Raw genomic sequence first — 57,671 nt, forward strand, 5'->3', positions numbered from 1 at the left:
CTCTGTCTCATCAACCGTAGGAGTGGCAATGAGCGATTCATTTCCTGTCAGACCAGATGTAATTTCTACTTCAGTACCATAATCTCGCCCAACAGCAACTTTTTGATAATGCACTGTTTTATCTTTAGTTACAGTTGCTACCTGCGTCCCTCTGGCATTAACGACTAAAACACTATCTGGCACAACAAAGGGAGGATTGGCGCGGTTAATGGCAAATGTGACATTGGCATACATCCCAGGTCGCAGCGTCGCATCTAAATTCTGCACCTCTAATTGTGTCAGCAAAGTGCGAGTATTTGGATCTATGGCGTTGCTAGTACGCACTACTTTACCCTTAAACACTCGTTGTGGTAACTCTCTAACTGTAATTTGTGCTGTTTGTCCAGTCTGAAGCGACTGCGATAAACTCTGTGGAACACTTACATTCACGTTGAGCTTGTCATAAGCAGCAATAGTATAAAGGCTGGTATTGCTAGTGTTGGTGTTGCTGTTACTGGTGTTGCCATTACCTGCTGAAATCAAAACACCTGTATTGACATTACGTGCGGTAATCACTCCCGCGAAGGGAGCAGTGACTTTCTTATAAGACTGCAATACTGTATTACGCTGGAAGTTTGCTTGACTTGCGTAGGCGTTAGCTTGTGCTGCATTGATATTGGCAGAGTCAGAATTAACGGTGTTTTGTGCTGCTTCAACGTTGGCAAGATTAGCTTGATATGTGGCATATTTTGTATCTGCATCTTGTTGAGCTACAGCACCTTGCTTGACAAGAACTTGCCAGCGCTCCCAACTCTGACGCGCTATCAAGAGATTAGCGCGGGCTTGCTTCAAATCAGAAATACCTTTAGCTAAATTAGCACGGGCTTGAGACACATTGGCTTGTGCTTGCACGAACTCTGCCTTCGCTTGTAGAACTTGCTGATCGGTGTCTGGTGAGTCAATCTCCGCCAACAACTGACCGGCTCGGACGCGATCGCCAATATCTGCATACCACCGCCGTAAATAGCCAGTACTGCGAGCGTAGATGGTCGTTTGATTCAGGGCTACAACATTGCCAGGTAGTTCCACTTTCGTAGCACCAGTAGCACGGCGGGGAGTCATTACGTTGACTGAGGGTACTGTGCTTGCTTCCTTGACTGCTGCTTGTAATTCTGACTTTTGACCCAACCGGGGTAGAATGCCTATGGCCAGTAGGCTACCAAAAAAAACAACACCAAGTACAGCCCAACCAATTCCACCGATGCCGCGTTTTTGTTTTTTAGAAGTCTTTTGTTCTTCAGAATCAGGAGATGGACGATGTTGAGAATCCATAGGTAAACTGTCCTGTATTTTCTAATTTGCAGCAATTTAGCATGGGGACTGGGGATTGGGGACGCAGAGACAAATGGCACTAAGAAAAGCTATAAGCTTTGCCCTAACGGGTTCCCAGTCTGGAGGCTGGGAACCCATTCTCGGAGGCTCCGCCTCCAGTGGGCTGACCAGAGGCAGCAGCCCTCTTGGAATACATTCCCAGTCTTCAGACTGGGAACGAGGTGACACAAGCCTTTCGCCTTTTCTTAACGTGAGTTCCATGAACCTCTCCCTCCCAACCTCCCTTTCCGTTTCGGAAAGGGAGGAGCAACAAAAAATTAAGCTTTTTGCTCCCCTCTCCGACACGAAGCTACGGTGTACACACAAGTCTTTGAGAGTTGCCTCACAGCGTTTAGATCCCCCCTAACCCCCTTAAAAAAAGGGGAACCAGAGTCAAAGTCCCCCTTAAAAAGGGGGATTTAGGGGGATCTTCAACGATTTTGGTTTTATACAAAGATGTGTGTACACCGTAGCCGACACGGAGAGGGGCTGGGGGAGAGGTCAAATAAGACTTGTCGAACTCACGTTTTCTTAGTGCCATTCGACGCAAAGACCAATGCCCAAGTCTCGTAGAGAAGTTAGAGAATTCTGAGCGCGACCTTTTGAATTGCTCATGACTTGCCTTGAGATGATGACAACGAATAGGCTGCCTTGGGATCTGAGAAATTTAAATCGTCATCCTCTTCATCAATAGGACGAGGTGGTTGACGCCTCATAATGCTGTATACAACAGGTACAAAGATCAGAGTAGCGACTGTTGCAGCTGACAAGCCGCCAATTACAGCGCGACCCAAGGGCGCATTCTGTTCACCACCTTCACCAAGACCGAGCGACATTGGTATCATGCCGATGAGCATGGCTAAGGCAGTCATTAACACCGGACGCAACCTTGTATAACCTGCTGCTAAGGATGCTTTATAGGCATTTTCTCCTTCTACACGTTGCTCGTTAGCAAAAGTGATCATCAGAATACTGTTTGATGTCGCTACACCGATACTCATAATTGCACCCATTAACGAAGGAACGCTTAGGGTGGTGCGGGTGACAAACAGCATCCAAATGATCCCTGCTAAGGCACTTGGCAGCGCCATCATAATAATCAGGGGATCGAGCCAAGATTGGAAGTTCACCACCATTAAGCAGTAAACCAACACAATTGCAAATACAAGTCCTAAACCAAGTCCCAGAAAGGAAGAGTTCATCGTTTGCACTTGCCCACGAATATTAATCTGACTTCCCTTAGGCAATTTTTTCTGATAATCAGCGATGATTCGATTTACATCGCTGGCAACTCCCCCCAGGTCGCGACCAGAAGAGTTAGCGTAAATATCGAAAACTGGCTGAATGTTGTAGTGATTCACAACTTGCATCACTGTGTCGCGTTTGACACTAGCCAAATTACCTAAAAGTTGCGGTGCAGTTTGACCGTTGCCAACTGGCGTATTTTTCAGGCTGTCAATAGAGTCAAGTTTATATTGAGGAACTTGTACAGCCAGAGTGTAACTCACGCCTTTTTTGGGATCGAGCCATTGGTTGATTGCAGCTTGACCGCTTGAACTTAAGGAAGTGAGGACGCTATTGGCAACATCACGCTGGGTCATCCCTAATTGTTGAGCCTCGGTGCGATCGACATCAAGACGTAATTTCGGCGCATCGACAACTTGCTGGAGATGTACATCTACAGCCCCAGGAATACGCGTCATCCGCGCAGCGATTTGTTGGGCAATTTCAAAGTTGGCTTTTGAATTTTTCAGAGGGCCAGATATTTGCACATCAACAGCAGCAGGTAAACCGAAATTGAGAATTTGAGTCACAATATCAGCTGGCTCAAAAAAGAAGGTGTAGCTGGGAAATGTCGCTTTCAATTTCTGGCGGAGTTCCTTGATGTAAGAATAAGTTGCACCAGATTCTTTTAGAGAGACAAGAATATCAGCATCAGCCGGCCCAATTGTCGCACCGTTGTAGCCATAAGTAAGGTTAATGCCACTGGTGGGTAAGCCGATATTATCCAGAATCAGAGCGAGATTCTCTTTCGGTACAGTCTGGCGGATAACGCCTTCAACTTGGCTGACAATTCTTTCTGTCTCTTCCAAACGAGTACCAGGTAAGGCTCGAATATGGAGGCTAAACTGACCGCCATCGACTTCCGGGAAAAAGTCTTGACCGACGAACGGCAACAAAACTCCGGCACTGACGATAAATGCACCAAATAGCACAAATACTATGCGGCGGTGATTTAATGCTGAGGTCAGGACACCATAGTACCAACTGCGAAATTTCTCAAATTGTCGGTTAAACTTTTCGTGTAGTTGCCAGATCCAATCTTTCTTCACAGGTTCGGCAGTTGTCGTTGCGGCCTCTTCTGTTTGGTGGTTGTCGCTACCGTTATTGTTTTGGACTGGCGAATCTAGATGATGGTCGCGATTATCATGGATTTCAACTAGTGAAGAATGGCTGTGGCGATCGCCATGACCATTATTATTTTGAACTGGCGAATTTTGATGATGGTTGTTGTTACCATTATGCTCCTCGTTTTCTCTATGCCAGTCTGCTTCATGCGGTAAAAGATAGCTTGCCATTGTCGGTACTACAGTCCGAGATAGCACATAAGAAGCAAGCATCCCAAATACTACCGCCATCGCTAGGGGGACAAATAAATACTTGGCCACTCCACTGAGAAACACGACCGGCACAAAGACAATACAAATACATAATGTTGCTACAAGTGCTGGAGTGGCGATTTGCTGCGCCCCATCTAAGATTGCTCGCTTGATGGGTTTACCTTGTCCGAGATTTCGGTGGATATTTTCAATTTCTACTGTGGCATCATCTACCAGAATCCCAACCGCTAAGGATAAACCACCTAAGGTCATGATGTTGAAAGTTTGTCCCAAACGACTCATGACAATAATCGAAACTAGCATCGAGAGGGGAATCGATACGGCTACAATTAAGGTGCTGCGCCAACTTCCCAAAAAAATCAAAATCATTAGCGCGGTGAGACAGGCTGCAATCAATCCTTCTTTGAGAACGCCTTCTATTGAAGCTTTCACAAATATAGATTGATCGAACAGAAACGCTAAATTCAGTTCTGGGGGTAAGGTGGATTGGATGCGAGGCAAAGTTTTTTTGACTCGCTCGATCACATCAATTGTCGAGGCATTACCACTCTTCAGAATACTAAGTAAGCTCGATCGCCTACCATTCTGACGTACAATGTTACTTTGGACACCAAAGCCATCTCTTACCTGGGCGACATCACGAATGGAAATGATAGTACCATTAACTTGCTTAATCGGTAAGTCGTTCAGAGCTGTCACCACATCTGGACTATTGTTGATTTGGACGGCGAAATCGCGATCGCCTATTTTCATACCCCCTGCTGGTAAAACCAGGTTTTGGGCACTGACAGCATTAGTCACATCTTGGGCAGAAATGCCATTAGCCAACATCGCTTGGGGATCGATATCAACCATAATTTGCCGAGGTTTACCACCATAAGGTAGAGGTACACTCGCTCCTTGGACTGTTGCTAATTGGGTGCGGACGAAGTTGGTAGCATAGTCGAAGAGTGCTTCTTCTGGCAAGGTTTTGCTACTGACACTCATCTGGATAATCGGCACCGAAGAAGCGTTGTATTGAATGATGAATGGCGGTGTAATCCCAGGTGGCAAAGGGCGGAGAATTGTTTGGCTGACAGAGGTAATTTGAGCCACTGCTGAGGCGATATTAGCGTTAGGTTGGAAAAAAACCTTGACGACGCTAACACCACTTAAAGATTGAGACTCAATATGTTCGATGTCACCAACGGTTGTGGTCATAGCGCGTTCGCTAATGGTGACGATTCGCTGTGCCATTTCCTCAGATGTGGTACCAGTGTAAGTCCAAACTACGCTGACAACCGGAATGTTAATTGCAGGGAAAATATCAACTGGTGTACTAAATATTGTTACTACACCAAGGATCACAATCATCAAAGCGGCGATCGCGAATGTATACGGAAGACGTAAAGCAATTTTGACGATCCACATAGTTAGTTAGGATACTTCAAAAGTTTTTTGTGTTAAAGCTGTTTCACTCAGCACTCATCACTCATAACTCACCACTCAGCACTCTTGATTGAGTTTGACGTTTGAGCTAATTGCAGTTGCTCTATTTGGAGTTGCTCAACTAGCCACTCAATTTCTGATTTGATCACTTCAATTGCACGCCTTTGCACTTTCCCTTGATATAAATCATCAGTAACTTCTAGTGCTTTTTTCTCTTCCAGGCGTAACTGACATGACATCAATCGATGTTCAATTAACCGCACTCGTTCTTCAGGTAATAGATAACCAAAGAAAAAAAATTTGATTAGGAATCGCGATCGCGCATTCACCCAGCTTTCATGAGGATATGCCAACATCTCTTTATACCAAGTGTTTTTGCCAATGGGTGTAATCTCGTATACCTTTCCACAATGTCCAGCTTCTTCTATTTGTTCTGCACATAAGCTCACTTCACCTTGTTTTTCCATGCGCTTCAGAAGAGGATAAATCGCACCATAGTTGACACAAATACTGCAACTCATAAACATATCGAGTTGCTGTTTAAGCCGATAACCGTTTAATGGCTCTCGTTGTAATAGACCTAATACTGACAACTTCAGCATTTTGATATATCAATCTGATATGTTGATTAACCATATCAAATTGAGCCTTTTTAGCCAAGTACTTAAGGTTCAGTTGTCAGAATTCCTTGTGATCTCACATAAGTTACCTGTGTACTGGCTACGGGTGAGTGAGACAAGTCAGTATTTTTTATTTGAAAATCCCTTCGTGCCAAAGGGACTTCCAACAAATAAATTACCAAATATTGTGGGGTGGGCGACACGATAGCCCAGTTTATATGGCGGGCAAGATGCCAGTGGTGTCACTTAACGCGAAACCGCTCGTCCGCCGGGAATTTCAATTCCCGTCTCATAGCTAAAGTCATCTGAAGATGACTAAATATTGCCAAAAATCTCCAGTCTACTTCAGTAGACTTAAGCTATTAGCCCGAAAATTTATTTCCGGGCGGGCATGGAAGTCCCAAAAGTCAGGATTAATTTGGAGACTTCAGCCGAGTTTGTAGTATTTTATGCTATTTAAATAATTTTCTTTATAGTTTACCTTGACCTAAGTAACTAAGTTACCTTATAGTGAGGGTAACAGCAAAACCACGGTAGCTTAGTAAGGTTACGGGTGAATTAAAGAAACTTAGTTAGCCAAAAATAGAGGCAAAGGCTGAAACTGCAAATTCTGAAAAAGGCAAGTATACAAATTGCCTGTAAGAATTTCGAGGGTTCAATGCGCGTAATACACTTCTGTGCGATTACGCGCATTGAACATCTAACCAGATTGCCCTGGTAATTCATCAAAGAGCTTAATTTTTCACGATCTGCAAATATTAAGACCACCTTCGTTAGCATTCCCACTCTACTCAGGAGTAGGACTGTTGTGTATTTTGACTTGGTGGGAGCAAAACTGTGGATATTCGCTGTTTCTTTAGTGTGTCAGGGGAGTGCTAACTGCTGCCTAGATTCAACTTTCAAAACAGGAAAAAACTATGAAACCCAGTCTCAAAGATAACGATAATCTGCTGTTCAAGTGGTTTTTTATAGGACTCAAATATTTTCTGCTGGGGCTGCTGGGGCTGGTAATAGCCTTGGTTGTATCTCACGTTTTAGGGGCAAATGCGATAGTTGGGATGCTTTTATCCGCAAGTCTACGGTTATGGGTTGCGAGGATAGCAATTTTCCTAATGTGTCTATTTGCGATCGCAATGATATTTGAGTCTTGGGGTTAAGCCCATCTTGGCAATAAATAGCCTTTGGCTAAGTGAAAGTTAGCCAAAGGCTTCGTAACTTTCCATTTGGAGATTATATCATGCCCAACAACAACGGCTCTGGGTTAGAACCAATTTCGCCACTTTTAGTGATCTTAGTGGCAGGATCTATTTCTTTAGCGATCGTTAACAAAGCTAATCACCCAGCATATTTTGACATCGTTAAAATAGCTATGGCCTACAGCTTTGGCTCAAGCAAGTCCCAAGGAAAAACTAAACATTCCAATCACCAGGATGAGGTAGATCAAGACGAGTTGAAATAGCAAATATACCAGGCGATTGGAAATCGCAGCTACACAAACATTCGCCCTTGGCGTTCCCGTTCACGTAGCGTCTCCGAAGGAGAAGGGTAGGCCGCCTACGCGGACTTAAAGAATTTGAAACCCACCTCCGTGGGTTTTCTCTGTATAGCTGCGAATTCCATGAGACTGTTGGCGAATTAATAGGGGGCCTAACCCATCATTCCTGATTACTCTGATTTACGTGAGTTCGACAAGTCTTATTTGACCTCTCTCCCAGCCCCTCTCCGTGTCGGCTACGGTGTACACACATCTTTGTATAAAACCAAAATCGTTGAAGATCCCCCTAAATCCCCCTTAAAAAGGGGGACTTTGACTCTGGCTCCCCCTTTTTTAAGGGGGGTTAGGGGGGATCTAAACGCTGTGAGGCAACTCTCAAAGACTTGTGTGTACACCGTAGCTCCGACACGGAGAGGGGAGCAAAAAGCTTAATTTTTCGTTGCTCCTCCCTTTCCGTTTCGGAGAGGGAGGTTGGGAGGGAGAGGTTCATCGAACTCACGTTGATTTCAGTCCGTTTCAACGGACTTGAGCTATTAGCCCGAAATTTATTTCAGGGCGGTAAAGCAACGCCAAACCAATGTTTTAGGGGTGAGGGATCAAACCCACCGTGAATTAACCAACAGTCTCATTCGATTCGCCAGGGCAGGTATGTCTTTACTGCCAAAGGTAAGTTGCAGATTATAATTTACTTCTAAAATAGAAGAATGCTATCAACTTCAACTCAAATATTGCGACTGTCTCAAGGACAACTTAACTTACTAGAAACTTGTCCGCGTAAATTTCAACATACCTACTTAGAAAAACTCAATTCGCCCTCAAATCCAGAACAAGAAGAACGGCTAACTTTAGGTAGTCGCTTTCACTTGCTAATGCAGCAGCGAGAAATGGGTTTGCCTATTGATAGTTTCCTGCAAGCAGATGCTCAATTGCAAAGCTGGATGCTAGGTTTTGCCGATGCAGCCCCAGAAATCTTAACGGCTGCATCTGATAATCAAACTTTCCGTGAAAGTGAACACTATCGGACTCTGCAACTTCAAGATTATTTGCTGACAGTTGTCTATGATTTATTGATTGCAGATAACCAACAAGCGCAAATTCTCGACTGGAAAACTTATCCAAAACCACCCAATAAACGCAAGTTAGAATCCAACTGGCAAACACGGCTTTATCTGTATGTATTGGCAGAAACTAGCGACTATTTGCCAGAAAAGATTTCCATGACTTATTGGTTTGTCCAATCTGAAGGAAAACCCCAAAATATTAAATTTAATTACAGTACTACTCAACACGCACAAACAGCAAAGAAACTTAATCAACTGTTAAGCCAGTTAACTAATTGGCTAGAAAATTACCAAAATAACCAACAGTTTCCGCAAGTTGTGGAGGGTAGTAAAAACTGTGATTATTGTCAATTTGCTAAAAGGTGCGACCGCATCCAAGCTACTGAAGAAGCAGTGAAAGAATCATTGCCAAATTTTGACAGTATTCAAGAAGTCTTACTCAACCCTATAAATTAGAGGATGTTTGTAAAATCCAATCGGGGTATAAAGAAGTTATAACTTTTAAATTTATGTAAATCTATGTCAACTTTTGATGAGACTGAAGCAATTTATGTGCGCGAATTAGGAATTGACGATATTGCTCCCGTTTACCACTTGGGAGAAGGTTTATTTACCAGCGATTTATATCCTTATTTATACCGCACCTGGGACGAGTGGGAGGTAATTGGACTTTACAACACCGATCCAGAATACTGTCTTGTGGCTGAAACAGAGGGAGAATTAGCCGGATTTATTTTGGGAACCATCATCACCAAAGCATCCTGGACTTACGGATACATTTTATGGCTGGGAGTTAGCCCGAAGTATCAGCGTCGAGGAGTAGCAGACAAATTGGTTGATAAAGTCGTCGCTCGGATGATTGAAGATGGAGCGCGGTTTATGCTAGTAGACACTGATCCTACCAATACTTCAGCATTAAAGTTTTTTAACCGCAAAGGTTTTGGTAATACTCGCCAGCATATTTTCTTGTCGATGAATTTAAGCAAGCACGAATATTATGGCAGATTGATTGATTACGAACACCAAAAAGCTGAAAGAGCCGGTTATAGAAGATCGCGTCCAGCAATTCGTGCCCGGAAAGCTGATAGTGTAGCTAATGAAGTCATCCTCAATCCTCTCGTGAATGAATCTCAAATAACTGAGGAGCAATCCCCAGCTTCACAACAGTTAGATTAGCCCTTTCAAGGTAGGTAAAATTTTCAGAAAATAATTTCTCTTTTCTCCGTGTTCTCTGCGTCTCTGTAGTTAGATAAATAACTTTTAAATCGCAGATACTTAGAAAACGCAGAGAGAAAAGCTTAATTTTGAATTTAGAGCAAAGCGACGTGACTTATGTGTATAGAATTTGGGCGGGAAATCTGCGGCAATCTTGACATTGCAGAATCGCGGGAGTGGTTAATTACTAACGGTATTGGTGGTTACGCCTCTGGGACTGTGGCTGGTTTATTGACTCGCCGCTATCACGGACTACTAGTAGCAGCATTGAAACCACCTTTGGGTCGCACTTTAATGCTGACAAAACTAGATGAAACTGTATTATATGATACCCGCTCTTATCCTTTAGACACGAATCGTTGGGTAAATGGTATTGTCAGTCCCGACGGTTATAAACATATTGAACGTTTTTCTTTGGAAGGTACGATTCCTGTATGGCGTTTTGCTGTTGCCGATGCCTTGCTAGAAAAACGGGTATGGATGCAACAAGGCGCGAATACAACTTATATCCAATATACTCTGCGTCGTGCCACTCAACCCCTGAAGTTGACACTGAAAGCAATGGTCAACTACCGCGATTATCACAGCGATACTCAAAGCAATGGTTGGCAAATGTCTGTTGAGGAGGTGGAACAGGGGATTTGTGTAACTGCTTATCCGGGTGCTGTACCACTGTATCTAGTGAGCGATTCACGCGCTAGTATATCTGTTGTCAACAATTGGTATTATGACTTTGACTTAGCAGTTGAACGCTATCGGGGATTGAGCGACAAAGAAGACCACCTCCACGCCGCCACTTTTGAAGTTACACTGAATCCTGGAGAAGCGATCGCCTTTGTAGCCAGCACAGAAAAACAACCAAATCTAAATGGCGAAGCTGCGCTGAAGTTACGTCGCACTCAAGAGCAGAAATTAACAGGATTTTGGAAAACTAATCGACCCCTGAAGACCAAGGAATCACCTAGCTGGATCAACCATTTAGTACTAGCTGCTGACCAGTTTATTGTCGATCGCCCAGCGCCAGAAGACCCCTACGGCAAAACCATTATCGCTGGTTATCACTGGTTTAGCGACTGGGGACGCGACACCATGATTAGTCTACCTGGTTTGACAATTTCCACTGGTCGTCCAGAAATAGCGCGCTCAATTCTTCGCACCTTTGCCAGACACGTAGACCAAGGTATGCTGCCTAATCGCTTTCCCGATGCGGGTGAGCAACCAGAATATAATACAGTCGATGCCACTCTCTGGTATTTTGAAGCAGTCCGCGCCTACTACAGTGCTACAGACGATGATAATTTGCTTGGTGAACTCTTTCCCATACTTGCAGATATCATTGATTGGCACTGTCGCGGTACACGCTACAATATCCACCTTGATGCAGCCGATGGCTTACTTTATGCTGGCGTTGCTGGTATACAACTAACCTGGATGGATGCCAAGGTTGACGATTGGGTGGTTACGCCCCGAATTGGCAAACCAATTGAAGTTAACGCCCTCTGGTATAATGCTTTACGGACAATGGCAAAGTTTGCCCGTCATCTTGGTAAACCACACCAAGAATATGAGGCAATGGCAGACCGGGCAAAGTATAGATTTTCTCGCTTCTGGAATGATGAGACAGGTTATTGCTATGACGTTTTAGACAGTCCCGATGGTGATGATGCATTGTTGCGTCCTAACCAAATATTTGCTGTGTCATTACCAGAAAGTCCACTGACACCTGCACAGCAAAAGGGTGTGGTGGAGGCTTGCGGGCGAATGCTGCTGACTTCTCATGGATTGCGATCGCTAGCTCCCGACCATCTTCAATACCAGGGAAAATACGGTGGAAATCGGTATCAACGTGATGGAGCTTACCACCAGGGAACCGTCTGGGGTTGGTTGTTGGGGCCATTTGTTTTAGCACACTTGCGCGTCTACAAAAACCCTGAACAGGCTCGTCAATTTTTGGAACCAATGGCTAATCATCTCACTGCCCACGGTCTTGGTAGTCTCAGCGAAATTTTTGATGGTGATGCGCCAATGACTCCACGGGGATGTATTGCCCAAGCGTGGACAGTAGCCGAAGTTTTGCGTGCTTGGTTGGCGACAGAGATTTGATGCGGGGAATAACTTAGAAATTATAGCGGTTAACGTGAAAGCCAGTCTAGAACAAGCTTTTAGATATTCTCTCGTTTGTCTCGTTACTGAGTGCTGAGTGCTGAGTGCTGAGTAATTTTGCACTATGGTAAAAGCCCCGCCCCTTGTAGGTGGTCTTTCAACTCAGCACGGGCTAAACGCCCCGCTATCGCTAACGGTACTCAGCACTCTTCATGCAAGTGGTCAATTAATAATAACTGCCAGATTTCCGATGCTCTAAAGCAGTGATACCATCACTTTCCAATACTTCACCGTGATTGATGACAGCATAAATTAACCATCGATCGCCACATTCAAGCTGATTTTGCACCGTACATTCTAAATAAGCTAATGCCTCATTTAGAATCAGACAACCATTAAGAGCAGTTTTTGTGGCAAGATTTGCAAAGGGATTATCTCCTAAAGTGCTATGACGAGAAAAATAGCGTCGCAGATTTTTTCCTTCTTTGAGGATATTCAGGACAAATTTATCACCAGGATGATGCATTAAATCTGCATTTTGCTCGTTAGCGATCGCAATCATAATTCCTGGTGGGTTAAAAGTTGCCTGAGATATCCAAGAAGTTAAAACCCCTTTATGAGTTTCTTCATCACGAGTTGTCACAACACATAAAGAACCAATAATTCGCCCCACAGCTTGTTCAGTGCGATCTACATGGGTTTCTGTGACAATTTGGCGGGAAGTACGCAGCTTTTTGGTTTTCTTCAAGTTTTGGGCAAAGGAAGCGCCTGCTTCTTGACACTGCTGGAGAATTTCAGGAGTAGGACTAAAACGCACCCGAATTGTTTCAAATCCTAGTTGATAATTTGCATCTTTGAGCTTGCTTTCGATTAAATCAATTGCTTCTCCACTCCAACCGTAAGAACCAAACACCCCTGCTAACTTAGTTTTAGCTGTCACCGAGAGGACTATTCCTAAGGCTGTTTGAATTTGAGTTGGTGCATGTCCGCCTAAAGTGGGTGAACCGATAATCAAACCATCACAAGTTTCAGCAATGCGGATAATTTCTGCCGAGTCTGCTAGTTCACAGTTGATTGATTCTACATTAATTCCATTTTGAATCAAACCTTGAGCGATCGCATTTGCCAAAATTGCTGTATTTCCATAAGCAGAAGCATAAAGCAAAGCAACACTTAATTCTTGAGATTTTTGCCCTTGACACCATTGACGGTAATCATAAGTAAAACGACTCAGACTGTAACGAACAACCGGGCCATGTGCAGGGGCATAACATCTAGCTCCCAAAACTGATATTTTATCTAATGCTGCTTCGACTTGTTTAGCTTGGGGCGCATGGAGACATTCAAAATAGTAACGGCGTTCTGCATCTAATCCCTTCCAATCTTCATCAAATAAGGTATCTTCGCAAATATGAGCGCCAAAAAGTTTGTCTGTGTAGAGAATTTTGGTGACGGGATCGTAAGTACAAAGTCCATCCGCCCAACGGGGAGTTGGTACGGTGATAAATGATAGATTGTGTCCTTGTCCTAAATCTAAAGTATCTTGCGATCGCATCGCTTGAATAGGTGATTCAAATTCGGGAAAGGCAGTTTTTAGAGCATTGGCGGCAGGGCGAGAACAAATTATCGTGGCTTGAGGAACCAGAGAGAGCAATACTTGTAAGGTGGCTCTGCGGTTGGGGTTGACATGACTGAGAACAATGTAATCTAGGCTAATAAAGTCTAGATGTTGTGCTAGTTGCTCAAGGTAAATTTCGGTAAAAGATTCGCCGGGAGGGTCAATTAAAGCCTTTTTATCAGCTTGAATCAGATAAGAATTCGCCGTAGTTCCCCGTTGACGGGAATACTCCACCTCAAATTTTAGTCTGTCCCAAGTCCGCGATCGCAAAATCAGAGTATTTTTACCAATTTCAGCAACTTGTACATCTCTTGGATGGCTGGTAATTAAACTATTTGCAGACATAATAACCTCTGGGAATGGGGCATTGAGCATTGGGAGAAGATTCTATTTCCTACAGACGCGATTAATCACGTCTCTACTGACTCCCTACTCTTAATGACTGTTGGTTTGGATTAATTCAGACTTGGCTAGTTTTTTATAACGTTTAGATACTTCTTGTTCAGGATCGATACCTTCAAAGGTTGGGGGTAGCCAAACTCGGAGGAACTGTAGTACTCCCAGTACTAATAAAAAGGCGCAAGTTGCTAAAACTTGACTCCAACTTGTTTCTAGAACACCTTTAACAATGACTTCTCGCAAGGCAGAAACGATAGAAACTTCAACAGCTACCCCAATAGATACTCGATGCTCTTGTAGATAAATAATCAGCAGTCGGAATAACTCAACTAAGATGAGTAAAAAGAGAATATCGGCAGTAACAGCATGAAAATCTAGAGGTGGAAGTAAGGAGAGAAACATATCTCTCACCTGAAGCACCATAAAGCTAAATAAACCGATACACAAACAAATCACAATCACATCTTGGATAAATTCCAAGGTTCTGACGACGCGCCCACGATTGATTTCGTACATGTCAATTGAGTTATTTTCAGCAGATTTATACATAGTTTTTTAGGATTGTGTTGTAGAGACGCGATTCATCGCGTCTGTGGATAGCAGAGGAGACAAACGACCAATGACCAATTAGTAATGATTGCCAATTTTGCGGTGATGGGCGGCAGTAAGTGCATTTAACTTGGCAACTCTTCCAGTTTGGACTGTGCTATAAATTACCCAATGATCTCCACAATCTATACGGCTAGTAATTTCACATTCCATGTAAGCTAAAGCTTCAGCCAAAACGGGCGATTGATTGTTAGCTGGATATGTTTTCACTCCAGCAAATCGATCTGCACCAGGAGCAAAACGCTTCAGGAAATGTTTCATTAATCCTTGATATTTGCCTTCTTCTAAAACGTTTAAAACGAAGCGATCGCCAACGTGCATCAAAGATTCAATTGCCCGATCTTTGGATACTGCGATCGCTACTCCTAAAGGCTCAAGACTCGCTTGTGTCACCCACGAAGCCAGCATTGCACTCTGAATTTCTCCTTTTTTAGCGGTGATAATGTATAATCCTGTGCTAATACGCCCTAAAGCTTTTTCTAGCTCGGTATTGATGGATTTAATTTGTTTAATGGTGCTATCGCGATTCAACCATTGACCCATATCTGTACCCGCTTCATCACAAAGTTGTTCCGTTGCTTGGGTAGGAATTTCCTTAACTAAGATCGGTGAAAAGGCTTCAATTAATCCCAGTTCTTGAAACTTATTGCGTAAGGGATAAACCGGTTCATCTTCTCCTCCTCCTGACTCTAATAAACCAATTGCCTGTTTCTTATGAACAGCAGCTAAAATGGTACTTAAAGCAGCTTGAGCCACTCCCGAAGACTGATTTGGCATTCCAATTACTAAACCAGAAGCTTGTGCAACTAATTCTCGAACTTCTTGAGGTTCAGCACTATTGAGGTCTACTAATTCTACTGCAACGCCTGTTTTCGCACATCCATGAGCTATGGTACGGATTAAATACTCGCTATACCCGTAATCTTCAACATAAAATAGAGCCACTAATGTCTCTGTTTTGGCTTGTTCTAAACTCCAGTTTTGATACCGTCCAAGCCATTCGGAAATATAGTTTTGTAATAAAGGGCCGTGTCCTGTCGCAACTGTGACTATTTCTAACTTTTCAATCCGCTTTAAAGCGGCCAAAACAGACCGAGCATTGGGGCCCATGAGACAATCATAGTAGTAATGAAAATCTTCTTCTATTAAGCTAATATTTTCGTCATAGGTGTGGTCATCACAGTAGTGCATCCCAAACACATCACAGGTGTAGAGAGTGCCAGTTTTGTGGTCATAAGTCAAGATGGTATCAGGCCAGTGTAAGTTAGGTGCAGAGATAAATTCTAATTCGTGTCCGTTGCCTAAATCTAATCGCTCTCCACTTTTCACCTGCATTGATTTAAAAGGCTGGTGAACCATATTTTCTAGAAATTGAATAGCTACCTTAGCACCAACAACAGTAATCTCAGGAGCTAATTGCAAAATATTTTTCACTAAGCCACTGTGGTCGGGTTCTGTATGGCTAATAATCAAGTAATCTATTTTAGCCGGATCTATTAATCCCAGCAGGATCTCAAGATATTGCTGCTCAAATTTGCGGTGAGATGTGTCAACTAAGGCAATTTTTTCTCCCTGGATTAAGAAAGAATTATAAGTCGTCCCATTCCGTAAACCGAACTCGATATCAAAACGTTCTCTATCCCAGTCGAGACAACGAATAGCTGTAGTTTGAGGAGCAATTTCAACAGTTTGAATCGTCAAACGTCCGGGATTGGGAATAACTTGAGTAAGCTGTGTGAGTGCAACCATAATTTTTCCCCAAAAGAATATTGTCTGGAGCGAGTGTTATGTTTTTTATATTTACCTGAAATACTCAATTAGTAAAATGCTAATTTCTAAAGCTAATCATCAGAAAGATTTATTCTTTCTTTTGATTGATCTACCATTGAATTACTCAATGTTTATCATTACTTTTATATTCAATGATGAACGTGAGAGAATGTAAAATCTAAGTTAGAATGCTGACAGATGTCGTTAATCTTTATTCCTCCTCCTCTACAACTCAACACCAGCGAAATTGCCCGTTACGCTGGTGTTGAGTTGTATGTGCTGCGGCTCGATCTCATGCACCCGTGGGTTAACGGCAATAAGTGGTTCAAGCTGAAATACAACCTTTTAGAAGCTAAGGAGAAAAATTTCACAACGCTGCTGACTTTTGGCGGCGCTTATTCTAATCACATCTATGCAACTGCGGCGGCTGGTAATCTTTTCGGATTCCGTACCATTGGCGTAATTCGTGGAGAGGAGAGGCTACCGCTGAATCCGACGCTGAGTTTTGCTGTACAGCAGGGTATGCAGCTTGTGTACCTAAATCGTGAGACGTATCGACAGCGCAATACACCAGCGCTACATGAATATCTGCAACAACGTTTCGGTGAGGTGTTTATCATTCCCGAAGGTGGTAGTAATTTAAATGGTGTGCGCGGTTGCACAGAGATTCTTAACGAAGCTATGCCTACGGCTGGCTACGGCTACGCCTTTGATTATATATGCGTCGCCTGCGGTACAGCTACCACACTAGCTGGTATTGCTCTTTCCTTACATCAAAAACAAAAAGCGATCGCTTTTCCCGTTCTGAAAAATGGGGCTTTTCTTGCACAAGAAATCGAAAGTCTATTGACAAATTACCTCGCCTCTGGTTTACCCGCGCCATATAGTTCTCCAGCTTCCTGGGAATTGGTGTGTGATTACCATTTTGGCGGCTATGCAAAGGTTAACAACGAGTTGCGACTGTTCAGCCAGCAGTTTACACAGGAGCATGGCGTACCCCTTGATTATGTATATACCGCTAAAATGTTTTACGGGGTGATGGATTTACTCAATCAGGGATTTTTTTCTAGAGGCGATCGCCTATTGCTGGTACATACAGGAGGTTTACAGGGTAATATCGGTATGGAGGAGCGATGGAGCGATCGCAATACATTTTAGTGAAGCCAAAAACCATATATAAAGAGTTTCTACCTCGTGCCTCAAAATCTGTAACTTTGTACTTCATACAAAAGAAAACTGCTGTAAATGAATGTTGAGAGTATTCGTCTAAAAAATATCAAATTACAACAAAATAGTATCCTACAAAGAATTTTTCATTTAGCCTCAAATTCTAATGATGATTCCACCCAAATCCGACATTTAAATCAAACTTTAATTAACACAGCAACAACAATTGAAACAATATGTTCTAACAAACAAGCAACGCCAGCAAATCTGACTCCTTCATCCCGTAAAATCTACTCATGGATTAAGTTTTTGACAGATGAACAGTATTTACAACTTCACCTGAAAGCTACTGTCTGTATGTTAGAAAGTGCTAAACAACTTCTGAATATACATCGTCAAAACTCACTCCAGCTAATGATTGAAATAACTAATTTAGCTGGACTATATCAAGGTAAAAGGTCTGCGAGTGCAGCTAATATAATGATTAATGAGGGATTTATAAATGCACCAAAAGCAGTTTTGCAAGCGTTAGTAGAATCTGCTCTTGTTGGCAAAAGTCAAGATAATACACAACTTATCAGGTCATTTGCCAGTACAGGAGAATACACCAATATTTTGTTAGAGCTTGATTTAATTACCGAGGTAGTGGCAGAAAACCCGCAAGGCAAATTTTATAACCTAAATGAGTTATTTGATAAAGTAAATCGTGAATATTTTGCGGCAAGTCTTGCCAAACCACGCCTAGCATGGAGTCGAATTAACACTTACCGTAAATTCGGACACTACGAATCAGCAAGAGATAGAGTAGTGATGAGTTTAACCCTTGATGATCCTAAAGTACCTGGGTTTGTAGTTGAGTTTGTGTTGTATCACGAATTGCTGCACAAGTACCACGGTATAAAGTGGGTTCAGGGAAAAAGAATGGTTCACACTAAAGAATTTCGTGTTAGTGAAAGCCAGTTTAAATCCTATAAGGAAGCATCGAGATGGTTAGAAAAATTGGTATCTTTTGTACATTAAGCTAACTAGCAGCATCATAACTCACCAGGAACTTTTAGTAGAGTTTAAAAAGCAAATAGTTTTTGACAGTATTATGGTCTGTGATAGTGCATTATATAGTCAAGAAAACCTCAAATTAATTGAACTTTCAATTTTTCCCTTTATCTTCTAGCTTTCTTAGAGGTTGTTTGAAAAGTTTTTTTATACGCCTAACCCTTGGAGATCCCCCTAAATCCCCCTTAAAAAGGGGGACTTTGATTCTGGTTCCCCCCTTTTTAAGGGGGGTTAGGGGGGATCAACGAGTGCCTAAAATTACACTTAACTACTTTTCAAACAACCTCTTAGCTGTTGGCTCGGCTAGATTTCCACACCTATATGGATAGTGAGTTGTCATTGATTGAGGATTTATTGCTGAAGTAAGTCGGCACAATAAAACCAAACTGTGTAAAGAAAAGTAAAGAAAGCTCAAACTCCCTCTCCCCCTGCTCCCTGCCTTATCCCAACAATAATTATTTACGCCGACTTACTTACAATTGCAGAGGTGCGAGGGGCAGAGGGGAAAACCCTTCTCCCTTACTCCCCACTCCCCACTCAATAAGGATTTGAATCAATCCGTCCCCTTTTAACACTCCTGAGATAGTACCCAGAGGTTGGTCTGTTTCTCAAGTTAAAGGTGTCGCCACTGCGAACTTTCCAAATTTTGTAATTAGAAAAGGTCAAAGGCTTTCGGGGTTCGCATACTTCTGGCTGATGATTGCCAAGTACAAAATATGCCGCACCCCTACCCATAACTTTCACCAAACCGTTTTTATCCACAAGAACCGATGTACTTTCACTAACCGCTATGCCTAAAACACTGCTAGATACACCATCCTTAATTTGACGGGCAATAAAAGTCATAATTCGACCCATTCTTTCTCGCCTGTCGAAGTGTGTATCTACAATAGTTCCCTTCAAATTACTCCAATTGAAAAAGTTGTAAGTAAAAGTAATGTCCCGGTAAGGATCTTCGAGTGCGTCTCTAGTTTCGATGCCTTTTTCGGAAGAAGCGCAAGCATCATAGACACAATCACTTTGGATCATTGCACCCGCACTAGTGCCACCGACACCACCTCCCTTCAGGTAAACTGACTTAACGGCGGTTTCAAGCTTGGTATCTTTCCAATTGCGGATATACTGACATTGGTCGCCACCAGCAAAGAAAACTACATCAGCATTTCGGACTTTTTCAAAAATCTCGGATTTGTTTGCTTCTTCTCTACTACTAACCACAAGAGTTTCTACAAAGTTTACGCCCTTCATGGCATAAATTAGCCGATTGTAATCGTGATTACCACTCGTGCGGATAACTACAACATTAACTTTGTTGTTGGAGTTACTACTTCCCCGAACTTGGTTAATCATCCACTGAATAGCATCATCGACATCGGGACCACCCCCACCCAAACTCAGAACTGGCCCCCCTAAGGAAGGACGGATATCATTGGAGGGAGAGTGGCGGACATCAACAGTGTCACCCAGGAAGTAGCGTTTCCAGTTTTCGATAAAACGGGTTATTAGGAAGGTTCCCATCTTCAACAACTTGATTCCTATATTTTTCAAGCGCCTTGCTATGCTTGGGAATGCCTTTGTCATACTAAGCTTCTAGAGCAAACTGCAATTATTGCTAGGCTGTGACGCATTTTGATGGCTTATTTATTCGTGAAATTCGTCCTTTGTTATTAGTCATTTATCAGTCACCTTTTGTAAATAATCAATAACAAATGACAGTCTTGACGAAAAATGTGCAATCTAGATGTGCCTTAGCTTAACTGTCGCACTAGTGAGGGTAAAATTTCCAGCGTACAGGTCTTGTACTGTTTTTTAACGCAAAATAGCGCAGAGTAATCATTAATTCTCTGCGCTACTGTGCGAAAATCTCCATATTGCTTGTAGCGTTTAATTCCAGCCAGATGAATGAAATCTAAAATAGACTACTAGTCATGCTACCAAACTTGTATTAATCATAACCCCCAAACATAAACAGAGAAACTTGTTCATCAGTAGCATTCATTAAAGCGTGGAGATTACCACCTTTGAGCATGGCAAAGTGTCCAGGTTGTAGTGTACGGATTTCAAAGCAGCGTTCTCGCTCTGGCATTTTGCACCAATCACCTACTACCATAAAGCCTTGGCCATCCATCATCAGAAAAACTTCCTGATTATCACGATGGCGATGTAAACCAATGCCACAGCTAGGATTGAGGATATGCAAATCCATGTAATCTACGGCAAAGAATCGTTCAAAACCGTTGCCATGATTTTTAGTACCAAAGGCGTTGAAGTTCCATGATTCTAACTGGCGACCCAATTCTGGTTTACTGGAGTAGCGCCCATAATTAGACATCAAATTGCGATATTCCAAAAAGCCAACACCACCGTGAGGGTTAGGACTGATACCTGTTCCCAAAAAGTGATCCCATCCCCGGAGGATCATGTTGAATTCGTAGTGGTAGTTTGCCCCATTTTGGGAGTCCCAAATTTTTTCGCTAAAATCTGCCCAAGCAAGTTCCACATGGAGGGGTAACACAGGATGCATTGTGTTTGTGGGGGCAACGTCCAGTATATAGCGATCGCTTAATACTTCCCGATTAAAATCTGATACACTGCCATGTACTAAGTCAGTCCGTACTTGGAGTTCACCGCGATCAAAGGCATTGCGTCCCTTGTCGTCTAGCTGACTTCGCAGATCGTTGCCTGGATAACCCCAAAACTCAATTTCATAGCGATCGCTCAGTGGATTATACGGTACTAAAAGCGGAGTCGGAGTTGCTACTCCTGCCACTTTAATCCAGAGTTTAATTTTTTCTCCTAGTTTATGATTGGCAGCAACGGATAACTTTGTATCAGGGCCGCCACGGTAAGAAACTCGCAAAAATGGCCCTGTCCACTCTCCCACAGTTACCAACCCCCGAATTAAAAAGGTGTCGGTACTAACGAAATCCTTGACATTTTGTTTTTGGAAATCTGTTTTATTGTCCTGCTGAGTTGGATCGAGAATATTAGCATCATTTCCCTGAGGCCCATATAAAACTAGGGATTCATAGGGAAATAAATACTGGAACTCCCCAGTTAAATAAAAATCACGTTCAGCCGCTAGTTGGGAACGTTCTAGAAAGTTTAACAACTTCAGCAGCGGATTACCCCGACTATACTCAGGCGGGGTATTGGGATCAACTTTAAAAACACTGTCAGAATGAAGGATAAACATGGCAGAGATGGATCAAAGAATTTTGGATTTTAGATTGACCCCATACTTGAAAGTAGGGACGTAAAGAATTTTAGATTTTAGATTTTAGATTTTAAATTTTGGATTGGAAATTCAAAATTTAAAAATAACAAATCCCAAATCTAAAATTCGGTTTAGATTGTGTGATATAAGAAAGCAACGAATTTTAGAGGTTGTGTACCAGGGTTACGAATGCCATGCATCCCACCACTCTTGGTGAAAATAATGCTACCTGGTTTCACCGGCAGTTCTTTAAATTCGCGTTTCCCCAGTCCCATCACTTGACGTTCGACAGTCGGGTATTTATCGGTTGCTGGATCATCACCGACGCGCATGTAGGCAATGCCCTCACCCTCGGTGATGTAGTACAATTCTTCCGTGCCAATATGTTGGTGAGTGCCTTCGACTTTGCCGGGAGGAATTGTTACTTCGTGGAAGAAGATGTTGGAACCGCCTAGTTCTCGTTGCACAATCCAGCGCATATCAATAATGTTGTCGTCTCCTCGATCTGGATTGTCGCTATCCATCATGGCATTGCGATAGCGCACAGGCTGAATGTTTGGTGCTTGCAAAAACCAGCCGCGTTGGAAATTGATCAGGTAATTTTGATCCGAGATCGTATTTTGCGGTGAACTGGGTTCTTGGGTGCGGGGTTCTTGGTGCGATCGCGAATAGTCATTATCCCAACAGGCATCAGCATCACTAATTTGGTAGCCAGTGGGTAAATTGCGATCGTTTTCCCGAAATGCCAATTCTATCTGCGTCAGTGCTTTGATATCTTGTAAAGCTGCGTTAAATGCCTTGACTCGCGTAATTGGCCCGTTACGCCCCATCTGATCCAAAATCTGAAAATCGTGGTAGCTGGTGGCGGGAGCTTCTAGGGTTTCCCAAATCTCCACCTCGTAAGCATCAATCCACGGACAATAGTGCAGCTTGACTCTAGACTCTGCTTTTTTGCTTTGATCTTCCGGTAATAGCCTCACCCAAGCAATTATACCATTACTGAGCAACCGCTTTTTCTCGCGTACTTGCTCTACTAAACGACTGGATCTGTATTCCAGTCTCAGGAAATTACTGATAAATTTGCCATCAAGATATACTTCTCCCTTCAGAGCATTGATACCCAGGTAGCTGCGAACCTCGCGCACATTGTAACGGTAGCGGGGACTGCGGGTAGCGTTGAGGTATTCAGCATGGTAAATGCGATCGGGAAAGAAGACGACTTTGAAAATCTCATTCCACGGATTACTTTGAATATCGTTAAATGCTGGGTCCATAAAGTTAAAGCCTCTTAAGTAATTCGTCAGCTACCCGAAAAGAATTGGCCTGAATTGTCAAGGTGGGATTCGCGCCTCCGGAAGTGGGCATAAATGAGCCATCGGTGACGTAGAGGTTATCAAAGTCCCAAGCTTTACAATTGCGGTCTAGCACAGAATCATTGCGGTCATTACCAAACCTTGCTCCCCCAAGAATATGGTTAGCAATCCGTGCCAAGGCGTTTTCTGCCAGGTAAACGCCACCCTGACCTTGAAATTCAAATTTGAATTCGCCAGGAATTGTATCACCACCCAATTTCAAAATCTGGCCACACATTTCAGCCAAGGTGTCCATGAGATATCTATCGTGACTGTGCCATTGTTTGATGATGTGAGCTACAGGACGACCCCATTTATCTTGAATTGTGGGATGGAGTTCAATCCGATTGGTCTTTAGGGGTACTTGATTGGCCATAAAGCTGACGGATAAACCCCTGCCTATGTTGTTGTCCAAAAAGTCAGTCAACCCTTGAGCCGCTAAACTGGTATCCTCAATAAAGCCTTTCCAAAGCGTGTCTAAATCTCGACTACCGTGGGTACGTCCGAGAGAAATAGGCAAGGCTTGATCGGAAGTATTGTTGTAGACTGCTCCACCAGCCCAAAGCCCTCTGCTTTTGAGAAAGTCGTCAGTGGCGCAAGCATCGGTTGCCCAATCAGCATCGAGAGCTAAGGTTTTATCGCTACGGGTGGGCATGAGGGCGCTAGCACCTCCAAAACAGTGGGTAAGGAAGTATTTACCCAGTAAATCATTTTGGTTGATGCGTTTATTGAATTCGGAACTCAGCTGTGCTGACAGCTTCAGCAAGCGAATAGATTCAATGGCAGAACAGGCTACGATTACCAACTTTCCTTGAACAAACCGGGTTTTGCCACTAGGATCGCGGTACACAACTCGGCTGACTTTCGACCCCTCACTTTCTAGATGGGTGACTACGCAGTTTGTGCGAATTTCAAAGTTTGGTAAATTAGCGATCGGGCTGAGTAAAGATACCCAAGTACTCGATTTCACACCCAAAGGACAGCCAAAGCGGTTCACATAACTGGTTTTGAGGGTTTCGGGGTCTTTGGGAACTTTGCGCCCACTGGGTTCATGGTCACGGGTAATCACCGCTAGGGGTGTGCGGTAGGGCTTAATCGGTTTACCAGCACCCAATTGCTCACCTAGCTTGTCCATACCCGCTTTCGCATAGTTACTAATTGGGTTAGGTTCTAGGGGCGGTTGATAGCTATCTTTACTAAAAGGCTTGAGTTGGTTGTCAGCAGTGCCGTTAAGACCTACAAGGTATTCAGCTTTCACATAGTACGGCTCTAGCTCATCGTAACTAACAGGCCAATCACGCGCTTCTCTCTGGACATCGCCATTCGGGTCATTTTTTAAGTCATTACGTCCAGCATTAAAGCTTTGTAGGCGTAAATCGGTAGGTGTAAACCGCAGAGAAACACCACCATAAAGTTGAGTACCGCCGCCTACTACTTGGGCTGTATAGCCTTCGATTGTGGCTCTATCTTGTCCATTGGGATCGCGGTAGATATGCGGCTCGTCGTTAATATCTGGTTCAACGTGGCTAGAATAAAAGGCTTCATTGAAGTTAGCAACTCCCGGAATGCGGATGCGCTTTTCTGGGCCATCAGCAAATAATTCGTCACGCTTAAAGTCACTTAACCCCTGAGGATTCTGATACTGGGGTCTAAATAGCGGGCCTTTTTCCAGGATTAGCACTGATTTCCCAGCCTTCGCTAAAGTGTAGGCAATGGGCGAACCCCCAGCGCCACTACCAACAATCACTACATCAAATTCAGTTTGCATATATATTCTCCTGAGGAAATCAATTAGCCCCGATAATCGCTGTTAAGTCCAAGGGGTGCTTCTATCGCTCTGCGCCAATCAAATAGGGTTTTGCCGTTCTGATCTGTATACCTTTCTGAGAGATAAGCCCAACCTGTTCCTCCCACGTTGCCACCATATTTCGGATGAGAAAATGCACCTGTAAATGTGTGACGACGCAGTAATTGGAGGAAGAAACGGGGTTCTTGGTATTGCTGATAATTCCAACCGTTGACTTGGTTAGTAGCCATTTCGTTATACAGGTCGATGTACAACTCTTTAGAGACATCTTTTGGTTCAACGTAGGGATTGCGCTGTCTCAATATTTGGTTAATTTGACCTAAGCAAATTTTGTAATCAATTAAATGATGATTTTCTTCTCTAGCTAAAATGTTGTCAATAAAGTTTGCCGCTCCTACAGATTCATCTAGACGATAAGCATAGGCATATTGCACTTGTTTATCTTGTTTACCCAAAAAATTGTAATAACGGTTCAAAAAGTTCTCCCCTTCCTTGGTTCGGAAAGGCAAAATATGATCTACTAATCGAGTTACAATGTCAAATTCCCAATCTTCAAAGTTCAATGGTTCAGTGCATAATTGGGTAAAAAAGCGTGACCATAATTGACCGTTATCAAGCTGGGCGCGTTGGGGATTGATTGGGTCTATAATCGCCTGCCCATCAACGATAAATTTATAGGTGTGAAATTGTGCTTTCGGTACGACAATGGATAAAGCATAATATCCTGTGGCTTCCCCGGCAAAGTTAACAGGCTGAAGTGGAATTGGCTCATAAAGGTTGGCAAAAGTCCCAATCACAGCAACATCTTTTGGTGGTGTTGCTCCTGGTTGTTGATAGACAAAAGTTACTACGTTGGAAGAATAACTTTTAACAAAATCTTTACCATTGCTGTAACTATCGATAATCGGAAATCGCCAATTTTCGGCAATACGAGAACGGGGATCATCGTCAGTCAATTGTCCAAAGTTATGACGGGAATCTTTATTATCTCTGGCGATAAATTTAGTGCAGTGGTTAAGTACGTACTGGTCGTCTGTTTGTAGAATTTCAATAGCCATTATTTTTTCGTGGTAGATATTTATCAATGGGTTTTGGCGTCAGAAAAGTTTTGTAGTGCAGTACTTTTACACCCCCTCTTTCATCTATGAAGATCGCTTTTATGAGTGTACTACTCACTTACACAAGAACTCTCTGAAACTCTGATTTTTTTGTATATATGCGCCTTTTACGGTAGCTTTCTCCTTCGGAAACCCTATGCGAACGGCAACGCCAACGCATCTACGTTTTTCATAATTTTGCGTCAGTCCGATGATTGAGAGAAAATCAAGACGCTATAAGCCCCAATCCCAACATTGGCACGGAAGGGCATACCATCAGAATCATTGGGATTGCTGCGATCTGCAAAGGTGTCATAACCAGGATGGTTGCCAAAATCTGGGCTGTAGCCATTCCAGTCACTATTAAACCTCACTCTCCAAATTCCGCCGTTAGGAAAGCCCAGACTATAGCGATCGTAGGAGCGATCGCCCATATTCACAACAACAACAACATCATCCCCTACCCCACCGCGATCCCAACGATGGAAGGCGATAACTTTATCGTTATTGTTGACATGATGTACATTTACATACTGTCCACGTAAACCTCTAGTATTGTTATTCCAGTTGCGACGTAAACGAATTAACGACTGATAAAGATTCCAAATACCACTAAATTTATCTTTCTTGCTCCAATCTAAAGTACCAGAATCACTCCAACTTCCCCACTCCAGAAATTCCTGACCTTGAAAAATCATTGGAATTCCAGGAGATGTAAAAACGAGAGCGGCTGCTAATGTAGACCGTTTGCGGGCAAACCAACTATCTGCATTACCACGCCAAATTGCTTCCGGGAGTCTGACTTTGTGGTTAATTTCAGCTACTTCATCATGATTTTCGCTGTAGATAACTCGTTTCCAAGCATCGGTTTCAAACCTCTGCAAAATAGCGTCCCGCACGCTGTACATATTACGGGCGCTATCTGTGGGAGCTACCACTGCATTAAAAATAGAATAATAAAAAAAGCTACCCCATTGAGAATCAAATCCTGCTCCCCCGCCTCCTGTACTACGGTTGATCCATTCGTTGTTTTGCAAGTCTTCCGCAATGGTAATCTTCCACGGCATCTTGCTATCTATTTCATTATTGATCGATTGCATCAAACTCCAGCCTTCAGGAATATCATTTTCAGGCTCGTTGTTCTTGCCGTAAATATTACGAATATTGACTGTAGAATCAAACCGTAAACCGTCTATTTGATATTCTTCTAGCCACATCAGAACGTTGTCACGGATATATTGCCGCACTTCACGCCGGCCATAATCTGGGCGAGGGCCAAAACCTGTTTGTACACGTCTGTCATTGTAGAAATAGATCCCATCCCCATCATTTTGACTCCAACCATCAAACCGCCGTAGAGAATAATCTAGTTCTTTATCACCAAAATGGTTATAAACTACATCGAGGATGATGGCTATGCCCAATTCATGGGCTTTTTTGACAAAGTTTTTAAAGTCATGAGGATCGCCATAATTACTTTCTATATCAAAGGGAAAAGCCGGATTATAGCCTAGAGAATATTCCCCTGGGAAAGCAAAAATCGGCATCAGTTCAATAGCATTGATACCTAAGTCTTTTAAAATGGCTAGTTTATCGATTATTGAACTGAAATTTCCCGGCTTGTTTTTAGTTCTATTAAAAGAAGCTACGTGCATCTCATAAATCACTAATTCATTCCAAGGTGGCATATTGAAGGTATTGCTTCCCCAGTCAAACTTATCTGTGACAATCACACCATCAGCGCCATCATTGTCGAGGACATGTTTGCAGTAGGGATCGGTGCGCCACCATAGAGAATCAGCTGGTATGAAAGATCCTTGAATTAAATAGCGGTACTTTTGGCCTTCTTTAGCTTCAGGAACATCTACAGACCAGTATCCATTATTTTCAGAGGCGAGGGGATTTGTGGTTGTAGACTTATTATTAAAATCTCCAGCCACATAAACTGCTGAAGCAAATGGCGCCCAAACCCGAAAGGCTGTTCCTCCTTCGTAGGGAATAGCTCCCATTCCATTACGGGTAGAGGCTTTGAGCGCAGGTGTACCTAAAGTAACACTTACTTCGGTTGAAAGCGTCATAATTAAATTTATCTCCAGAAGATGACTCAATAGTGATGAAGTTGCTGAGGGAATTCCAAATAAAAAACATCCCAAATTTTCTTGTGGGGTGGGCAACATGAGCGCCCTAAATCTGGGACGGGTGGGGACACCCATCCCACAAGATGGATAATTTATTTCTTGGAAGTTTCTAACTCAAAGCGATCGCAAAACAGTTGTATAGAAGTGAATTATAGGAATCTGGTTTGATTCGGAGAATTTACTTGCGTGGACAGGGAACAGGGGTACATACGTAGTGAGTCTTGTTCAAAAATCTAATTTCTATATGTGGATTCATACTGCAATTGAGCAACGTCAAAACCAGGTGAAATTTGTACTGCTGAACAAATTACAGCAGTGCCTCTTGTGGAATTATCAAAAGCTGATTAGGAATTTATGCAGGCTTTAACAAAGTTTACATTTCTTTACTTACAGCAGTTTGCAAGTAAATGAGGTACAAAATGCTGGACTCCAGATTCAGATATAAACAGTTTCTATCTCCTGTCTCAAAACCAGTAGCTTTTGTACTCCATGCAAAAGAAAACTGCTGTACTTGATTGATTACCAAGCTATTTGCGATCGCTCTTGCACAACTTGCTGATAAACTCGATCGGTTTGCTTGGCTAACTTTGGCCAGCTAAAGCGGCGTTCTAAATCTTCATAAGCGTTATCTACCAGCCATTGGCGATAACCCGGATTTTTCAATACTTCCAAAATTCCCCAAGCTAAAGAATCGGGATTGTTCACCCAAGTTACAATACCTGTTTTGGTATGTTGCACCACTTCAGGAAAACCACCAGTATCAGAAACTACTACAGGAACACGAGAAGCAAAGCTTTCTAAAGCCACAATTCCAAAGGGTTCGTAAAGACTTGGAAAAACCGCGCAGTCAGCGATAGTTTGAAATTTATCTAAGTAATCATCGGAGAGAAAACCAGTAAAATAGCAATGATGCCAAATTCCCAAATCCCAGGCTTGGCGCTTGAGATGGTCAGTATTGCCGCCACCAACGATCACAAATTTAACATTACCTCCCATTTCTGAAAGTATCTTAGGTGCGGCATTGAGCAATATAGGTACACCTTTTTCGTAGGTCATGCGACCGAGGTAGTAAACGATTTTCTCATTGTCTGTGGCAAATTGGCGGCGAAAATCTAGAGCATGAAAATCTACGTGATGCTGTTTCTTTTCGGCTCGGATACCGTTATAAATAACATCGATTTTATCCCAAGGACTATGTAGCGCTCGTTCTACTTCTTGGCGCATATAGTCGCTACAAACAATAATCCGCCAAGCATTGTAAGCCAGCAAGGTTTCTTTGCCATTTATATAGCCTTGGATGTCTGTGTGAATACCGTTGTAGCGTCCATATTCTGTAGCATGAATTGTGGCAATTAGTGGTATTTTAAAATTATGCTTCAGAGCGATCGCAGCGTCTCCGACTAACCAATCATGGGCATGAATTAAGTCAAAGGGCCCTTCCTCCAAAATTAACTTACCACCATGATCTCCCATACTCAGGTTGAGATTGACTACCCAGTGGAAAAAGTCGTTACTATGTGCTACTGGCACTCGATGTACTTTTACTCCCTCAACGACCTCATACATCGACGCCTGACCAAACTCCGCTGTAATCAGGTGGATTTCATGTCCTAGCTTTACCAACTCCGGGTACAATTCCGCTACATGCCGCGCAATTCCCCCAATAATCCTTGGTGGAAACTCCCAACTCAATACCAGTATCTTCATCTACTAGACTCCCCGACACTTTACAAATATCTAATATCTAAACAACTACATTTACCTAAAAATACAGGTCTAGCGAATGCAGTGAGTACTTTTACTAAAATTTTTAGATTTTTTAACAGTGATTTTGTTAAAGGTTATCAACTATAGGCTAAGGATAGAAGCAAGGTATAGTAATAATTCGTAATTAGGAGGACTATTGTCCGTTTTGCAACTCAGGCTTTAAGAAGGAGTCACGACGCAAACAGCATGAAATCGATCGCGCCCTTGCTGTTTAGCGATATAAAGTGCTTTATCTGCTGCATTAATCAAGTCTGGGGGCGAAATTTCGCAGTTTGGTACAATGCTGACAACGCCTAGACTAACGGTAACGCGATCGCACACACGAGACTGAGTATGGGGAATGGCTAAGTCGCGGATTGCTTGTCCAATAGTTTGAGCTATATAGATTGCTCCTTGAATATTTGTATTAGGCAGAATGACAGCAAATTCTTCACCACCGTAACGGGCGACTAAATCGGCTGGACGCTTGACAATATTTTTCAGGGCACTTGCTAATTGCCGCAAACAATCATCCCCCGCTAAATGACCATAAGTATCATTGTAGAGTTTAAAAAAATCGACATCGAACAAAATTAAAGACAGTGAAACTTGCTCGCGTTTGAGTCGATGCCACTCAGCCTCAAGATACTCATCAAATCGGCGGCGATTGGCTATTTGAGTCAAGCCATCTAAGGTAGCTAATCTTTGCAATTCTTCATTGGCAGCTTGCACTTGCTGGTAGAGTACTGATTGATGAATCGCGATCGCCACTTGACTTGCCAACTGCTGCAATAAATTAACTTCAAATTCTTGCCAGTAACGAGGTGCTACACACTGGTGAACAATGAGTAAACCCCATAGATGCTCTCTATTCAAAATAGGGGTTATTATAGCAGCTTTAATCTGATATAGTTGCAATAACTCAAAAAGATCGGCTGAAAAATCAGACTCCTGAATTTCATGGAAGACTTTAGGTAATCCCTGGTAATAGTCGCTAAAATCTCGGTTAAGCGAAAATGGGTGCATTGTCAGTTCTAATCTCTGAGGATACTCATCACGAACTGATTCGGCCGCAAAATGTCCACTTCCGTCAGATTCTAACTGGTAGATAGCTACGGAATCTGAACCCAAGCACTGGCGAATACTGTTGACTGTTGTATTCAGAACTTCTTCCAAATTCAGTGATTGTCGAATCTGTTGAGTTACTTCAGTAATTAGCCGTTCTCCCTCAGCCTGCTGTCGCAACATCACTTCAACTTCTTTACGAGTACTAATATCTTCTACCGAACCAAGAATCTGCGTTGGAGTGCCGTTAGCATCTCTGGCAAATACTACTTCTCGTGTATTCAGCCAACGCCACTCTCCATTTTTGTGTCGGAATCGGTATTCGGTGGAAAGTACTTCATTGTCTTGAAGATGGACAAAGCGAGTTGATAAATTATGGCAGAGGTGTTGATCGTCTGGATGAAAGCAATTTATAAACCACTGGGGATCGGCGTTACAAAATTCCTCTGGAGAGTAGCCTAAAACTGTCACACTTTTCTCGTTCAGATAAACACTTGTTCCTTTTAAAAGGTCAAACAGATACAAAATATGCGGTACACTGTTAGCAACCTTTTGCAGAAAGTCTTGGCTTGAACGCAATGCTTCTTCAGCTTTGTAGCGTTCGTGCAGGGCGGCTTGATATTCAGTAATATCTCGTCCTTCTGAGATGAGTAATGTCACACGCCCGGTTTCATCAAGTATAGGACGTACTGAGAAATCAATTGCGATCGCTTCACGATCTCGACCTAAAACTTCAACTTCATAGCGAATCGATTCACCATTAGCCGCAGCTGCGATCGCAGCTTTTAATTGCGCTTGGGTATTTGGAGAATTTGTCCACCATTTTGCTTCCCAAAATAGCTTGCCAACTACTTCTTCTCGATCAATTCCAGCAAAGTCTAGTGCTGTTTGGTTAGCTTCTAATACAATACCATCCGGCTGAAGCAATCCGATAAATTGAATGGTTTGATTGAAGATCGCCCGGAATTTTTGCTCATTCTCGCTTAAAGCTTGTTCTACCAATTTGAGGTCAGTAACATCTCGTCCAACAGATTGAAGTTCTACAATCGTTCCCTGGTCATCAAATATCCCACGAACAATCCACTGTGTCCACCGTATCCCTTGGTAAGTTATGGCCCGATTTTCAAGAGTAGTCATGGGATTTTCTAAACTAATGGAATTTACCAGACTAAACACACGTTCCCGATCTTCTTCAAACACAACCGGTTCATAGTGTTGGGCAATAATCTCTTCTTGCTTCAGTCCAAAAAATCGACAATAAGCTTCATTAACGTAAGTAATAGTACCATCGGGCAAGCCTCTAGCGATCAGTTCTGTTTGGTCTTCAAGTATGGCACGATAACGCGCTTCGCTCTCTTGTAGTGCGGCTTCTGCTTGTTTGTGTTCGCTAATATCAAACACTAAACCCTGAAGCAGCTGAGTTTGCCCATCAGCACATAAAACGAGATTGGCTTGGTTTCGTACCCAAATTGTTATGCCATCGCGTCTGATCATTCGATACTCGACACTCAAAAGCTCTCCGTTAGCAATTGTAGTGTTTACAGCTTGCCAAAAGCGATCGCGATCGTCTGGATGAGTGAAATCTAACCAACTTTTGAATAAACCAAAATTCCAGTCTTCGGGGGCAATGCCTAATAATTGTTGCAGTTGTGGACTAATATAAGCTTCTTTAGTTGTGTCATTAATGGGTGAGACATAAACAACACCGGGAATTTGTTCTACGAGAGTGCGATACTTTTGTTCTGCCTCAGAGAGTTGTTCTTGGGCTTGCTTGCGACTCATGATGTTTTGAATTTCTAAAATAAATTATCATTTTTTCTGTTAGAAATCCTGCACGAGAGACACACTTAAGAATTGTTAAACCTGCAACAGCAGGCTGGAACTCATTTGAGGCTTTTGTAATGAAAATTAATGAATGTTGAAGAAGAATACAGAATTCAGAATAAAAAATTTGCTGGGGGACTGAAAATAGTAGATTCAGACGCTCTTGCTAGTACAGCATGGCGTAAATAAACAGACCATTTCAAATAGTGTAAGAGCTTGGAATACAATTCTTTTGACTTTTAACTTGCCGTACTAGCTTGCTTCTTTGCAGGAGTACGCGGACTCGCTTTGTGTAGCGATATCCGCCACTCGGACTCAAATTCATTCAGAATTCAGAATTCAGAATTCTAAATTCTGAATTCTAACTCCTATTAGTTTTGATCTAACCGCAGTACTGCCATAAAGGCTTCCTGGGGTACATCTACAGTCCCTACAGATTTCATCCGTTTTTTACCTTTTGCTTGCTTCTGTAAAAGTTTCTTCTTCCGACTGATGTCACCACCGTAGCATTTGGCTAGCACATCTTTCCGCAAAGCCGGGATATGTTCGCTGGCAATAACTTTACTACCAATAGATGCCTGAATTGGCACTTTGAATTGATGACGGGGAATTAGTTCTTTGAGTTTTTCTGCCATTGCCCGCCCGACGTTGTAAGCTTTATCTCGATGCACAATCATCGCCAAGGAATCTACAGGATCGCCGTTAATCATGATATCCAGCTTCACCAAAGGATTTTCACGGTAGCCGATAATGTGATATTCCATACTGGCATAACCGCGCGATCGCGATTTCATCTGATCGAAAAAGTCAGTTACAACTTCCGCCAAAGGTAACTCATAAGTAAGTGTGGTTCGTCCTTGGGTGAGATATTTCATATCTTTGAAGATGCCACGGCGATTTTGTGACAACTCCATCAAGCTGCCAACATAAGTTTCCGGCGTAATCATCTCTACTTGAACGTAGGGTTCTTCAATTCTTTCGCGATCGTTGGGAGAAGGTAAGCGGCTAGGATTATCAATGTACAGTTCCTCTCCTTTGAGGGTAATCACCTTATAAACCACCGAGGGGGCTGTAATGATTAAATCCAGGTTATACTCTCGCTCTAGGCGTTCCTGAACGATTTCCATGTGCAGCAAACCTAAGAACCCACAACGGAAGCCAAAACCCATCGCGCTGGAAGTTTCTGGTTCATAGTGCAGCGCTGCATCATTGAGTTCCAGCTTTTCCAAGGCTTCCCGCAAATCTTCAAATTGATCGGCATCAATGGGGAACATCCCGCAAAAAACCATTGGGTTCGCTTCTGCGTAACCTGGTAAGGGTGACTCTGCTTTCGCCTTACTGAGGGTAATTGTGTCTCCTACCCGTGCATCAGCTACAGCTTTAATTGCCGCTCCCAAATAGCCTACTTCCCCGGCGTGCAGTTCATCAACTTGCTTTTGAGTCGGAGAAAGGACACCCAACTCATCAATTTCAAATTCTTTACCGGATGCCATTAAATGGATGCGATCGCCTTTTTTCACTGTGCCATCCATCACTCGGAAATAGACAATTACTCCCCGGTAACTGTCGTAATAGCTATCAAAAATTAACGCTCGTAAGCGTTCATTTATTGTATTGGGCGGTGGCGGTATCCGTTCAACAACTGCTTCTAAAATCTCATCAATCCCAATTCCTTCTTTAGCAGAAGCCAGAATTGCACCACTACAATCTAGACCGATAATTTCTTCAATTTCGCCAATTACCCGTTCTGGTTCAGCCCCCGGCAAATCGATTTTATTCAAAACCGGAATAATTTCCAGGTTACTCTCTAACGCTAAATATACATTCGCCAAAGTTTGTGCTTCCACACCTTGGGACGCATCTACTACCAATAGCGCTCCTTCACAAGCAACAAGAGAGCGAGAAACTTCATACGAGAAATCCACATGTCCAGGAGTATCAATTAAATTCAGTACGTACTGTTGACCATCCTTAGCTGTGTAATTCATCCGGGCAGCTTGCAGCTTAATCGTAATGCCGCGCTCCCGTTCCAGATCCATGTTATCGAGAAACTGTTCCTTCATCTGTCGGTCTTCAACAGTGCCAGTAGCTTGTAGTAAGCGATCGGCGAGGGTTGATTTCCCGTGGTCGATGTGAGCAATAATACAAAAATTGCGAATGCGAACTGCGGGAACGTCAGTCATATACTATCTTTGCCTTAGCAGCAACCAAAGTTAAAAGGGCAATTTACTTAATGTATTTTAATGCTTTCTTAGCCAAGACGCTCCGCTTTTAGTGAGGACTGGGGATTGGGGACTGGGGACTAGGGACTAGGGACTAGGGACTAGGGACTAGGGAAGAGTTTTCCTAACTCAATACTCAATACTCAGTACCCAATACCCAATACCCAGTCCCCAGTCCCCAATACCCCTTCCCCCTTCACCCCGTCTTTAACTTTATATCTCAATAGGTGGACTTTTAAGAATATTATGAAAGTCTATTTGTCGTTGCTAGTATTCAACAGCTAGGAGCGTACAATAAATGTAAATAAGTACATGTAGGGATCATGTAGCGATCGCGAGCAATTGCGACCTGTAATTGCTCAGAATCAGTGATTTATCAGCAAAACATCTAAAGTCAATTGTCTAGTCAGTTATATGAAAAATGCGATTTGAAACTTTAAGCTGTTACTTTGGTGCTATTTTAGGGAACTATTTAACTGTGCCCTTAAAGATTTCTCCGTAAATTAGCCCAAATGATGAATATAACTACTTTACAAAACTTTAGACAAACCCAATTCAGAGAATTCAGAGTATATAAACCTATGAATATGCAAGAAAAAACTACCGAAGCGGGAAACACACAAACCGATAAGGTAGAAATTGCTGTCCGCTTGGACTCAGAGTTACTAGAGCAAATTCAGCATCTTACGAATGACCCAAGTAAGGTGATTGAAGTGGCGATTCGCCAGTGGTTGCGGGGTGAAATCCTCAGAGATGACGAACTAACGCGCACACCTGTGCGTACTCCTGTTCCTCCTCGCGGTGAATGGAACGATTGACGCCATTAGTCAACTGTCAATGCAAGTCAAAAAAGTAAAGTTTGCCAATTTGGTTTCCAGAACGCCAAAAAATACCCAATCAAACACAAAAAAGCTGTAAAAATTTATGTATAAATTTGAGCGGCTTTAGTAAAATTACGGTCGGACACCCTTTGTCTATCCAACTCAATTAATGACTATTACTGCCAATTCCCAATTGCCGAATGTATTTTCCCAAAATCTGGAATCTATTACCAGTAAGACTGACGGCTTATTACCAACTCTAGGAGCCGAGTTGGTTTATACGCAAGATGGGGCAGGGCGCTATCTGACCTTTTGTTGGCAGTACAGCGAACTTCTGGGGTTAAATACTGAAAAAATAGTTGAGGCTCTGAACCAAACTCAAACCTTTGCCCCGGTGGATAAGGTTAGTTATTTGGAACGATTGCACCGAATTTTGACAAATTTAGTCCCAGAAAGGTTTCAGTGCTGGTTTAGCTACCACCAGGAATTATTTGAGTTGGACTTAGTGATTAGTCCAATTATGCCGAGTTTGGGAACCACTGCCACTACAGTTTTAGTGATGGGACGCTTAGTGCAAGCGACACTCAACAAAAAACAAGCGCGTGTGGCATCAAAAACACCCACACAGATAGAGTTGGCTTTACGTTCACAGCAACACCAAAAACTGGTAAATCGCATTACCAGAAATATTCGCCGGACATTAGATTTAAATATTATTTGGCAGCAAACAGTTGACAGTTTGGGGAAAGCACTGCGGCTAGAGCGCTGCATTATTTGTCCTTATCAACCCTCAAGCTCAAAAGTGCAAGTGAAGGCTGAGTATCGCCAGCCAGACCTCCAATCAATGCTTGGCTCAGACATAGATATCGCTTCTGAGGCTGCCTTTGCTCAAGCCTTGGCAACTCTAGAACCAGTTGTGATGGAAGTGCCTGGATATATGGGATCTGGGCGGCAGAAAACTTTGGTGGTTGCTACTTGCTATCAAGACCAAGCTAATGGATTGATTGCCTTGAATTGGCAGGATGAATGCTATACATTAACAGAATCGGAATTAGAACTAGCGAAAGAAGCAGCAGATCAATTGGGAACTGCGATCGCACATGCTACTTTATATGAAGAATTAGAAATAGCGCGTCAAAAAGCCGAAGAAGCTTCCCGCCTCAAAAGTGAGTTTCTGGCCAATGTATCCCATGAAATTCGTACCCCCCTCAACGGGATGATTGGCTTTTTGAAGTTGATTCTAGAAGGGATGGCTGATGACCCAGAAGAACAAAACCAGTTTTTAGCAGAAGCTCATCACTTATCGATACATTTGCTGAATATCATCAACGACATTTTGGACATTGCCAAAATTGAAGCTGGCAAAATGGAGCTAGCTTATGCTCCAGTCAAACTAGATGAGCTGTTCAGTGATGTCGAAAGTTTCATGCGTCCTCAAGCAGAAATGAGAAAACTTAGCTTTAGGATGCAAATGCCTGCTACTTCCGATGAAATCATTGTCCAAAGCAACTACCAACGGTTGCTACAAGTGATGCTCAATTTGCTAGGTAATGCGATCAAATTTACCCATGAGGGTGGTGTTACCGTTAGCGCTGATTTAGTACTCAAAAAGGCGAACTTTCAAGATCAGCAATTTCCTGGCATGGTGAGAGTACGCGTAGCAGACACCGGTATCGGTGTTTCTTTAGACAAACAAGATAAACTGTTTCAATTATTCTCTCAGGTGGATGGCTCCCGCACTCGCCAGTACGGCGGCACAGGTTTAGGACTGGCAATATCCCAGAAGCTAGTAGAGGCAATGGGCGGCGAGGTACATTTTTATAGTTTGGGTGAAGGACTTGGCTCAACAGTCACATTCACTGTGCCACTATATCAACAACCAGTTATGGTTTCGTCTAATGATAGCGACTCAGAATGTATAGGTTAGAGGCTCTTTGATAACCAGGTTTCGTAAATCCTTTTACAGATAATGAAATCAGACAAATTAAAATAATTCGTAATTCGTAATTTGTAATTTGCTTGGTCTAGGGGAGTTATGATCGCACTTCTAACCAAGCCTGTAAATCAGCCACGCTGGTAAAATCTAACAGTGCTTCGCTCAAATCTTCTAGAACAGGCAAAGGTAAACTAGAAACTGAGGAGCGTATTTCCTCAGAGAATTCCTGCCTAAATCGTTTAGTCAACTGACGAATTACAAGATTAGCTGCCTCTTCTTGTCGTCCTTCAGAGCGCCCTTCGGAGCGTCCTTCGGAGCGTCCTTCTTCCTTGATTTCTCGATAAACTCGCGTTTGCTGTAGTGTTATACCTAACATTTGTTCTATATCCCTTTGGCTTAATTGTTCAAATTTGTACACCATTATTGTCGTGATCATCTCTATTATGACGCGACTTGCAGTTTCGGACTGTTCAACAGAAGAACGCTCAAGTAAATATCTAGCTTCTTGTAATGCTTGTTCTTCTGCTACAGTAGTTAACACCATCAATGCTATCCATAAAGGTAATTGGCGAATATCCCCTAATTCATCCAGATACACGCGATGCACTTGGTTTCCGTTAAGCAGGGTTCGATGAGGGTGAATATCGGTTTGTTCGATACCGCGCGACGGATAAATTATAACCGCTTGCCAATCGCTAAATCTGTCACGGTTACGATAGAAATATAAAGAAGATTCAGCAAATACCCTTTCGTAAAGCTGTTCATCCTTTTGAAACTGTACCTCACAGAAATATACAATTCCAGCACCTACGTTTTCTGGCGGTAGAAATACTCCATCTATTTCAAATTTAGGTTCTTTAACGGCTACCGAATCAAATCGATAACCTTGTGCATTTATTGGGTAATTTGTCAATAGTTCAAATAGCAAAGTGGGGGATTGTTGGAAAAGTTTGTAAAAAATTGAGTCTCGCCGCATGAACTTATTTCTTAAATCTGCGATACATTTTATTTTACGTTCTAGCGATCGCCACTAAAGGTTGCGATGCGATCGCAAATAAACCAGTAATACCCAAAACATAGCTTGCTCCCAAGCAAGCAGTGAAGTCTGCCCTTGAGGAAAATTGGACTAAACTGAATAACAGTGAAGTCAAAGTGATTACGATGGGAATCGCAGCACTACTGAGTTCAGTTACTCTAATATTAAGCTTCTAGATAAGTGTGTAATAAAAGCGCTACGCGTGTGAAGACAAATGCCAAATGTGAATTAAACAACTGACAAACTAGCTGCAATTGCGTCTAGGATCGATTTAAGAAAGCTAGAAAATAAAATTTTGGATAATGGTTAATGAGTAACGGCGCATCTGGCACAGGGATCATTATTATTCAATCCCCAATGCCCCATGCCCCATGCCCCATTCCCAATGCCCATCATTAACTTACCAGGTCTAAACTATGGAACTCACAATTGACAACGTTGAAACAGTTTTAGATGAAATGCGCCCTTATCTTATGTCTGATGGCGGCAATGTGGAACTCGTAGAACTCGATGGGCCTGTTGTAAAACTACGGCTGCAAGGTGCTTGTGGTTCTTGTCCCAGTTCTGCAATGACCCTAAGAATGGGTATTGAGCGCCGTCTTAAGGAAATGATTCCCGAAATTGCAGAAATTGAGCAAGTAGTCTAGGGATTGGGGACTGGGGACTGGGGACTAGGGAAGAATGGATTTTTTAATTCATAATTTATCATTAATACCTAATCCCTAATTTGTAATCCCCAATCCCTAACTCCTAATTACTCGCTATGTCCCATCCTCTCTACATTGCTTTTATCTGGCATCAACATCAGCCGCTGTACAAATCTCCTGGCAGCGGCGTTTCGCTATCTCCGAGTCAGCACTACCGTCTACCTTGGGTACGTTTACATGGAACTAAAGATTATTTAGATTTGGTATTGCTCTTAAAACAGTATCCTAAGTTACACCAAACGGTGAATTTAGTGCCATCGCTAATATTGCAACTAGAAGATTATATTGCTGGTACTGCTTTTGACCCTTACCTTACAGCTAGTTTGACACCAGATGAACAACTCACCCAGCAACAGCGGGAATTCATCATCCAACACTTTTTCGATGCCAATCACCATACCTTGATTGACCCTCATCCCCGCTATGCCGAGTTGTACTACCAAAGGCAGGAAAAAGGGCAAGCTTGGTGTTTAGCAAATTGGGAATTGCCAGATTATGGTGATTTGCTAGCTTGGCACAATTTGGCTTGGATCGATCCGCTATTTTGGGATGACCCAGAAATTGCTGCTTGGTTAAAACAGGGACGGAATTTTACTTTAAGCGATCGCCAGCGCATTTATTCCAAACAACGAGAAATTCTCAGCCGCATTATCCCCCAACATCGGAAAATGCAGGAGGCGGGGCAGCTAGAAGTTACCACCACACCTTACACTCACCCGATTTTACCCTTACTAGCTGATACTAACTCTGGTCGGGTAGCTGTGCCCAATATGACACTACCAAAGCAGCGCTTTGAATGGGCAGAAGATATTCCCCGCCACTTGCAAAAAGCTTGGAATTTTTATAAAGACCGCTTTGGACAGATCCCTCGTGGGTTGTGGCCTTCAGAACAGTCAGTAAGTCCGGCAGTACTTCCGCATATTATTAACCAAGGTTTTAAGTGGATATGCTCAGATGAAGCCGTCTTAGGGTGGACGCTGAAACACTTTTTTCATCGGGATGGGGCGGGGAATGTGCAGCAACCAGAATTGTTGTATCGACCCTATCGCCTACAAACCGCCGAGGGTGACTTGTCAATTGTGTTTCGTGACCATAGATTATCAGATTTGATTGGCTTTACTTATAGTGCAATGCCAGCGAAACAGGCAGCAGCAAATTTAGTGGGACATTTGCAAGCGATCGCTAAAATGCAAAGAGATAGTCAAAGTGAACAACCTTGGCTAGTTACCATCGCTTTGGATGGTGAGAATTGCTGGGAATTTTATCCCCAAGATGGCAAACCCTTTCTAGAAGCTTTGTATCAAAGTTTGAGCGATGAACCCCACCTCAAACTCGTTACTGTCTCCGAATTTCTCGAAGAATTTCCAGCCACAGCCACCATTCCCGGAGGACAACTACATAGTGGTTCTTGGGTAGATGGCAGCTTCACCACTTGGATCGGCGATCCTGCCAAAAATCGTGCTTGGGATTATTTGACAGAAGCAAGAAAAATGCTGGCAAGTCATCCCGAAGCGACGGAAGAAAACAACCCCGAAGCGTGGGAAGCTTTGTATGCCGCAGAGGGTTCTGACTGGTTTTGGTGGTTTGGTGCAGGACACTCGTCAAATCAAGATGCCATCTTTGACCAGTTGTTTCGAGAACATTTGTTTGGCATTTACAAAGCATTAAATGAACCTGTACCGCCCTATCTCAAGCAACCAGTGGAAAGCCACCAAGCACAGGGAAACCACGCCCCACAAGGGTTTATCCATCCTGTTATCGATGGTAAGGGTGATGAGCAAGATTGGGACAAAGCTGGACGCATAGAAATCGGTGGGGCGCGGGGAACGATGCACAATAGCAGCGTCATCCAGCGACTTTGGTATGGGGCCGATCACTTAAATTTTTATTTGCGGCTGGACTTTAAAAGTGGCGCTGCACCAGGGCGGGATTTGCCAACAGAGTTGAATTTACTGTGGTTCTATCCAGAAAAAACAATGGTCAATAGCCCAGTCCCATTAGCAGATGTACCAGATGCAGCCCCACTAAATTATCTTTTCCACCACCTTTTAGAAGTTAATTTGCTGACGCAATCGATTCAGTTTCGGGAAGCTGGAGACAATTATCAATGGCAGCCCCGTTTTAGTCGCGCTCAAGTGGCTTTAAATAGTTGTTTAGAGTTGGCAGTACCGTGGGCAGACTTGCAAGTTCCGCCAGATTATTCTCTGCGCCTAATTGTAGTGCTTGCAGATGAAGGCCGTTTTTCCAATTACTTGCCAGAAAATGCTTTGATTCCTATTGAGGTGCCTTAGAACTCAATACCCTTGGTTTTACGAAATACCTATTAGGGGCGTACATCTGTACGCCCCTAAAGTCGATTTATTTGGAAATAATATAGCGCTTCTCGTTTGGATGCAATACATTTTGACCTCTCTCCTAAAAGGCTACGGTGTACACACATCTTTGTATAAAACCAAAATCGTTGAAGATCCCCCTAAATCCCCCTTAAAAAGGGGGACTTTGACTCTGGTTCCCCCTTTTTTAAGGGGGGTTAGGGGGGATCTAAACGCTGTGAGGCAACTCTCAAAGACTTGTGTGTACACCGTAGCTCCTAAAAGGAGAGAGGCTTTGATGCTCACTCCCCTTCCCTACAAGGGAAGGGGCTGGGGGTTAGGTCTATATTTCACACAATTGAGAACCGCTATATTTAATTTTTCTAGTTCTAAATCTAAATAATCGAGCAGTATTGGCATGCAAGTGCTGAGTGCGGTAAAACGCCATCGTTGGTGGAAGATAAGCAATAATCGAGTAACATCCAGATTCAGGAGTTGGTGCATGACCGATAACGCAGACTACACAGTGAACAGACACTTCAGTTCAGATGCTAATAAACTCAAAGAGAAAGCTTCTCGAAATCAAGTGATCACGGCTCCATTGCCAGACCCGATTGCAAAAAATATTGAAGCGATTATTTCACTTCATACCCAGGAAGTTCGAGATATTCCCGTCCACCAGCGGATACTAGAAGCGATCGCTACATTCTTTGGGCGATCGATATTTATGTATAGTTTGCTATTCATACTGGCTATCTGGATTTTTAGCAGTTTTTTCGATCGCTTTTTGCCATTCAATCTACCCTCGTTTAGCTGGTCAGGTCAAGGCTTAGACGCAGCGTCATTGGTGATCTCAACCGGAGTACTGGTACGACAAACTCGCCAAGAAAACTTTGCCGAACAACGGGCGCAATTGATGCTACAGCTTAACCTGCTCTCCGAGCAAAAAATTGCCAAGATTATTGCTCTATTAGAAGAACTCCGTACCGATTTGCCTAATGTGATAAATCGGGATGATTCGGAAGCGAAATCGATGCAGGAACCGGCTGACCCGATCGCAGTATTGGAAGCACTCCAGAAAAACCTGGCTGAAGAACTGTCAGCCACAGAAGAAAACAATATGAGTTGAGCGCAGTTTTTTAGTAGATTTTTGTTTCTATTGAAAGACAAAACATAAAACTTAATGTACACTCTTTGTGTCGGAAATCACAATTTATCGTAAGTTTTACTAGAGGGATGCACATGGCTCAACTGAATGGTGTAATGATGCAGTACTTCCATTGGTATATCCCTCCAGATGGCAATCTTTGGAATGAATTTAAAGATAAAGTCAAAGAGTTAGCTGATGCAGGTGTTACATCTGTTTGGCTACCCCCAGCATACAAAGGAACAGGGGGTGGCTACGATGTCGGCTATGGAGTCTATGATATATACGATCTAGGCGAGTTTGACCAGAAAGGCTCGGTTCGGACAAAGTACGGCACAAAAGACGAGTATATCGCTGCTGTTAAGGCGGCAAAAGCTGCTGGCATTCGAGTGTATGCTGATGTTGTCCTTAACCACAAGTTAGGTGCAGACCAAGAAGAAGAAGTGGAAGCAACGCCTTACAATCCAGACGATCGCACCCAGCCCATCGGTGAGATGCAAACAATTAAAGTGTGGACTCACTTTACCTTTCCAGGTCGCCAAGGCAAATACTCTGATATGGAATGGCACTGGTGGCACTTCGACGCAGTTGATTACAACGTTTACAACGAAGGTGAGAACGCAGTTTATCTATTCAAAGATAAAAAATTTGATGACAACGTTGACCTGGAAAAAGGCGCTTTCGACTATCTCATGGGATGCGATCTGGATATGGAAAGTCCAGAAGTTCGCGAGGAGTTGAATCGCTGGGGTGAGTGGTTTGTAGAAACCACTGATGTAGATGGCTTTCGTTTTGATGCGGTTAAACACGTTAGAGCTGGCTTTTTCCCAGAATGGCTGCAACACTGTCGCCAAAAAGCAGGTCGCGATCTTTTTGCCGTCGGTGAGTATTGGTCTTATGAAGTTGAAGCGCTGCACCATTTCATTAGCGTCACCGGTGGTGATGTGTTGCTGTTTGATGCGCCATTGCACTATAACTTTAGCGCTGCCAGCAAACAAGGCAATGACTACGATATGCGGCAGATATTTGATAACACCTTGGTGCAACAGCAACCTGCTTTAGCCGTCACCTTAGTTGATAATCATGACTCTCAACCATTGCAGTCATTGGAATCTGTAGTGGAAGGCTGGTTTAAACCGTTGGCTTATGCGTTGATTCTACTGCGAAGTGATGGTTATCCCTGTATCTTCTATGCGGATTACTATGGTGCTAATTATAAGGATACGGGTAGCGATGGCAATGAGCATGAGATTTGGCTCGATAGTCACAAATGGATAATTGATAAATTTTTGCACGTTCGTCAAACCTATGCCTATGGCGACCAATACGATTACTTCGATCACGCCAACACAATCGGCTGGACACGCTTAGGAGATGAAGAACATCCTGGCGGTATGGCGGTTGTTCTGAGTAATGGAGGAGAAGGGACTAAGTGGATGGAAGTTGGGCAACCCAACAGCACTTACATTGATATTACTGAACATATCAGCGAACCTGTGACAACGAATGATGAGGGCTGGGCTGATTTTCGATGCGATGCTGGTTCTGTTTCTGTGTGGGTTCCACAGTCTTAGTCGAGGTTTTAGTAGCATTCACGCAGAAAGTTATGCACTTGACAAAATACTGCTTAAAAGAGAACTTAAGCAGTATTTTGTGGATAAGCTACAACAGTCTAAGTTTCAGACATGCTTCTTCATGAACCTGACTATTTGTAGAACTATGGTTAAAACTATATATTTAGAATTAGGTCTGAAAACGGAGAGGGGGGGATTCGAACCCCCGTTAAGTTTCCCTAAACAGACTTTCCAGGTCTGCGCCTTAAACCACTCGGCCACCTCTCCAGGTGCCACAAGTTACCATTATACTATAGAATCCTAGAAAATGCAAAGATAAAGAAAGATATTCTAGATTGAATCTGATAGTCCTAATCCCAAAACGCAAATCCAGATGTCCCGTACATACACAATTAAAGTTCGCGATCGCGCCACTGACAAAACATACACCCTAGAAGTGCCAGAAGACCGCTACATCCTGCACACTGGCGAAAAACAAGGGGTAGAACTACCATTCTCCTGCCGCAACGGGGCTTGCACCGCTTGTGCTGTGAGAGTGTTGTCAGGAGAAATTTATCAACCAGAGGCGATCGGCTTGTCGCCAGATTTACGTCAGCAAGGTTATGCCTTGTTGTGTGTGAGTTACCCTCGTTCTGACTTGGAAGTGGAGACACAAGACGAAGATGAAGTCTACGAACTTCAGTTTGGTCGCTATTTTGCTAGGGGAAGAATTAAAGCGGGTTTACCCTTAGATGAGGATTAAACAATTCAAAATCACCGAGTTTCTAATGCCTTTACATTTTGGTGACTGGGTGCGAAAAATAGCTATTTTGGCTTGCTTATTGCTCTTGGTGAGTTGCCAAGCTAAAAACCAACTGCCGAACAGTGAAGCCCAAGTGAAAGTAGCACGGGTAGTTAGTGGACAAAGCTTGGAAGTTTTAGGTATGGCTGAACAGCCAAATTTGATTTCCCAAGTGCGGTTAGTTGGTATTGATGCACCAGATTTGCGACAGCGCCCTTGGGGGGAAGCAGCAAAAGAACAGTTAGAGAATCTAATTGGTGGTGTAGAACAATTGGTAACGCTGGAGTTTGATTTAGAAGCAAAAGACAAAATCGGACGAACTCTAGCTTATGTGTGGAAAAATAAGGTGTTGTTAAATGAAGAACTAGTCAAACAAGGGAATGCAATGTTTGTGGGGCGATCGCCCAACCACAAATATGACCAGCGTTTAGAACGCGCCCAACAATGGGCGAGACTTATGGGCCAAGGAATCTGGAACCCAGAAAAGCCCATGCGCCTGACTCCCGCCGAGTTTCGCCGCCAAAATCTTTAATGAGTGCTGAGTGCTGAGTGCTGAGGGGGAGAGTGGGGGAGTAGAGGAGTGAGGAAGTGAAGTAGAAGAATTAATGACAAATGACTAATGACAAATGACAAATCTACAAATTTTTCTAGATATTGCTACAGAAGCAGCCTTGGCTGCTGGTGCTATTTTGCAAGGTTACTTGGGTAAGTTAGAAGACGCAATTATTGAAAAAGGACGCCCTGGTGATTTAGTCACTGCTGCTGATAAAGCCTCAGAGGAGTTGATTTTAGAAATTTTGCGCCGCCACTTTCCCCAGCACTCTATTCTTGCTGAAGAATCAGGGAAATTAGGTAATCAAGAAAATGAATACCTCTGGGCAATAGACCCTCTAGATGGCACAACTAACTACGCTCATCAATACCCATTTTTTGCCGTTTCCATCGGGTTATTAATTAATGGCGTTCCGCAAGTTGGTGTCATTTATGACCCCTTTCATAATGAGCTATTCAGTGCTGCTGCTGGCTTAGGAGCAACGCGTAATCATCAGCCCATCAAGGTTTCAGCAACATCTGAACTGGGTAAAAGCCTACTAGTAACAGGATTTGCCTACGATCGCCGTGAAACCTCTGATAACAACTACGCAGAATTTAGTCATCTCACCCATCTTACCCAAGGAGTCAGACGTAGCGGTTCGGCATCGTTAGATTTGGCGTATGTTGCCTGTGGACGTGTGGATGGTTACTGGGAACGGGGACTTTCTCCTTGGGATATTGCCGCTGGGATAATTTTGGTACAAGAAGCCGGGGGCAAAATCACCGCCTACGATGGTACTGCTGTCAAAATTGAGTCAGGTAGAATTCTGGCTACAAATAGTTATATTCACGACTCCCTCAGTAGCGAACTTTTACGAGTTCCACCACTGTCAGCCTGGGTGTAGTAGGTGGGGGCTTTCCCCCCGACTTTGGGTAAACTAAGAGGAATCGAACTGCTCCTTTGGCGTAAAACCTCTATATGTCTTTTAAAATAGACCGCGGACTATTTAAATATGATTTCATAGATCATCACGCAGTATTGTGCGTTCCAGTTGATGCGGATGTCAAAGAGATTCGCAAACGCTATCTCCAAGTCGCCCGCCGTTTGCATCCAGACAGTAGTTTTACTCAAACTGCTGCTCAAAAAGAGCTAGGTAACGAATTGTTATCAAAGCTGGTTAACCCAGCTTACGAAAAACTTGTCGGCGATCGCACTCGCACTGAATATATTCTAATTTTGTCGCAAATTGGCAAGCGCCTCGTACAAGAGTCTACTTCGGTAACTCTCAACACCGACTTGGCTAGACAGTTAGTTGAGGCGGCTAATGTCGATAATTTCTATAAAACTGCGATCGCTAAACTAGCCCAAACCCAATATGATTCTTTAGAGCAAGCGCTGCAAGTCATTGCCCAAGCTAGCGAATTGAATTTAGTATATTTAATGCGGAGTGTGAGCAAATCACCCACAGCACCGCCACCGGCTCAACCCAAAGTCCAATCAGCTACGCCTCAGCAAAATACACCAAAAAATCCCTTACCAGCGCCAGCACCAACGCCAGCAAAAGATGGCTTGGTTGTAGAACAGTATGTTCGTCGCGCTCAATCTTTGATTGAGAAAAACCAGTTTGCCCAAGCCAAAGTAGAGTTGCAAGAGGCCCTAAAGCTAGAACCGAAAAATAGTCGCTGCCATAGCTTAATTGCAATGGTGTATTTGAGGCAAAATCAGTTAAAAATGGCAAAAATCCACTTTGACAATGCTTTAAAACTAGACCCCAGTGACGAAACGGCTCTGCAATGGAAACCTAAAATAGATAAGGCTTTAGGACAACAAATTAGCGATCATAAGGTGACTTCATCCCCCAATAATGGAGATAAGCAACCAGATAAATCTGGTAGTGGTGGTTTGTTCGGTGGTTTGTTTGGTGGGAAGAAAAAATAATGGTGTATCAACCAGCAGCGGGAGCCAGGGATTTATTGCCCTTGGATGTGGAGAAAAAACGCTGGATTGAAGAGCGGTTACAACAGGTGTTTCATCGTTGGGGATATCACAGGATTATCACCTCGACTTTAGAGCGGATGGATACCCTAATGGCAGGGGAAGCAATTCAGCGTCAGATGGTGATTCAACTACAACAAAATGGCGAAGATGATGAGTTAGGGCTACGTCCAGAATTAACAGCCTCTATTGCTCGTACTGTTGTCACTCGGATGGCAGGTCTGCGTTATCCACAACGGCTGTACTACAATGCCAATGTGTTTCGCCGCACTTGGGAAAGTAGACACAATCGCCAACAAGAGTTTTATCAAGCTGGGGTGGAGTTGCTAGGTGCTGGCGGATTGCTGGCGAATGCTGAAGTACTGCTGTTAGTAGCAGACTGTTTAGAAGCACTGGGTTTGCAGGGATGGCATTTAATTTTAGGTGAGGCGGGAATTACGCGATCGCTCCTGAGTGCCTTTCCTGACAATCTCCAACATCAAGTTCGCAGTGCGATCGCTCATCTAGATCGCATTGCCATAGATAATTTACCCCTGAGCGACAAACTGCGCGATCGTGCCCAAATCATCCTGGATTTACGCGGGCCAAGTGCAGATGTGTTGCAAAAAGTCAGTAGTTTGGATCTTGATGAAGAACAGCGAGAGGCAGTAAATAACCTCAAATCCCTAGTAGAATTACTAGAATCCGAGAAAAAACTGCCGTTAATCCTCGATCTCAGCCTGATCCAGACCATAGATTACTACACTGGTATTGTCTTTGAGGTTGTCAACGATACCGAATCCCAAGCCAGAGTTTTAGGGCGTGGTGGTCGCTATGACCAGCTTTTGGGGCTATATCACCCTCAAGGAGAAAACATTCCCGGAATTGGTTTTGGACTGAATATCGAAGATTTATACCAGGTTTTGTTATCAACTCAGCAATTACCACAGGTAACTCCAGCGAGTGACTGGTTAGTAGCACCAGAGACAGCCAGTGCTAACGCCGCCGCTTTTGCCTACGCGCAAAAACTCAGAGATTCCACTGATTTGGTGCGGGTAGAAATTGATTTAGGAGGAAGGGATGCTGATGCTATTCGCCAATATGCAGGTGATCGCAGCATAGCCCAAATTGCCTGGATCAAAGCTGATGGCTCGCCAGAAATAGAATCATTGCTTTAGTGGACATTGGGCATTGGGAAAGAGGAGGCAGAAGTTCTTTAATTTTGAATTTTGAATTTTGAATTTTGAATTAATTTCTCCCCTGCTAGGCTAGAAATAGCCGATACAGAAAAGAGGGAATCGAGAACATGCCGCACACAATTGTTACAGAAGTCTGTGAAGGCGTTGCTGACTGCGTAGATGCCTGTCCAGTAGCTTGTATTCATGATGGCCCAGGCAAAAATGCCAAGGGAACTGATTGGTACTGGATTGACTTTGCCACTTGCATCGACTGTGGCATCTGTCTCCAAGTTTGCCCAGTAGAAGGGGCAATTCTTGCAGAAGAACGACCAGAGTTGCAAAAAACCCCACAATAGTCCATAGTCAACAGTCAATAGTTATGTTTGACTGTTGACCAATGACCAATGACAAATGACCAATGACAAATGACTATTTACTAGATGTTCAAAATGTCCACGCTGGATACATCAAAGATGTAGATATCCTGCAAGGTGTGAATTTTCAGGTTGCACCAGGGGAGTTGGTGACAGTGATTGGCCCCAACGGTGCGGGTAAATCTACTTTGGCAAAAGCAATTTTTGGGCTTTTGATTCCCCACACAGGGACAATTACCTTCAAAGGTGAAAATATCGTGGGGCTAAAGTCCAATCAAATTGTCCAACGAGGAATGTGCTACGTACCGCAAATCGCCAATGTTTTCCCCTCCCTCAGTGTTGAAGAGAACTTGGAGATGGGTGCTTTTGTGCTTAACGTTCCCCTGAAGCCAATTAAAGATAGAATATTTACCATGTTCCCCAGACTAAGCGATCGCCGTCGTCAACGCGCTGGTACTCTCTCTGGAGGAGAACGCCAGATGTTAGCGATGGGCAAAGCTTTGATGTTGGAACCTGGTTTGCTGATTTTAGATGAACCATCTGCTGCTTTGTCGCCGATTTTGGTGACACAAGTATTTGAGCAGATTAAACAAATTAATCAGGCTGGTACTGCGATCGTATTAGTAGAACAAAATGCCCGTAAGGCTTTAGAGATGGCTAATCGTGGATATGTATTAGAGTCGGGACGTGATGCGATCTCCGGCCCTGGTGAAGAATTGTTGAATGACCCGAAAGTGGGTGAGCTATATCTGGGAGCGGGTAAGAGACATTAATCCTTCTTAATCACTCTTGCCCCATTCAACATAACACCAGCTTAATATAGGAGCTTCACTAGGCGATAGCGATGCCTAGTTTAGGCTGCGCCTACGCTATTCTATAACTAATATAAATCCTGCCACTGCCGCGACCGTCGTTTTCGATGCTCAAAGAATTCTCCCCAATAATCCTTGCGTTTCTAATCACATCTACAGCTAGTCAAAAGACAAAACAGGACATTCATTGAGGAAAAATTGACCAAAACGTAAATTACCCTATTTGCCAGAATCCTCATTAGCAATTTGTAATTATGTTGAGCGCTTTTGGCAATTTGGCATCCAAAATTTTTTTGTTGCAGTTTTAATTGATATATCAGCAGGGTTACAGGGAAATTGAGAAAATTCTACAAGGGATTAATTCCCGTCTCAAAAATCCCACCCAATGGCCAGTTGTTGACGCTGACGCTCTCCGAACCACCTTAAGGTGGATGCAGCGCCAAAGTCACCGCTTCACTACAACTGGCTAGAAATCAACCAGAAAACACATAGTACAAATGGACTTATAACATTTCAGGAAATACCTGATATGGATGTAGGGGCCTACAGCCGATTCATTCTGTTGTAAATATTTTTGGCGGAGATATTAACATACCCAGGCGATCGCTACCATTTATTTAATCTGTAATTGTCTTAATTTATTATTTGCTGATAGTAGTAATTCTTGAGCTTTCAAATAGGTTGTTGTGCCATTTTGTACCTTTTCTAATTGATGAATAATACTTTGCAATTGGCTCAATACACGATTGCGCTCTCCATCATGAGCATCCGCAGGAATTGAAGCCAGCAATCTTTCGATCTCTCGTTGCGCTGCCTCCAAAGCCTCCACAGCATCCGCCTCAGCTTGCCGTCTAACCTTAACTTGACCTAAGTTAGCCTCATAAATTGCTAATAACTTCTGTGCCTCGGTATAACCTGCTACATCTTTTGAAGGAATTTCCTTCAACCGTTCAATTGCCTCTATCCACAAATTTTCTATCTGTCGCCATTCAGTAACAGTATGCGGCGGATTTTGACCAGCTTTAGCAGCTTGCCAAGAAAATTGTCGCGCTGCGGTGATTAAGGCACTGATGCGATCGTTCCCCGCTGCCAATCCAACAACTTCCTGAAACTCACGCTTATAATTATCTAGTTGATTTTGTACAGTTTTTCCTGCCAGAGTTTGACCAGGAATCTGCTCAAATTGATTCAGGGCTGTTTGCCAAGCAGCTATTGCAGTCTGTTTATCAATTGCTGTTGTCGCCCGTTCATATTGCTGTTTTGCATTCAAGAAGGTCTGCATATTATCGGTAAGCAACGACTGAGCATTCTTTTCTTGAAAAACCTGAGCTTCTAGCTGCCCAACTTTACTCCGAAATGCATTAAAACTGTAGATGCTGAATCGCGAGTCATACCACCAATATCTATATTGTGACCAATCGTTGACAAAGGAAGTTGGTAACTGATCTAAATGTTTTTGTGTTTCTTGTAGCTTCTGTTCTCCCAAAGCCAAATCAGCAGGACTAGTAGCTTTTTCAATCAATTGTTCAGCTTGCTCAACTGATACCAACGCCTGCCGATAGTGATTATCCATGCTGATGTAGCTGGGTAGCAACAAAAAAGGTGCATGGAGCATCACCGGACGACGAATCACTGGGTAAGGTTGGTTCGCCACCCAAATTACAACACTGGGAATGCCTATAAGTATTGCTATCCAAATAAGTCTATTACCTATACCCCGCTTGGCTTTACGATGTAGTTGCTGAGGGGGTATTTTGAGAACCCGCCTCTCTAACTCTATTTCATGCTCTAATTCAGCAAGGTTTTTAGGGGTTGATGATGTCGCAGGTTGCTTTTGCACTAAAGGTTGTGAACTGGGAGCAGAGGGAACTATCCCAGAGCTATTTGGAGCATTTTTACGTAGTAAATTCCAGTTTATTTTGTTTAAAAAAGCCATATCTATAGCCAGTACTCTATTAAGTATTCCCAAAAAGACAGGAAATACAAACAATAGAGGGTTTTAACTTTTGACAGAAATTATACTTTTTCGTTACTAGAAGATGATGTATTAGAAAAATCATCCTACTTCTGGCTAACCGTGGCTTTCAATTTGACAAATAATATGGAATTTAGTTGACGCATATAACAGTCAATATGTACAGTATATAGGTTTTAAAATCTGCTCTAATGTGAAGATTAAATGACTCTTAAATCGTGTAAGAAGGTACTCTTACATCTTGCTTAAGTCTGATATCTTCTTGGGAACAGTTTTGTTGTTGTCAGGTAGATTGATGAGTCGAATTAATGGATTTTTAGGGCGGCGTGATTTCTTAAAATTCGCCAGTGTGGTAGGTATTGCAGCTACTAGTTTTAGTGATAGCTTTTGGAATTCAGAGCAAACTGCTGTTGCTGATATTCACCCAGTTAATCCTAATCAAATCAGTCCAGATGAAGCCGTCAGACGCTTGCTGGATGGTAATCAAAGATTTATTCAGCAAAAACGTCAATATCCCGATCAATCACTAGAACATCTACGATTAGTTGCTAAAGCTCAGTATCCCTTTGCTGCCATATTGGGCTGTGCAGATTCTAGAGTACCTGCGGAAATCGTCTTCGATCAAGGACTTGGAGATTTATTTGTCGTGCGAGTTGCTGGTAATGTCGTCAGTGACACGGTGATCGGTAGTCTGGAATATTCTACAGCAGTATTGGGTTCGCAGTTGATTGTGGTTTTGGGTCATCGAAGATGCGGTGCAGTAGCAGAAGCAATCAAAAACGAACCACTTCCTGGCAGAATTGGTTTAATTATTGAGGGCATCAAACCATCTGTAGAAAGGGTAAAGTTCAGCACAGGTGATAATAATATGCAGGATGTGGTTATAGCCAATATTCAGTATCAAACTGAAAAATTGCAAGAAAGTTCAACTATTTTAGCTAAATTTATCCGTGAAGGTAAGCTAAAAATTGTTGGTGCTTGTTACGATATTGACACTGGTAAAGTCAACATTATTACTTGAATATTTTACCCCCTTTTAGGAGTTTAATAATTTTATAAAAAAATCTTAGTATAAAATATTTTTATTGATAATCTTGGAAATCAATTAAATTCATTACTTAATTTATAAAAGCACTTAAGATCAAACCCTTTTAAACTTGTTTTTAGACAGAGTCTATTGATGACAATTTAGATGAATATTGAAAGAACAATCAAGTAGGAAAATAAACAATTTTAAATTGGCTTTTAATCAATATTTAGTCTGATATTTAACAATCCCTAAATGGGATAATTAGCTGTATGTAATGACAGCTAATTAATTTTTCAATATTCTCTAATCTATTTCTCATTTAAGTAGTATATCTTAGTAACATTAGGTTTGAGGTGTTGATATTCTGAACATAAAACTTGTAAAAATGAGAAAGCATATACTAAAATCCAAACTCAAACTACTACTCCTTAGTTGCCTCATTGTCACTCTAATAATTGCTGCCAAACAGTTAAACTTTCAGGGGCTTTTACAGATATTAGTTCTTTGGGTTAACAGTCTTGGTGTTTTTGGGCCTATTGCCTACATAGTCATTTACAACTTAGCAACATTACTGTTTATACCAGGTTCGCTTCTAACTCTCAAAGCTGGTTGTCTGTTTGGAGTATTTTGGGGATCAGTATATGTGCTAATTGCTGCAATAATTGGAGCAACTTTGGCTTTTATTATTGGACGCTACCTTTCGCGGGATTGGGTTTCTCGACAAATGGACAAACATCCTAAATTTAAAGCGATTGATTTGGCAGTTGCGAAAGAAGGATGGAAAATTGTTTTGCTAACTCGTCTCTCACCCGTCTTTCCCTTCAATTTATTAAATTATGCTTTTGGAGTAACACAGGTTTCTCTCAAAGACTATATATTAGGTTCCTTCGGCATTATTCCCGGCACTGTAATGTATGTTTATATTGGTTCTTTAGCTGGTAATCTTGCCATGATTGACACCTCGCATCAAGCAATTGCTCCAGAAACTCAAGTTTGGCAATGGATAATGCGAGTGGTTGGGTTGATTGCTACCATTGCGGTAACTGTGTATATCACAAAAGTTGCTCAGAAAGAATTAGTTCAAAGTGTGGCAATAGAAGAAATAACAATTCATGAAAAAACTAACAATCATTCAGATATCTAAAAGTATTGATGTCAGAAAATTGCAGAATTTTTTTAGCTTCAGTGTATTAATATTACTGATATTGGCGACCACTTTTTCGTTAAACACAGACCCAGCTTTGGCACAAGAATCTGCAAATCTAAATTCTTTCAATCCTCAAGCAATTTTAAAAGATGCTTTGCACTGGATTGATAGCCTGGGTGCGGTGGGAGCCATAGCTTTTATTGGACTTTATGTTATTTCTACCGTTGCTTTTTTCCCTGGTTCTATTCTCACCTTGGGGGCTGGTGTAATTTTTGGTGTAGTTTGGGGTTCTCTCTACGTATTTATTGGTGCAACCCTTGGCGCTACGGCTGCTTTTCTTGTGGGACGTTATTTAGCAAGAAGTTGGGTTGCTCAGAAAATCGCAGATAACAAAAACTTTGCTGCCATTGACCAAGCGGTTAGTAAAGAAGGATTAAAAATTGTCCTGTTAACGCGACTCTCCCCCATATTTCCTTTCAATTTGCTCAATTATGCCTTTGGCATCACGGGAGTTTCACTTCAAGATTACTTCATCGGCTCTCTAGGCATGATTCCTGGAACCATCATGTACGTTTATATTGGTTCCCTTGCAGGTAATCTTGCCATGATTGGTACTGAAGCTCAACCTAGCAACCCGACTTTACAATGGGCAATTAGGATTTTAGGTTTAATTGCCACAGTCACCGTGACGATTTATATTACCCGTATTGCCCGGCAAGCTTTAGAAGATGAGGTTTTATAGCTTCTATCCTTTGAACTCTGTCACAAATTGAGGTTTGCAGATAAAACCCCAGGGCAAACGCATCTAAATTAACGTGAGTGTGGAATCCGAAGATTCGCTATGGATAACAGAGAACTTGGCAACATAGAGAAAGCTATGGAAACCTTAAATCGTGATGCTGGAGGTTTCTCAGTTGTAACAGTTGGTCGCATCAAAGGCCCCCTAAATGCAGAAATGGTCAGACAGGCTCTAGACCTTGTACAGTGTCGTCACCCTCTTCTTAATTCTTGTATTGTTGGTTCCTTAGATAATCTCCGCTTTCAAACTGGAGAGATGCCTTTAATTCCTTTGCGTATTGTAGACAAGTTACACAATCAACAGTGGACTGATGTCGTTTTGGAAGAGCTGAATGAAAAAATTGATAGTAGCAAAGGTTTGCTCAGAGCTGTACTCGTTCTGCCAATGGTTGAGTCGATGGGGAGTATTATCTCCCGCACCTCTCAGTTAAATCTGGGCGTGCGATTTTCACCGCACCCAGCTTCCGATGTTCTTAGCTTTCGCTTTTGCTCATGTGTTTGTAATCGTGGCAACTCTCATGAATTGCTTCAAGATTATTTTTCTTCCAGTTGGTGTGATTTCCATCGATGTGATGCAGGTGAACCCGTTCCTCATCAATGAATTTCAGACCGCAGGAGGCACATCTATGGTTTTGCTTCTTAAGAGCAATAGAGGTTCCGCCGTCGTAGAGCTTGCTTTTGCGTTCGCTCCAGTAGGCTGTATTTCCGTCATAGGGGGATTGTGTTCCTTTAACCATGACGTGTTTATTTTCGGAGTAAGGAACTGCTGGGAATGCCTTGTCTAGTAATTTCTTGCTAGAGTGGCGGTTTTGCTTGGTTTCCTTGTTGAATACCGTGTAAGCTCTTTTTTCAATGTGGTGTAACGAGTTTCTAGACCCGTCCATTTTGCAGAACTTATGGTAATTTCTCCACCCTCTAACTACCGGGGCTAATTTCTCAGCTTTTGTGGTAGCACCATAATTCGAGTTGTTGACGATGTGTTTTACTTTCTTACGGAACGCTTTGAAGTTATCCATTGATGGGATACTTCTGAACTTTCCGTTTTTCTGGACTTTAAAGTGCCATCCGAGGAAATCAAACCCATCTGTCGCGGCGGTAACTTTGGTTTTCTTTTGGCTTACATTCATTCCGCGTTTGCGGAGAAACTCGCTGATTCTTTCAAGTATCTCTGTCGCGTCATCTTCGGGTCGGAGTATAATAACCATGTCATCCGCATATCGGGTTGATGGCTCTCTGATATCCTTGGTTGAGGTTTTATCAGTGATACTGTATCTTTGATTTGCGTGGTATCTGTGTATATTCTCAATCCCGATGAGTGCAATATTTGCTAGTAATGGGCTGACCACTCCCCCTTGTGGGGTTCCCTGTTCGGGGAATTCTGGGTTGACTCCTGATTTTAAGCATCGGAAGATTCCGAGTTTTAAGCCTTTGGGGGCAATGAGTTCATCCATTATTGCTGAGTGGTTAATCCTGTCGAAGCATTTTTCGATATCGAGTTCGATAACTCGTTTTTCTATTCCATTGGCTTTGGAGCGAAGGTTGTTAAAGATGTACATTTGTGCATCGTGGGCAGAGCGCCCAGTTCTGAACCCGTAGCTCCGTGCGTGGAAAGTGGCTTCGTGTGCTGGTTCTAGTGCATATTTTGCAAGGCATTGCCAAGCTCTATCCGCTATGGTTGGTACCAGTTAGGTCAGGGATTTTGCGTTGCGCCCTGCCCCACGATAAGTCGCTTTTCTAGGCTCTGTTTCATCATAGGAACTCCCTGTTAGCGCCAGTGTCAACCCGCAACGGTCGTCTGATTGCGCCCTGTTCCCAGCTTCACTCTACAAGAACCGAGCTTGTTCGGTGTGGGCAGGTAAGGAGTCAATTCTGAGTCTGAATGGCAAGGCTTTCACTCGCATCTGACCGAGAGTTCAGCCTTTAATGACAGTAATCTGCTGTCGGGCTGGATTAGTTATTTACGGACTGATTACCGTGATTCACTAATCAACGAATCGCACGAATGAATCATGTGTAAACTATCTAATCCTAACAGTGCATCACGCTATATCAGATGGGTTGTCATGCCTTCAACTGTACTCAGAAATATTGACATATTTCCAGAGTTTTGGTTCTAATCAGCCAATAACTCAAGTTATTAGCTTGCCCACACTTCCACCCGTCGAAGAGCTATTGCCTAAATCGACAAATGGGTTGAGGAAAGAAACCCTGTGTCACCAACTAGAACCTTTAAATGTTGAAACCTTGGGTTTTGAGAAGTGTGTTTCGATGGAGTTACGACGTTGTGGTTTTATCCACAGACAGCTAGACGCCAAGTTAACTCAGCAGCTTATAAATACTTGCAGGCATGAGAAGACAACACTGCAAGGTGCTTTTTGTGCAGCGATGCTATTTGCAGTGGTGAGAAAAATCAGTGCAGGTCAGACTAATGAGGTGCGCGTGAGCTGCCGAACGGCTGTTAATTTACGCCAACGTCTAAAACCAGTTGTTAGCAATGAGAACATGATAGTGCTGACTTCATCTCTGATATCATTTCACACCCTACAAATAAATGCAT

At 42.9% G+C, this 57,671-nt stretch carries 42 protein-coding genes, 1 tRNA gene and 1 pseudogene (2 of these 44 cut by a window edge); 24 read left to right on the forward strand and 20 right to left on the reverse strand.

The window, feature by feature from the left end; genetic code table 11:
* The 3 genes from V7L07_RS21500 to V7L07_RS21510 all read right to left on the reverse strand — a co-directional run.
* A protein-coding gene (locus tag V7L07_RS21500; RefSeq protein WP_335060926.1) for an efflux RND transporter periplasmic adaptor subunit crosses the window boundary here: on the reverse strand, nt 1-1,311 show its 5' portion. Its footprint begins 42 nt before the window's first position; the window shows 1,311 of its 1,353 coding nt (coding positions 1-1,311); the start codon lies at nt 1,309-1,311; its stop codon lies off the left edge, out of view.
* A gap of 650 nt (nt 1,312-1,961) precedes the next feature.
* Nucleotides 1,962-5,381: an efflux RND transporter permease subunit gene (locus V7L07_RS21505; RefSeq protein WP_335060927.1), complete on the reverse strand. Its 3,420-nt coding sequence runs from the start codon at nt 5,379-5,381 to the stop codon at nt 1,962-1,964.
* Nucleotides 5,382-5,449: 68 nt separating this feature from the next.
* Nucleotides 5,450-6,001, reverse strand: a complete 552-nt coding sequence (locus tag V7L07_RS21510; RefSeq protein WP_335060928.1) for a PadR family transcriptional regulator — start codon at nt 5,999-6,001, stop codon at nt 5,450-5,452.
* A 935-nt stretch (nt 6,002-6,936) separates the two neighbouring features.
* Between V7L07_RS21510 and V7L07_RS21515 the strand changes: the two genes are divergently transcribed.
* The 5 genes from V7L07_RS21515 (at nt 6,937) to V7L07_RS21535 (ending at nt 11,893) form a co-directional block, all read left to right on the forward strand.
* Entirely contained in the window at nt 6,937-7,176 is a 240-nt protein-coding gene (locus V7L07_RS21515) for a hypothetical protein (protein WP_335060929.1), read from the forward strand.
* 80 nt (nt 7,177-7,256) lie between these two features.
* A complete protein-coding gene (locus tag V7L07_RS21520) occupies nt 7,257-7,478 on the forward strand; it encodes a hypothetical protein (protein ID WP_335060930.1) in 222 nt (73 codons plus the stop codon).
* 740 nt (nt 7,479-8,218) lie between these two features.
* A complete protein-coding gene (locus tag V7L07_RS21525; RefSeq protein ID WP_335060931.1) occupies nt 8,219-9,031 on the forward strand; it encodes a PD-(D/E)XK nuclease family protein in 813 nt (270 codons plus the stop codon).
* A 63-nt stretch (nt 9,032-9,094) separates the two neighbouring features.
* On the forward strand, nt 9,095-9,751 hold the full coding sequence (locus V7L07_RS21530) for a GNAT family N-acetyltransferase (RefSeq protein ID WP_335060932.1): 657 nt from the start codon (nt 9,095-9,097) through the stop codon (nt 9,749-9,751).
* Nucleotides 9,752-9,907: 156 nt separating this feature from the next.
* Nucleotides 9,908-11,893, forward strand: coding sequence for an amylo-alpha-1,6-glucosidase (locus V7L07_RS21535; protein WP_335060933.1), 1,986 nt, complete (start codon nt 9,908-9,910; stop codon nt 11,891-11,893).
* 226 nt (nt 11,894-12,119) lie between these two features.
* Here the strand turns inward: V7L07_RS21535 and V7L07_RS21540 are convergent, their stop codons facing one another.
* The 3 genes from V7L07_RS21540 to V7L07_RS21550 all read right to left on the reverse strand — a co-directional run bounded on the left by V7L07_RS21540 (nt 12,120) and on the right by V7L07_RS21550 (nt 16,268).
* Nucleotides 12,120-13,856: a diflavin flavoprotein gene (locus tag V7L07_RS21540; RefSeq protein WP_335060934.1), complete on the reverse strand. Its 1,737-nt coding sequence runs from the start codon at nt 13,854-13,856 to the stop codon at nt 12,120-12,122.
* A 90-nt stretch (nt 13,857-13,946) separates the two neighbouring features.
* On the reverse strand, nt 13,947-14,459 hold the full coding sequence (locus V7L07_RS21545) for a phosphate-starvation-inducible PsiE family protein (RefSeq protein ID WP_335060935.1): 513 nt from the start codon (nt 14,457-14,459) through the stop codon (nt 13,947-13,949).
* Between the two features lie 78 nt (nt 14,460-14,537).
* Nucleotides 14,538-16,268, reverse strand: coding sequence for a diflavin flavoprotein (locus tag V7L07_RS21550; RefSeq protein ID WP_335060936.1), 1,731 nt, complete (start codon nt 16,266-16,268; stop codon nt 14,538-14,540).
* Between the two features lie 219 nt (nt 16,269-16,487).
* On the opposite strand from V7L07_RS21550, the gene V7L07_RS21555 reads away from it, so the two are divergent.
* Nucleotides 16,488-17,447, forward strand: a complete 960-nt coding sequence (locus tag V7L07_RS21555; protein ID WP_335060937.1) for a 1-aminocyclopropane-1-carboxylate deaminase/D-cysteine desulfhydrase — start codon at nt 16,488-16,490, stop codon at nt 17,445-17,447.
* Between the two features lie 87 nt (nt 17,448-17,534).
* A complete protein-coding gene (locus V7L07_RS21560; protein ID WP_335060938.1) occupies nt 17,535-18,476 on the forward strand; it encodes a M48 family peptidase in 942 nt (313 codons plus the stop codon).
* Between the two features lie 570 nt (nt 18,477-19,046).
* Here the strand turns inward: V7L07_RS21560 and V7L07_RS21565 are convergent.
* From V7L07_RS21565 to lepA, 9 genes are all read right to left on the reverse strand, one after another.
* The gene (locus tag V7L07_RS21565; protein ID WP_335060939.1) at nt 19,047-20,090 is read right to left on the reverse strand and encodes a cyanophycinase; all 1,044 of its coding nucleotides are present in this window, start codon (nt 20,088-20,090) and stop codon (nt 19,047-19,049) included.
* 364 nt (nt 20,091-20,454) lie between these two features.
* A complete protein-coding gene (locus V7L07_RS21570) occupies nt 20,455-21,705 on the reverse strand; it encodes a cupin domain-containing protein (protein ID WP_335060940.1) in 1,251 nt (416 codons plus the stop codon).
* A 152-nt stretch (nt 21,706-21,857) separates the two neighbouring features.
* Nucleotides 21,858-23,000, reverse strand: coding sequence for a cupin domain-containing protein (locus tag V7L07_RS21575; RefSeq protein ID WP_335060941.1), 1,143 nt, complete (start codon nt 22,998-23,000; stop codon nt 21,858-21,860).
* A gap of 4 nt (nt 23,001-23,004) precedes the next feature.
* Entirely contained in the window at nt 23,005-24,846 is a 1,842-nt protein-coding gene (locus tag V7L07_RS21580) for a GMC family oxidoreductase (RefSeq protein WP_335060942.1), read from the reverse strand.
* A gap of 23 nt (nt 24,847-24,869) precedes the next feature.
* A complete protein-coding gene (locus V7L07_RS21585; RefSeq protein WP_335060943.1) occupies nt 24,870-25,943 on the reverse strand; it encodes a gluconate 2-dehydrogenase subunit 3 family protein in 1,074 nt (357 codons plus the stop codon).
* A gap of 242 nt (nt 25,944-26,185) precedes the next feature.
* Nucleotides 26,186-28,060, reverse strand: coding sequence for an alpha-amylase family glycosyl hydrolase (locus V7L07_RS21590; protein WP_335060944.1), 1,875 nt, complete (start codon nt 28,058-28,060; stop codon nt 26,186-26,188).
* Nucleotides 28,061-28,639: 579 nt separating this feature from the next.
* Nucleotides 28,640-29,827 (reverse strand): glycosyltransferase family 4 protein, encoded by a 1,188-nt coding sequence (locus V7L07_RS21595; protein WP_335060945.1) that lies wholly within the window; start codon nt 29,825-29,827, stop codon nt 28,640-28,642.
* A 219-nt stretch (nt 29,828-30,046) separates the two neighbouring features.
* The gene (locus V7L07_RS21600) at nt 30,047-32,713 is read right to left on the reverse strand and encodes a PAS domain S-box protein (protein WP_335060946.1); all 2,667 of its coding nucleotides are present in this window, start codon (nt 32,711-32,713) and stop codon (nt 30,047-30,049) included.
* A gap of 413 nt (nt 32,714-33,126) precedes the next feature.
* Nucleotides 33,127-34,938 carry a translation elongation factor 4 gene (lepA, locus tag V7L07_RS21605; RefSeq protein WP_179068671.1) on the reverse strand — a complete coding sequence of 604 codons (1,812 nt, stop codon included), beginning with the start codon at nt 34,936-34,938 and terminating at the stop codon, nt 33,127-33,129.
* Nucleotides 34,939-35,558: 620 nt separating this feature from the next.
* Here lepA and V7L07_RS21610 point away from each other — a divergent pair.
* Together V7L07_RS21610 and V7L07_RS21615 are read left to right on the forward strand one after the other, a co-directional pair.
* Complete coding sequence (locus tag V7L07_RS21610; RefSeq protein WP_179068670.1) at nt 35,559-35,795, forward strand: hypothetical protein; 237 nt, start codon at nt 35,559-35,561, stop codon at nt 35,793-35,795.
* Between the two features lie 172 nt (nt 35,796-35,967).
* Nucleotides 35,968-37,725, forward strand: a complete 1,758-nt coding sequence (locus V7L07_RS21615; RefSeq protein WP_335060947.1) for a sensor histidine kinase — start codon at nt 35,968-35,970, stop codon at nt 37,723-37,725.
* Between the two features lie 106 nt (nt 37,726-37,831).
* Here the strand turns inward: V7L07_RS21615 and V7L07_RS21620 are convergent, their stop codons facing one another.
* Entirely contained in the window at nt 37,832-38,710 is an 879-nt protein-coding gene (locus V7L07_RS21620; protein WP_335060948.1) for an Rpn family recombination-promoting nuclease/putative transposase, read from the reverse strand.
* A gap of 34 nt (nt 38,711-38,744) precedes the next feature.
* Nucleotides 38,745-38,885 (reverse strand): hypothetical protein, encoded by a 141-nt coding sequence (locus V7L07_RS21625; RefSeq protein ID WP_335060949.1) that lies wholly within the window; start codon nt 38,883-38,885, stop codon nt 38,745-38,747.
* Nucleotides 38,886-39,186: 301 nt separating this feature from the next.
* On the opposite strand from V7L07_RS21625, the gene V7L07_RS21630 reads away from it, so the two are divergent.
* The 4 genes from V7L07_RS21630 (at nt 39,187) to V7L07_RS21645 (ending at nt 44,510) form a co-directional block, all read left to right on the forward strand.
* Entirely contained in the window at nt 39,187-39,417 is a 231-nt protein-coding gene (locus V7L07_RS21630) for a NifU family protein (RefSeq protein WP_012408256.1), read from the forward strand.
* Between the two features lie 116 nt (nt 39,418-39,533).
* Entirely contained in the window at nt 39,534-41,768 is a 2,235-nt protein-coding gene (locus V7L07_RS21635; RefSeq protein WP_335060950.1) for a glycoside hydrolase, read from the forward strand.
* Between the two features lie 523 nt (nt 41,769-42,291).
* Complete coding sequence (locus V7L07_RS21640) at nt 42,292-42,918, forward strand: DUF1003 domain-containing protein (RefSeq protein WP_335060951.1); 627 nt, start codon at nt 42,292-42,294, stop codon at nt 42,916-42,918.
* Between the two features lie 113 nt (nt 42,919-43,031).
* A complete protein-coding gene (locus V7L07_RS21645) occupies nt 43,032-44,510 on the forward strand; it encodes an alpha-amylase (protein ID WP_335060952.1) in 1,479 nt (492 codons plus the stop codon).
* Nucleotides 44,511-44,692: 182 nt separating this feature from the next.
* On the opposite strand, the gene V7L07_RS21650 is transcribed toward V7L07_RS21645, so the two are convergent.
* Nucleotides 44,693-44,777, reverse strand: a tRNA-Ser gene (locus V7L07_RS21650).
* Nucleotides 44,778-44,883: 106 nt separating this feature from the next.
* Here V7L07_RS21650 and V7L07_RS21655 point away from each other — a divergent pair.
* The 7 genes from V7L07_RS21655 (at nt 44,884) to V7L07_RS21685 (ending at nt 50,125) form a co-directional block, all read left to right on the forward strand.
* On the forward strand, nt 44,884-45,252 hold the full coding sequence (locus V7L07_RS21655) for a 2Fe-2S iron-sulfur cluster-binding protein (RefSeq protein WP_335060953.1): 369 nt from the start codon (nt 44,884-44,886) through the stop codon (nt 45,250-45,252).
* Nucleotides 45,253-45,277: 25 nt separating this feature from the next.
* On the forward strand, nt 45,278-45,823 hold the full coding sequence (locus tag V7L07_RS21660) for a thermonuclease family protein (RefSeq protein WP_335060954.1): 546 nt from the start codon (nt 45,278-45,280) through the stop codon (nt 45,821-45,823).
* A 94-nt stretch (nt 45,824-45,917) separates the two neighbouring features.
* Entirely contained in the window at nt 45,918-46,730 is an 813-nt protein-coding gene (locus V7L07_RS21665) for an inositol monophosphatase family protein (RefSeq protein WP_335060955.1), read from the forward strand.
* A 74-nt stretch (nt 46,731-46,804) separates the two neighbouring features.
* A complete protein-coding gene (locus V7L07_RS21670; protein WP_335060956.1) occupies nt 46,805-47,764 on the forward strand; it encodes a J domain-containing protein in 960 nt (319 codons plus the stop codon).
* Nucleotides 47,764-48,978 carry an ATP phosphoribosyltransferase regulatory subunit gene (locus tag V7L07_RS21675; protein ID WP_335060957.1) on the forward strand — a complete coding sequence of 405 codons (1,215 nt, stop codon included), beginning with the start codon at nt 47,764-47,766 and terminating at the stop codon, nt 48,976-48,978. The genes V7L07_RS21670 and V7L07_RS21675 overlap by 1 nt, the downstream gene beginning before the upstream one ends.
* A gap of 128 nt (nt 48,979-49,106) precedes the next feature.
* Nucleotides 49,107-49,334, forward strand: coding sequence for an indolepyruvate ferredoxin oxidoreductase subunit alpha (locus V7L07_RS21680; RefSeq protein WP_292717925.1), 228 nt, complete (start codon nt 49,107-49,109; stop codon nt 49,332-49,334).
* A gap of 62 nt (nt 49,335-49,396) precedes the next feature.
* A complete protein-coding gene (locus tag V7L07_RS21685) occupies nt 49,397-50,125 on the forward strand; it encodes an ABC transporter ATP-binding protein (RefSeq protein WP_335060958.1) in 729 nt (242 codons plus the stop codon).
* A gap of 652 nt (nt 50,126-50,777) precedes the next feature.
* On the opposite strand, the gene V7L07_RS21690 is transcribed toward V7L07_RS21685, so the two are convergent.
* Nucleotides 50,778-52,100, reverse strand: a complete 1,323-nt coding sequence (locus tag V7L07_RS21690) for a hypothetical protein (protein WP_335060959.1) — start codon at nt 52,098-52,100, stop codon at nt 50,778-50,780.
* Nucleotides 52,101-52,434: 334 nt separating this feature from the next.
* On the opposite strand from V7L07_RS21690, the gene V7L07_RS21695 reads away from it, so the two are divergent.
* The 3 genes from V7L07_RS21695 (at nt 52,435) to V7L07_RS21705 (ending at nt 55,058) form a co-directional block, all read left to right on the forward strand.
* Nucleotides 52,435-53,160 (forward strand): carbonic anhydrase, encoded by a 726-nt coding sequence (locus V7L07_RS21695; protein WP_335060960.1) that lies wholly within the window; start codon nt 52,435-52,437, stop codon nt 53,158-53,160.
* Nucleotides 53,161-53,554: 394 nt separating this feature from the next.
* Entirely contained in the window at nt 53,555-54,313 is a 759-nt protein-coding gene (locus V7L07_RS21700) for a TVP38/TMEM64 family protein (RefSeq protein ID WP_335060961.1), read from the forward strand.
* Complete coding sequence (locus V7L07_RS21705) at nt 54,282-55,058, forward strand: TVP38/TMEM64 family protein (protein ID WP_335060962.1); 777 nt, start codon at nt 54,282-54,284, stop codon at nt 55,056-55,058. The genes V7L07_RS21700 and V7L07_RS21705 overlap by 32 nt, the downstream gene beginning before the upstream one ends.
* Before the next feature lie 529 nt (nt 55,059-55,587).
* Here the strand turns inward: V7L07_RS21705 and V7L07_RS21710 are convergent.
* Nucleotides 55,588-56,796: pseudogene (locus V7L07_RS21710) on the reverse strand (group II intron reverse transcriptase); the annotation flags it as partial.
* A gap of 406 nt (nt 56,797-57,202) precedes the next feature.
* On the opposite strand from V7L07_RS21710, the gene V7L07_RS21715 reads away from it, so the two are divergent.
* A protein-coding gene (locus V7L07_RS21715; protein WP_335060963.1) for a phthiocerol/phthiodiolone dimycocerosyl transferase family protein crosses the window boundary here: on the forward strand, nt 57,203-57,671 show its 5' portion. 395 nt of this gene lie beyond the right edge of the window; 469 of the gene's 864 nt are visible here — the first part of the coding sequence; its start codon is at nt 57,203-57,205; its stop codon lies beyond the right edge, outside the window.

The sequence above is a fragment of the Nostoc sp. genome, from assembly GCF_036916985.1.
Taxonomy (GTDB): domain Bacteria; phylum Cyanobacteriota; class Cyanobacteriia; order Cyanobacteriales; family Nostocaceae; genus Nostoc.

What these genes read in the sequence shown, in the direction of transcription:
- V7L07_RS21550 (WP_335060936.1), bottom strand. Translation starts at nt 16,268, where the DNA reads ATGGTTGCACTCACACAGCTTACTCAAGTTATTCCCAATCCCGGACGT.
- lepA (WP_179068671.1), bottom strand. Translation starts at nt 34,938, where the DNA reads ATGACTGACGTTCCCGCAGTTCGCATTCGCAATTTTTGTATTATTGCT.
- V7L07_RS21645 (WP_335060952.1), top strand. Translation starts at nt 43,032, where the DNA reads ATGGCTCAACTGAATGGTGTAATGATGCAGTACTTCCATTGGTATATC.
- V7L07_RS21620 (WP_335060948.1), bottom strand. Translation starts at nt 38,710, where the DNA reads ATGCGGCGAGACTCAATTTTTTACAAACTTTTCCAACAATCCCCCACT.
- V7L07_RS21570 (WP_335060940.1), bottom strand. Translation starts at nt 21,705, where the DNA reads ATGTTTATCCTTCATTCTGACAGTGTTTTTAAAGTTGATCCCAATACC.
- V7L07_RS21505 (WP_335060927.1), bottom strand. Translation starts at nt 5,381, where the DNA reads ATGTGGATCGTCAAAATTGCTTTACGTCTTCCGTATACATTCGCGATC.
- V7L07_RS21660 (WP_335060954.1), top strand. Translation starts at nt 45,278, where the DNA reads ATGCCTTTACATTTTGGTGACTGGGTGCGAAAAATAGCTATTTTGGCT.
- V7L07_RS21675 (WP_335060957.1), top strand. Translation starts at nt 47,764, where the DNA reads ATGGTGTATCAACCAGCAGCGGGAGCCAGGGATTTATTGCCCTTGGAT.
- V7L07_RS21680 (WP_292717925.1), top strand. Translation starts at nt 49,107, where the DNA reads ATGCCGCACACAATTGTTACAGAAGTCTGTGAAGGCGTTGCTGACTGC.
- V7L07_RS21595 (WP_335060945.1), bottom strand. Translation starts at nt 29,827, where the DNA reads ATGAAGATACTGGTATTGAGTTGGGAGTTTCCACCAAGGATTATTGGG.
- V7L07_RS21560 (WP_335060938.1), top strand. Translation starts at nt 17,535, where the DNA reads ATGAATGTTGAGAGTATTCGTCTAAAAAATATCAAATTACAACAAAAT.
- V7L07_RS21585 (WP_335060943.1), bottom strand. Translation starts at nt 25,943, where the DNA reads ATGGCTATTGAAATTCTACAAACAGACGACCAGTACGTACTTAACCAC.
- V7L07_RS21575 (WP_335060941.1), bottom strand. Translation starts at nt 23,000, where the DNA reads ATGGACCCAGCATTTAACGATATTCAAAGTAATCCGTGGAATGAGATT.
- V7L07_RS21530 (WP_335060932.1), top strand. Translation starts at nt 9,095, where the DNA reads ATGTCAACTTTTGATGAGACTGAAGCAATTTATGTGCGCGAATTAGGA.
- V7L07_RS21640 (WP_335060951.1), top strand. Translation starts at nt 42,292, where the DNA reads ATGACCGATAACGCAGACTACACAGTGAACAGACACTTCAGTTCAGAT.
- V7L07_RS21515 (WP_335060929.1), top strand. Translation starts at nt 6,937, where the DNA reads ATGAAACCCAGTCTCAAAGATAACGATAATCTGCTGTTCAAGTGGTTT.
- V7L07_RS21610 (WP_179068670.1), top strand. Translation starts at nt 35,559, where the DNA reads ATGAATATGCAAGAAAAAACTACCGAAGCGGGAAACACACAAACCGAT.
- V7L07_RS21535 (WP_335060933.1), top strand. Translation starts at nt 9,908, where the DNA reads ATGTGTATAGAATTTGGGCGGGAAATCTGCGGCAATCTTGACATTGCA.
- V7L07_RS21525 (WP_335060931.1), top strand. Translation starts at nt 8,219, where the DNA reads ATGCTATCAACTTCAACTCAAATATTGCGACTGTCTCAAGGACAACTT.
- V7L07_RS21540 (WP_335060934.1), bottom strand. Translation starts at nt 13,856, where the DNA reads ATGTCTGCAAATAGTTTAATTACCAGCCATCCAAGAGATGTACAAGTT.
- V7L07_RS21520 (WP_335060930.1), top strand. Translation starts at nt 7,257, where the DNA reads ATGCCCAACAACAACGGCTCTGGGTTAGAACCAATTTCGCCACTTTTA.
- V7L07_RS21670 (WP_335060956.1), top strand. Translation starts at nt 46,805, where the DNA reads ATGTCTTTTAAAATAGACCGCGGACTATTTAAATATGATTTCATAGAT.
- V7L07_RS21590 (WP_335060944.1), bottom strand. Translation starts at nt 28,060, where the DNA reads ATGACGCTTTCAACCGAAGTAAGTGTTACTTTAGGTACACCTGCGCTC.
- V7L07_RS21615 (WP_335060947.1), top strand. Translation starts at nt 35,968, where the DNA reads ATGACTATTACTGCCAATTCCCAATTGCCGAATGTATTTTCCCAAAAT.
- V7L07_RS21705 (WP_335060962.1), top strand. Translation starts at nt 54,282, where the DNA reads ATGAAAAAACTAACAATCATTCAGATATCTAAAAGTATTGATGTCAGA.
- V7L07_RS21685 (WP_335060958.1), top strand. Translation starts at nt 49,397, where the DNA reads ATGACAAATGACTATTTACTAGATGTTCAAAATGTCCACGCTGGATAC.
- V7L07_RS21630 (WP_012408256.1), top strand. Translation starts at nt 39,187, where the DNA reads ATGGAACTCACAATTGACAACGTTGAAACAGTTTTAGATGAAATGCGC.
- V7L07_RS21600 (WP_335060946.1), bottom strand. Translation starts at nt 32,713, where the DNA reads ATGAGTCGCAAGCAAGCCCAAGAACAACTCTCTGAGGCAGAACAAAAG.
- V7L07_RS21690 (WP_335060959.1), bottom strand. Translation starts at nt 52,100, where the DNA reads ATGGCTTTTTTAAACAAAATAAACTGGAATTTACTACGTAAAAATGCT.
- V7L07_RS21700 (WP_335060961.1), top strand. Translation starts at nt 53,555, where the DNA reads ATGAGAAAGCATATACTAAAATCCAAACTCAAACTACTACTCCTTAGT.
- V7L07_RS21695 (WP_335060960.1), top strand. Translation starts at nt 52,435, where the DNA reads ATGAGTCGAATTAATGGATTTTTAGGGCGGCGTGATTTCTTAAAATTC.
- V7L07_RS21565 (WP_335060939.1), bottom strand. Translation starts at nt 20,090, where the DNA reads ATGACAAAGGCATTCCCAAGCATAGCAAGGCGCTTGAAAAATATAGGA.
- V7L07_RS21665 (WP_335060955.1), top strand. Translation starts at nt 45,918, where the DNA reads ATGACAAATCTACAAATTTTTCTAGATATTGCTACAGAAGCAGCCTTG.
- V7L07_RS21635 (WP_335060950.1), top strand. Translation starts at nt 39,534, where the DNA reads ATGTCCCATCCTCTCTACATTGCTTTTATCTGGCATCAACATCAGCCG.
- V7L07_RS21545 (WP_335060935.1), bottom strand. Translation starts at nt 14,459, where the DNA reads ATGTATAAATCTGCTGAAAATAACTCAATTGACATGTACGAAATCAAT.
- V7L07_RS21555 (WP_335060937.1), top strand. Translation starts at nt 16,488, where the DNA reads ATGTCGTTAATCTTTATTCCTCCTCCTCTACAACTCAACACCAGCGAA.
- V7L07_RS21510 (WP_335060928.1), bottom strand. Translation starts at nt 6,001, where the DNA reads ATGCTGAAGTTGTCAGTATTAGGTCTATTACAACGAGAGCCATTAAAC.
- V7L07_RS21655 (WP_335060953.1), top strand. Translation starts at nt 44,884, where the DNA reads ATGTCCCGTACATACACAATTAAAGTTCGCGATCGCGCCACTGACAAA.
- V7L07_RS21580 (WP_335060942.1), bottom strand. Translation starts at nt 24,846, where the DNA reads ATGCAAACTGAATTTGATGTAGTGATTGTTGGTAGTGGCGCTGGGGGT.